The organism is Photobacterium nomapromontoriensis, from assembly GCF_050336815.1.
Taxonomy (GTDB): domain Bacteria; phylum Pseudomonadota; class Gammaproteobacteria; order Enterobacterales; family Vibrionaceae; genus Photobacterium; species Photobacterium nomapromontoriensis.
The window spans coordinates 57,672-108,123 of record NZ_JAKJSL010000031.1 but is presented as its reverse complement, the minus strand read 5'-3'; the positions used below and the strand labels follow the sequence as shown (position 1 = coordinate 108,123).

The 50,452-nt window shown below is 45.8% G+C and carries 38 protein-coding genes (1 of these 38 running past the window's edge); 9 read left to right on the top strand and 29 right to left on the bottom strand.

The window, feature by feature from the left end; all coding sequences use genetic code 11:
* From L4D12_RS13715 to tagH, 20 genes are all read right to left on the bottom strand, one after another.
* Positions 1-2,329, bottom strand: a 2,329-nt coding sequence (locus L4D12_RS13715) for a DUF6531 domain-containing protein (protein WP_428448414.1), incomplete at its 3' end; no start/stop codon positions are given.
* A 19-nt stretch (positions 2,330-2,348) separates the two neighbouring features.
* Positions 2,349-3,296, bottom strand: coding sequence for a hypothetical protein (locus L4D12_RS13710; RefSeq protein ID WP_428448413.1), 948 nt, complete (start codon positions 3,294-3,296; stop codon positions 2,349-2,351).
* A 138-nt stretch (positions 3,297-3,434) separates the two neighbouring features.
* Positions 3,435-5,297 (bottom strand): type VI secretion system tip protein TssI/VgrG, encoded by a 1,863-nt coding sequence (tssI, locus tag L4D12_RS13705; protein ID WP_428448412.1) that lies wholly within the window; start codon positions 5,295-5,297, stop codon positions 3,435-3,437.
* Between the two features lie 81 nt (positions 5,298-5,378).
* The gene (locus L4D12_RS13700) at positions 5,379-5,858 is read right to left on the bottom strand and encodes an Hcp family type VI secretion system effector (protein WP_428448411.1); all 480 of its coding nucleotides are present in this window, start codon (positions 5,856-5,858) and stop codon (positions 5,379-5,381) included.
* Between the two features lie 236 nt (positions 5,859-6,094).
* On the bottom strand, positions 6,095-8,737 hold the full coding sequence (gene tssH, locus L4D12_RS13695; protein WP_428448410.1) for a type VI secretion system ATPase TssH: 2,643 nt from the start codon (positions 8,735-8,737) through the stop codon (positions 6,095-6,097).
* Positions 8,738-8,802: 65 nt separating this feature from the next.
* Positions 8,803-9,792 carry a type VI secretion system baseplate subunit TssG gene (tssG, locus tag L4D12_RS13690; protein WP_428448409.1) on the bottom strand — a complete coding sequence of 330 codons (990 nt, stop codon included), beginning with the start codon at positions 9,790-9,792 and terminating at the stop codon, positions 8,803-8,805.
* A complete protein-coding gene (gene tssF / locus L4D12_RS13685; protein ID WP_428448408.1) occupies positions 9,789-11,618 on the bottom strand; it encodes a type VI secretion system baseplate subunit TssF in 1,830 nt (609 codons plus the stop codon). Before tssF ends, tssG begins: the two co-directional genes overlap by 4 nt.
* Positions 11,619-11,620: 2 nt before the next feature.
* Entirely contained in the window at positions 11,621-12,094 is a 474-nt protein-coding gene (gene tssE / locus L4D12_RS13680; RefSeq protein WP_428448407.1) for a type VI secretion system baseplate subunit TssE, read from the bottom strand.
* A 14-nt stretch (positions 12,095-12,108) separates the two neighbouring features.
* On the bottom strand, positions 12,109-12,909 hold the full coding sequence (locus L4D12_RS13675) for a type VI secretion system accessory protein TagJ (RefSeq protein ID WP_428448406.1): 801 nt from the start codon (positions 12,907-12,909) through the stop codon (positions 12,109-12,111).
* 7 nt (positions 12,910-12,916) lie between these two features.
* Positions 12,917-14,455 (bottom strand): type VI secretion system contractile sheath large subunit, encoded by a 1,539-nt coding sequence (gene tssC, locus L4D12_RS13670; protein WP_428448405.1) that lies wholly within the window; start codon positions 14,453-14,455, stop codon positions 12,917-12,919.
* A 59-nt stretch (positions 14,456-14,514) separates the two neighbouring features.
* Positions 14,515-16,005: a type VI secretion system contractile sheath large subunit gene (gene tssC, locus L4D12_RS13665; protein ID WP_428448404.1), complete on the bottom strand. Its 1,491-nt coding sequence runs from the start codon at positions 16,003-16,005 to the stop codon at positions 14,515-14,517.
* Positions 16,002-16,514: a type VI secretion system contractile sheath small subunit gene (gene tssB / locus L4D12_RS13660; protein ID WP_428448403.1), complete on the bottom strand. Its 513-nt coding sequence runs from the start codon at positions 16,512-16,514 to the stop codon at positions 16,002-16,004. The genes tssC (L4D12_RS13665) and tssB overlap by 4 nt, the downstream gene beginning before the upstream one ends.
* An 82-nt stretch (positions 16,515-16,596) precedes the next feature.
* Positions 16,597-17,700, bottom strand: a complete 1,104-nt coding sequence (tssA, locus tag L4D12_RS13655; RefSeq protein WP_428448402.1) for a type VI secretion system protein TssA — start codon at positions 17,698-17,700, stop codon at positions 16,597-16,599.
* A gap of 49 nt (positions 17,701-17,749) precedes the next feature.
* On the bottom strand, positions 17,750-18,544 hold the full coding sequence (locus L4D12_RS13650) for a Stp1/IreP family PP2C-type Ser/Thr phosphatase (RefSeq protein ID WP_428448416.1): 795 nt from the start codon (positions 18,542-18,544) through the stop codon (positions 17,750-17,752).
* A 14-nt stretch (positions 18,545-18,558) separates the two neighbouring features.
* Complete coding sequence (tagF, locus tag L4D12_RS13645) at positions 18,559-19,251, bottom strand: type VI secretion system-associated protein TagF (protein WP_428448401.1); 693 nt, start codon at positions 19,249-19,251, stop codon at positions 18,559-18,561.
* Complete coding sequence (gene tssM, locus L4D12_RS13640) at positions 19,233-22,787, bottom strand: type VI secretion system membrane subunit TssM (protein ID WP_428448400.1); 3,555 nt, start codon at positions 22,785-22,787, stop codon at positions 19,233-19,235. Before tssM ends, tagF begins: the two co-directional genes overlap by 19 nt.
* Before the next feature lie 17 nt (positions 22,788-22,804).
* Complete coding sequence (gene tssL, locus L4D12_RS13635) at positions 22,805-24,112, bottom strand: type VI secretion system protein TssL, long form (RefSeq protein WP_428448399.1); 1,308 nt, start codon at positions 24,110-24,112, stop codon at positions 22,805-22,807.
* A 30-nt stretch (positions 24,113-24,142) separates the two neighbouring features.
* On the bottom strand, positions 24,143-25,471 hold the full coding sequence (tssK, locus tag L4D12_RS13630) for a type VI secretion system baseplate subunit TssK (RefSeq protein WP_428448398.1): 1,329 nt from the start codon (positions 25,469-25,471) through the stop codon (positions 24,143-24,145).
* A gap of 31 nt (positions 25,472-25,502) precedes the next feature.
* The gene (gene tssJ, locus L4D12_RS13625; RefSeq protein ID WP_428448397.1) at positions 25,503-25,961 is read right to left on the bottom strand and encodes a type VI secretion system lipoprotein TssJ; all 459 of its coding nucleotides are present in this window, start codon (positions 25,959-25,961) and stop codon (positions 25,503-25,505) included.
* Positions 25,962-25,968: 7 nt separating this feature from the next.
* Positions 25,969-27,471 carry a type VI secretion system-associated FHA domain protein TagH gene (gene tagH, locus L4D12_RS13620; protein ID WP_428448396.1) on the bottom strand — a complete coding sequence of 501 codons (1,503 nt, stop codon included), beginning with the start codon at positions 27,469-27,471 and terminating at the stop codon, positions 25,969-25,971.
* A gap of 361 nt (positions 27,472-27,832) precedes the next feature.
* Here tagH and L4D12_RS13615 point away from each other — a divergent pair, with 361 nt between their 5' ends.
* Together L4D12_RS13615 and L4D12_RS13610 are read left to right on the top strand one after the other, a co-directional pair.
* Positions 27,833-29,926 carry a serine/threonine-protein kinase gene (locus L4D12_RS13615; protein ID WP_428448395.1) on the top strand — a complete coding sequence of 698 codons (2,094 nt, stop codon included), beginning with the start codon at positions 27,833-27,835 and terminating at the stop codon, positions 29,924-29,926.
* A 78-nt stretch (positions 29,927-30,004) separates the two neighbouring features.
* Complete coding sequence (locus L4D12_RS13610) at positions 30,005-30,352, top strand: hypothetical protein (RefSeq protein WP_428448394.1); 348 nt, start codon at positions 30,005-30,007, stop codon at positions 30,350-30,352.
* A gap of 190 nt (positions 30,353-30,542) precedes the next feature.
* Here the strand turns inward: L4D12_RS13610 and L4D12_RS13605 are convergent, their stop codons facing one another.
* Positions 30,543-32,108, bottom strand: a complete 1,566-nt coding sequence (locus tag L4D12_RS13605; RefSeq protein WP_428448393.1) for a cytochrome-c peroxidase — start codon at positions 32,106-32,108, stop codon at positions 30,543-30,545.
* A 661-nt stretch (positions 32,109-32,769) separates the two neighbouring features.
* On the opposite strand from L4D12_RS13605, the gene L4D12_RS13600 reads away from it, so the two are divergent.
* A complete protein-coding gene (locus L4D12_RS13600) occupies positions 32,770-34,347 on the top strand; it encodes an alkaline phosphatase (RefSeq protein ID WP_428448392.1) in 1,578 nt (525 codons plus the stop codon).
* 93 nt (positions 34,348-34,440) lie between these two features.
* Here L4D12_RS13600 and L4D12_RS13595 read toward each other — a convergent pair whose 3' ends face one another.
* The 3 genes from L4D12_RS13595 to L4D12_RS13585 form a co-directional block, all read right to left on the bottom strand.
* Positions 34,441-36,012: a methyl-accepting chemotaxis protein gene (locus L4D12_RS13595; protein ID WP_428448391.1), complete on the bottom strand. Its 1,572-nt coding sequence runs from the start codon at positions 36,010-36,012 to the stop codon at positions 34,441-34,443.
* 308 nt (positions 36,013-36,320) lie between these two features.
* On the bottom strand, positions 36,321-37,514 hold the full coding sequence (locus L4D12_RS13590) for an acetate/propionate family kinase (protein ID WP_428448390.1): 1,194 nt from the start codon (positions 37,512-37,514) through the stop codon (positions 36,321-36,323).
* Positions 37,515-37,941: 427 nt separating this feature from the next.
* Positions 37,942-38,853 carry a LysR family transcriptional regulator gene (locus L4D12_RS13585; protein WP_428448389.1) on the bottom strand — a complete coding sequence of 304 codons (912 nt, stop codon included), beginning with the start codon at positions 38,851-38,853 and terminating at the stop codon, positions 37,942-37,944.
* 101 nt (positions 38,854-38,954) lie between these two features.
* Between L4D12_RS13585 and L4D12_RS13580 the strand changes: the two genes are divergently transcribed.
* Positions 38,955-39,875: a Rossmann-fold NAD(P)-binding domain-containing protein gene (locus L4D12_RS13580; RefSeq protein ID WP_428448388.1), complete on the top strand. Its 921-nt coding sequence runs from the start codon at positions 38,955-38,957 to the stop codon at positions 39,873-39,875.
* A 25-nt stretch (positions 39,876-39,900) separates the two neighbouring features.
* Here L4D12_RS13580 and L4D12_RS13575 read toward each other — a convergent pair whose 3' ends face one another.
* Positions 39,901-40,566, bottom strand: a complete 666-nt coding sequence (locus L4D12_RS13575) for a CatB-related O-acetyltransferase (RefSeq protein WP_428448387.1) — start codon at positions 40,564-40,566, stop codon at positions 39,901-39,903.
* A 96-nt stretch (positions 40,567-40,662) separates the two neighbouring features.
* On the opposite strand from L4D12_RS13575, the gene L4D12_RS13570 reads away from it, so the two are divergent.
* Positions 40,663-41,124: a hypothetical protein gene (locus tag L4D12_RS13570; RefSeq protein ID WP_428448386.1), complete on the top strand. Its 462-nt coding sequence runs from the start codon at positions 40,663-40,665 to the stop codon at positions 41,122-41,124.
* Between the two features lie 199 nt (positions 41,125-41,323).
* Positions 41,324-41,992, top strand: a complete 669-nt coding sequence (yieH, locus tag L4D12_RS13565; RefSeq protein ID WP_428448385.1) for a 6-phosphogluconate phosphatase — start codon at positions 41,324-41,326, stop codon at positions 41,990-41,992.
* Between the two features lie 59 nt (positions 41,993-42,051).
* On the opposite strand, the gene L4D12_RS13560 is transcribed toward yieH, so the two are convergent.
* Complete coding sequence (locus L4D12_RS13560) at positions 42,052-43,284, bottom strand: tetratricopeptide repeat protein (protein ID WP_428448384.1); 1,233 nt, start codon at positions 43,282-43,284, stop codon at positions 42,052-42,054.
* Between the two features lie 345 nt (positions 43,285-43,629).
* Between L4D12_RS13560 and L4D12_RS13555 the strand changes: the two genes are divergently transcribed.
* The 3 genes from L4D12_RS13555 (at position 43,630) to L4D12_RS13545 (ending at position 46,632) form a co-directional block, all read left to right on the top strand.
* On the top strand, positions 43,630-44,031 hold the full coding sequence (locus tag L4D12_RS13555) for a DUF3302 domain-containing protein (protein WP_428448383.1): 402 nt from the start codon (positions 43,630-43,632) through the stop codon (positions 44,029-44,031).
* Positions 44,031-45,161: an HlyD family secretion protein gene (locus tag L4D12_RS13550; protein ID WP_428448382.1), complete on the top strand. Its 1,131-nt coding sequence runs from the start codon at positions 44,031-44,033 to the stop codon at positions 45,159-45,161. The genes L4D12_RS13555 and L4D12_RS13550 overlap by 1 nt, the downstream gene beginning before the upstream one ends.
* A gap of 100 nt (positions 45,162-45,261) precedes the next feature.
* Positions 45,262-46,632 (top strand): L-serine ammonia-lyase, encoded by a 1,371-nt coding sequence (locus L4D12_RS13545; RefSeq protein ID WP_428448381.1) that lies wholly within the window; start codon positions 45,262-45,264, stop codon positions 46,630-46,632.
* A gap of 84 nt (positions 46,633-46,716) precedes the next feature.
* Here the strand turns inward: L4D12_RS13545 and putP are convergent, their stop codons facing one another.
* From putP to putA, 3 genes are all read right to left on the bottom strand, one after another.
* Positions 46,717-48,213, bottom strand: a complete 1,497-nt coding sequence (gene putP / locus L4D12_RS13540; RefSeq protein WP_428448380.1) for a sodium/proline symporter PutP — start codon at positions 48,211-48,213, stop codon at positions 46,717-46,719.
* A 65-nt stretch (positions 48,214-48,278) separates the two neighbouring features.
* Entirely contained in the window at positions 48,279-48,971 is a 693-nt protein-coding gene (locus L4D12_RS13535; protein WP_428448379.1) for an aldehyde dehydrogenase family protein, read from the bottom strand.
* A 9-nt stretch (positions 48,972-48,980) separates the two neighbouring features.
* A protein-coding gene (putA, locus tag L4D12_RS13530) for a bifunctional proline dehydrogenase/L-glutamate gamma-semialdehyde dehydrogenase PutA (RefSeq protein WP_428448378.1) crosses the window boundary here: on the bottom strand, positions 48,981-50,452 show its final stretch. It continues 1,684 nt past the right edge of the window; the window shows 1,472 of its 3,156 coding nt (coding positions 1,685-3,156); its start codon lies beyond the right edge, outside the window; the stop codon is at positions 48,981-48,983.

Genomic DNA, 50,452 nt, shown 5'->3' with positions numbered 1-50,452 from the left:
GGCGTAACCGTCCCAGTTTGTCGTACTGGAAGTGGTTAGAATGAGTCGTACCAGCCACGCTGCTGCGCTGTTCGAGTACTCGTCCACATTCATCACGCCGTAGTTTGATAAAACGCTCGCCCTGCTCAGCAAGGCTGATCAACTGCCCCTGACCATCATACTGGTATTGCTGGGTACGACCATCAAAGCCAATGGTCCGGCTGACACGTTCTTCGCTGTCATAGGCTAACTGGTAGCGGCCACCGTCACTGCGTTCAATGCCAGTCAGGTTACGCTCACTGTCATATTCAAACGCAAGCCAGCTACCGTCTGGCCGGATATGCTTGGTTGGCTGTGCTAACCCTTCATAAATAAAGCTATTACAACGGCCAATAGCATCGGTAAAGGTGGTCGGACGGCCTGCCCAATCGTATTCAATGTACTGCTGACGGACTTGATCGGGCTGGCTCTGGGAGTGCTGGATGATTTCAACGATCTGCCCGGTACGCTCACGACGGTACTGAGTGACCCAGCCATCATGGCTGATCATACCGTTGATTTCACCCAAAGAATCATAGCTATAACGGGTGATCGACTCACCATCTTGAACCGCAGCCAGTAACCCTTTTGTATTCCACCAATAGCGTAGATGCCGACCATCAGACTGGGTGATGTGGGTGATCCTGCCATGGCGATCATATTGGTAATGCTTCTCCAATCCGCCGGGCGAATGCTGGCTCAGCAACCGACCAAAGCTGTTGTAGTCGTTACGCCACTCTCGATTTTCGCTATCGACTATTAGGATCATCTGCCCTAAACGGTTATAGCAATAACGCGTTATCGCACCGTCCGGAGCCTGCTCTTCATGCAGTTGACCATAGCGGTTATAGCGGTAATGGGTAGCTGTGCCATCCGGGGAGATCTCGGCAATTTTACGAGAACGAGCATCATAGTGATATTGCCAACGGTGCCCGAGAGGTGACACCTTACACAATAAGCGCCCCTGAGCGTTATGCTCAAATTGCCACTGGTTGCCTAAACTGTCGGTACTGACGGCGGTATGGTTATCGAGGTCGTATTCAAAGCGATAATGGTAGTTACCCTCATCCCCCCATTGGGCACGGCATCGTGCGGTGGGACCTTTACCCTGCCATTCAAAATAGTGGCTGAATCCGGATGGGCGAGTACGCTGCACCAGTAAATGATCGCTGTAAAGGTAGGTTTCTACTTGCTGCTGGCGATTGCTGGCCTTACACAAATCATGATTTGCATTGTAATGATAGTGGGCCAGTACTTGTTCTGTGTTGCGATCGCGTCGTGCACCCGGTGATGAAGAAGCCTCTTCACAGGCCGGACTTTGGACTTCAATCAGGTTCCCCCCCCGATCATAACGTAATTCAAGCTGCTGGCAGCCATTGGCCGCAATATGAACCAAACGACCAGCACTGGAATAGCTGAGTTGATACTGTAACGTTTCATTTTCACGCAGCCGCTCCAGCACCCAGCGGGTGTGATGATAGCCAAAACGCAACTGTCTGCCATCATTTAACGTTACGCGGTAACTTCCGCGAGGATCATGAAATAAACTGGCGCCGGCAGTAAGTTGGTAACTCACCGCCCCCGCAGCAACATCATCAAAAACCAACACACTGCCTTGGTGATCAACAAAATGCCACTGAGTGACGCCGTCATCAGCACGCTTGATCGGGGTGAGTTCAAAATGAAAGTTACTGCGCCAGCCATAGCCTAAGCCGACATTCTGTTGGCTTAAACTGGAGCGATACAGACGCTCCCAACGTATTGATGCACTGCCGGTTAAATGAATATCGGTAAGAGTCAGGATTTCTTCGCCCGTCGCCATTGAGACCGGATCACCACAGTAGGCCATCTCATCGGGCGAGGCGGCCGTCGGACTATCTGCGATACTGTCATCACCCACAGGTACCGTTTCTTCCCTGCCGCCCTGTGTGGTGGCTTTTTTCTTGGTGCTAACGACCTGTTCAATGAAAGTCGGTTGATGCAAGATCATCGGATCAACTTCAGGGACTTCATAAACTGACAGGGTCTTATCAAAAATAGCCTTAGCCAGGGTTTCTTTGGCCTGATTAAGTGCACTATGACCAACAGTACGTGCTTTATTTTCTGCTGAAAAATCAAGCAAACCCAAAACGGCGAGTAAGTCTCCCCCAGGCGCAGCCCTTAACCGCGCAAATTTATCAATATGCAGCCGGGCGAGCTGTAAGGTATCAAACCGGATGGGAATATTTTTAGGATTGGCGTTTTTCGCCAGCGCAAATTGGTACGCCTTGCCATCATTGGCCTTGAGTTGCAGTAGTCTGAGTCCGTCCATGTTATTCCACAATCATCCACTATGGTTGCCAAGCGTATAAGGCAGCGCCTCGGTATAGCTTTTCAGAAATTTCTAACTGCAACGTCGGATGCCGATACTCCCCGCGCTGATAACGCTCATACAAATGCAGAAGGTTATACAGCCCGGAGCAGGCACCCAACTCGCCCATTACTGACCCATTCATTACAATCTGGGTAAATTTTCCAACACAGCCATGAAGCTGATGGTAGGCACCAGCCCACTCGTCAGCACCACCTTGATCACCGTCGTACGGTGCATAAAACTGATGGACAGGAAGACCACAAGCGTGTTGATAGCGTTGAAACAATGCCATCACCGCCACACTGCGGGCTTTTTCACGGGTCAACGCTTCGTAGGATAACCACGGCCGAATCAACCCTGTGGACGTCGCAGAGACTTTCACTACTATCACGCTTTCTGCGGCAACCATCCCTGGACCCGCTTCTTGCGGTGTACGGGTTGCAGCCCCTGACAACGGTGGACTTAGCCTTGGATCGCTATCCAGCGCCAATACCCAGACTTCTGAATGTTTTTTTTGATTTAGCAAACGCTCTATCTGCTTCCAGGCCAATATCATAGCGCTGCGCCCATAAGGGTATAGATAGCAATGCGGGTGAGATGCCAATGCAGGAATCGCTTGGCAAACATGAGGATACAATGCTTGATGCTGTGCTTGATCAACCGTACCAAGCTGAGGTAACAGCACCAAAATAGGGGCAGACAGCCAATCAATATCCAGTGTATTTACCACCGTTTTCAGTACGGTAGTTAAGCGTGAAAAATAATCGTCAGCGTTGAGTGTGGTAATCGGTAGTGCCAGAACTTGCTGTTCATTCACCTGCACTATCGTGGGCACTATCATCTGATTATTATTCAAGCCTAGCGATTGTTCATAGTCATTCGCATGCCCTATCCATAGGCAATGATGTTCAATGTTAAATGCCATCGACACTTAACCACAGGTTACAAACGTTGCTGCCGCTTTACCCATCGATAGCTACCGCCTGAGCTGTACAGTCAGACGGCCCTCCTTATTCGATTTTCTGGTGTTATCGCGATTTAATATTCATCGTGATCTAAAGGATTAGTTGAGCGAAATTGACCCGGCTTTCAACGCAATTGCGCTGCCATTAATTTTTATATTTGAACCTTTGAGTTCAATAGAACCATCACTCGTTAACGTGATTGATGCTCCGCCGGACTTAAGCACAATCTTGCTTCCCGCATCAATAACCAACTCTTTCCCAATGGTCTCACTCTGATTGTTACCCACTTTCGAGGTGAAATCGTTCTTTACTGCACGCTGTAAATTATTTTCAACATTCAGTACGGCATTATTCTTTACTGTATGGAAACTGTCATTTTCGACTAGGATCTGATGATTATTTTCGATCCACAGCTGATGATCTTTCTCGGCATGCATGTAAAACAGCTCATTGCCTTTGTCATCATCGAAGCGAATTTCATTAAAGTTGGCACTACCTGCCTCTTTAGTGGAGCGTGATTTGATCCCGCTAACCGTTTTCTTACCCGGTAAGTCATACGGCGGCATCTGATCGCCGTTATACAAGGCACCGCTGATGATTGGCTGATCAGGATCGCCATCCAAAAACTCCACCAGCACTTCTTGGCCTACTCGAGGGAAGAAAAACGATCCCCAACGATTACCCGCCCAATTCTGAGCGACGCGGATCCAACAGGAGCTGGTACTGTCAGAGAGTCCTTCACGGTCCCAATGGAATAGCACTTTTACTCGACCGTATTTATCAATACAGATTTCATCGCCTTTATCACCGGTAACACAAGCAGTCTGTGCGCCGTATATACGTGGCTTTGGCGTAAGCGCCAGCGGGCGATATATTGTCTCTTTAGGTACGCAGGTAAACTGATTCTGAATCGTTTGTGAGGCACTTTTGCTAGAACCTGTCTGGCTGGTGATTGCCACTTCCATGTTAATCTGAGTGATCAAAAAGCCTTTGCCGATTAATCGTTTATCTTCATGAGATTTAAATGAGAAAATTTGTCCGGCACTGAAGCTACGACAATTACTGCCGCCTGAAGACAGTTGGGTATCACGCTGTAGCGCGTCGAGCGCTATATTGGCAACATCTTTAGCGCGAACGTTAAATTCTGATCCCGCTTGGTATTCGTACACTTCTGTCATAGCTTGCTGAGTCGTTAAGCCTGCATCCGCATGTTGCCCAAGGGGCTTCGCCATCGGTTTGATAAAATCATAACCCTGCTTAACACTGCTACCAGGGGTCACTTCAAGCCCCCCAGACCAAGTATGGATATGCGCTTCTGATAAACTCCCCGTGGTAAACGCAACCTGTGCCTCAGGACATTCCTTATAAGCCGTAATATCATCTGCCAATATCAGGTGATGATTACCCAGCTCATGTTTAAAGAAATAAAAAATACCTTCTTGCTCTAACAGGCGATTAACAAAATCTAAATCTGATTCATGATATTGCACTTTATAATCATAAATAGGATAGCTTTTCTTTATCTCACTCTGTATTTTCACCCCATGCTCAGAAAGTATTTTTTTAACAATATCTTCGACGTTCAGTTTTTGAAAAATTCGACAATTAGTTCGTTGAGCGAGGAAATGACAAGATGGACTAATTTCTAATACATAATCTTGATATTTATCACCGTCTGAGTTAGCCGTAACACGGCTTCCAGTCGATCGTATTGCCGTAACAACACCATTAAAATAGCGTTCAAACACGGCAAACTTTATATTGTAAAGTAACGTTATAGTGACCGATTTACCAATAATATCGTCTGCATTAATTAATTGGCCATTGGTATATACATAAGCTTGGATAGAAAAAAGCGTTGAGATCCCTTCTTGCACCTCAGCTTTTGTAATATGTAAAACATCTTTACCTAATGGGGTATCAATACGTAAGATATTTTTATCTTGTGTTGCTTTTTTCATTGTTATTCTATCCAAGCCACTTCACGAAAAGAAAATACGGGATAAAAACATAAATGTTCTACCCCGTAGCAGTTCTCTTGCTTACATTTGTTGGCCAGTTACGCCACTATAACCATAGATAAACTTACCATCGAAGTCATTCTTATCGTCTGAAGGATTCACTGTCATTTCCATTTCTGTGTAAGAAATAGTGATAGTTTCAACAGGACGATCATCTTGAATAGATACGCTAAAGTTGGAAATCATCGCATCAGTCAGCTTGATTTTCATGATTTCTTCAACTTCTTTACCTTGCTTAGTAATATGGAAGAAAACCTCAACACCTTTACCAATTGTTGCTTCTTTAAATAGCAATGTGGATGAACGGTCTTGAAGTTTAGTGATAGTCATATCATAAAGACGAGCTGAACTTGCTTCACGATCGTGTGAAGTACCAGTATATGATGTAATTTCACGACCAACACTCCAATCAACAGAGAGTAGCGTGATCATATCCTTAAAGCCTGCAGCTGTGGTCTCACCCTTGATTTTATTATAATCCATATACGTATTCGATTGCATGCTAATCTCCTGCAGCATTGTTTGTTCACCCATATGGGCATTTTGTTTCAATACATCATAGATATATTGATGACTTGATAAATACTATTCAATGATAATAGGTAATAATGATTCCATTATCATCAGACTCATAGATTTAGAACTATCCTATTATCCATTAGGATATAAGATAAAATAACTCATGATAATTTGGATTATGAATCACGTCGCAATAAATTAATGCATAATGTATGTTTTCATTTAAAAATTATCTTGTACGTGCCATTTTCAATATCGACAATTACATCATTAAAGCGCTCTTTCTTGGCTAATTTCTCTAGAATCATTGTTGATAATATTGGCAATAATACATTTTGCAGGTTATTTTGAATTGCACGAGCCCCCGTATTGCTATCAAAACAATGATCATTCAAATATGTCGTCAGTGCATCCGTATAATTGAATGTCGCACTATAATGTTCCGCAATCCGTTTACCGATTCTATTAAGCTGCAAACGAATAATTTTTGCCAGTACGTCAGAGGATAGCGGAACAAATGGGATCACATTTATCCGGCCTAAAAACGCGGGTTTAAAGACCTGAAGCAGATCATCTTGCAGCGCTTGTTTTAGCCCCTCTATAGTGGGTACAGTTTCATCATCTTCAAATAAATCGATGGTGGTATCCGTACCAACATTAGAGGTCATGATAATGATGGTGTTTTTAAAGTCGATATCTCTCCCTTCACCGTCTTTTATCGTGCCTTTATCGAAGACTTGATAGAAAATATCCTGTACACCTGGATGCGCTTTTTCCATCTCATCAAGCAACACGACACTATAAGGTTTACGCCTGACCGCCTCGGTCAAAATCCCGCCCTCGCCAAAACCGACATAGCCAGGAGGAGACCCCAACAAAAGCGACACTTTATGCTCTTCTTTGAACTCCGACATATTGATCACGGTCACGTTATCTTCACTGCCGTAAACCTGTTCTGCCAACGCGAGGGCTGATTCGGTTTTTCCTATCCCGCTCGGGCCGGTCAGCATGAATACACCATCGGGTTTGCGTTCATCATTGAGTTGCGCTCTCGCGGTCTGCACCACTTGTGCAATCAGATCCAAAGCATGATCTTGGCCAATAACGCGGGTTTTCATGCGTTCATTCAAAGTTAAGATAGTATCGATTTCATCACTCTGCATTCGACCCAGCGGGATCCCTGTCCAGTCAGAGATCACCTCAGCAACCAACACCTCATCAACCTCAAGGAAGACCATCGGCTCGGTGTTTTCATTGAGCGTCTGCTTGATGGCTTGCAGCTGTGTTTTATCATCACCATCAGCTTGAACGTCAGACTCGGCTTCTGCATCAACCTCAGGATCGTCAGTGCCATTGATCAGTTTTGCTGACAGTGTTTTGGCCTGTGCAACCAAACCCGCTTCATCATGCCATAGCGCTTTCGCCTCACTGAGCGCCTGACCCACCTCGTTCAGCTGATCGCTTAATACTTGCAATTTTTCACTGTGATCACTGCCCGTGATCTGCTCTTTCTCTAGCACGGCGATTTCATCTAGCAACTGCTGATGACGTCGAGTGAGATCTTCGACTTTTCCGGGTGTGCTTGCCTGACTCATCGCCACTCTGGCACACGCTGTATCTAACAATGCCACGGCTTTATCCGGCAATTGGCGACCATTAATGTAGCGATTCGACAGTTTTACGGCAGCTTGTAACGCTTTATCGGTGATCGTCACATTGTGATGCGCAGCCATGACAGGCAATAAACCACGTAGCATCACCACAGCGGTTGCTTCATCTGGCTCTTCCACTTTCACGACCTGAAAACGCCGAGTCAATGCCGCATCTTTTTCAAAATACTTTTTGTATTCCGCCCAAGTCGTCGCCGCAATGGTACGAAGCTCTCCCCTTGCCAATGCAGGTTTCAATATATTGGCGGCATCATTTTGCCCAGCCTGACCACCACTGCCGATCATGGTATGAGCTTCATCGATAAATAAGATAATAGGCTCTGCCGAGGCTTTAACTTCTTTGATGATACCTTTTAGGCGATTTTCAAACTCCCCTTTCATCCCTGCACCAGCCTGAAGTAACGCCAGATCCAGTACCCGGATAGAAACGCTTTTCAGTGCGTCAGGAACATCCCCCTGACTGATCCGCTGAGCGAGCCCTTCAACAACCGCCGTTTTACCCACACCGGCTTCACCGGTCAAAATCGGGTTGTTCTGACGTCGGCGAGTTAAAATATCTACCATCTGGCGAATTTCACTGTCTCGCCCTAAGATCGGATCTATCTGACCTTGTCGCGCTTGTTCTGTCAGATCTATCGTATATTGTGCCAACGCTGGCGCCGATGTCGCGCCTGACTGATTGGCCTGTTCAGTATGCTGAGACACGCCGCTTGTTTCAGAAGATTGCTGCGCCAAAGACGGCCAAACTGACAATAATTGTGCCGGATCGATTTTCTCTAAAGAACGAGCGTCGCGTAACACCAATGAACCAAGGCTTTCATCTTTGAGCAGCACATAAATGAGATGGACCGTTCGAATTTGCTGATCACCAAACTCAATCGAGGCTGCCAGCCACGCGGTACGCAGTAACGTAACCAGGTGAGGAGATAATCCGGGAGTACTGCTATTGCCTGTTTTCAGTTTTTCCAGTCCGGCCTGTAACTCACTGTGCAGCACGGATAAGGAAAAATCAAAGCTACCCGCAATGACTGCTAAATCGCCGCCCTGCTCTTCTGCCATTGCAGATAGCCAATGTTGAATCTCTACACTGAAATGACTGCGGCTATTGCAAAGTGCGGCACCCGTTTCAAGTTGTTTTTGACAATGTGGTGAGAGTTTATCGACCAGCGATTTCAACGTCATCGTTGACATGTAACCATCCCTTATTTTAATGAATCTCGATTTAAGCCATTTTCATCATGCCGTCACGACGACACTTACCCTACCGGGATCTTAAGCATCTTATGTTTTAATTGGTGACCACTCATCAGTGCCGCGCCCAAGCCAAGGCCTAAACCATGGTTATTCAAGCTGGCAACCGGTAAATTTTGATAAGCAGTGATCAATCGCCAACTCACCTGCATCGACGGTGGCACATAATGACCCGTAACGTGTTTGAGAGTTTGCAGTAACGGCCCTTGTGTCATCAGTAAAGCCGTTTTCTCATGATCATGAACATGCAAGTCAATCTCTATTGCCGAGGACAAATCCCATACTTTACGCCCTAACATGCTGCTGACACCTAACTGCGCATGCTGACCTTCCGGTTGAAGACAGGACCCCAGACGAGTCTGTTCCGACGAATCAAGCCGCAGCCACCGACCCACAAATTCATGGATTTCAACATCACACCCGCTAATCAACATCAAGATCTGACGCAAGCTCTGGCTATTTCGTACTGGTTTCGCAAACAGACCACCCGTAAAAATATCGACATCTTGGCTCGCCCCCGTTAAAGCATGTAACACGGCATCAATATCCGACGGTTTTCCGTTTAAATACCGCTCGTGCTGAATGGGGTATTGGTATTTCTCCCATCCACGGTAACGCAATGCAATCAGACGATGATTAAAGATGTCGAAAAACTCGCGGATTGCGACATCTTTTAGGCGTGACCGCTGCATCACCAATTCCGTATAATGCCGCGGCAACACACCACTCGGTCCGGTTAGCCCCATAAAATTGACATGAATATCGAGTCGCTTAGCGCCATCTTCACCGACAACGTCACGAACGGAATCAATCGCACTACCTGCAAAGCCCAAGTTTTGGCTGGCTTTAAAACGGATACTCTCTTTTACTGGCAACGTATCAGTACCCAGCTCATTATCTTCTCCGCCAGGCACCATCATTCGCCGCTGCAGTGAATACACTGAACGATAAAAATCATCCTTATCGATTTTGCCAATTAACCGTGTAATATTCACAGTAACACCTTACCGCCGGCACTGGCTGGCCAGCGATGCAGCCAACCCGATTGACCACGGAAACGTACGCTTAGACGAGTAAAGCTGTTAATTGCCGTATATTGAGAGAAGAACTGCGACAACACACAACCAAAGAAAAAGAGATTGGTACCTGAGAGTTCGTTATTACTAAACTCAAGCTCTATATCACTGCCATGACAGAAGCCAACCCGCCCATCTTGCACCACACGGGCATTAGCGGGGGTCACCGACATCCCGGTAATCGCTTCAATCAACACTTTACTTTGCGGCGTCTGCTCAAAATCATATAACTTAAGCGTTTCTTTGAGCGTCTCCAGACCATGTTCCCCTGAAAACTGATTCAACGTAAGATGCTTAGCAAACTGCCAGCGTGTACTGTCTAGCAACTGCGGACGTATCGGTTGAGTGGGCGCCGTTAAGCAGCGCACTTCTTTTAAGGAATCGGTTCGCAGCACCACACTCATCGCGGGCTGGCCGCCCCCAAAAGGTAATCGAACCGGTAAATTCCTGTTACTACACAGCGCTTTTACCGTAACCAACCAATGCTCATACTCATCCACATCGATCGGTTTGGTATGGGTGTCCACAATCGATAGATAACTTTCACAACCGGGCTCATCATGCCCGCCAGCCCAACCGGACTGCTCACGACGCAGGGTCCAGTACATATCATTTTCAGTAAGATAGCTCGCCTGACCGGTCCCATAAAAAGGCGTAACGTCGACACGGTTATCATGCTTATCAAACGCTTTAACCTGCTGAACTTGAATAACTTCACAAATTTCAGCTTCTTCATAGCGAGGGATCAATGGGTATTCGTTCTGAATGGGTTGCAATGCGAAAGGTTCAAGCTCTTGCTCAAACAAATTAATGATCGGAGTACAACCGAGCAACACATTCTCTGCCGTTAATTGCTTGGGCAAAAAGTCATCACTTTCATCAAAGTAGATATACACATCCACTTCGTGCCCATTCCCCAACCATTCAGGATCGAGATCTTGTAACTCAAAAAACAAAAACTTTTCCGGGAAAAGAAAATGTTCAACGAGTAATCGATAACCACTAAAACTCTGTTTTTGATAGGGTACGACTTCATGTTCGTCATCATACCCGACCGCCACGATATGTCGTTCCTGTAAATAATGACTCGCGTCTAACTCTCCTCGAGGCGCTAACGCAATGCCTATCGTCGAGCGAAATAATAACTGGTAAAGACTGTAACTAAGCTGCGCCTGACCATTGAGATAAAAACGCAACTTATTGATACCCAGTTCATGAAGTTCAGTATTATCAAATTCACAGCTGAGCGTAAGCTTTAATACCGATTGTGCTTGTTTCTGGAAGTTAGCCCGTGGTGCTTTAAATGGCGCATTTTCAAATGAGGCACGAGTGACTTCAACGGGCCAAAGCTGGGTATCATAGCAAGTCGTAAAATGGCAGGTTTTAAACCCATCCACACGACTCTCTACCGCACTTCCCCGAGGCAATTCAAAGCCATTATCATTAATATTCTGAGTGGTCATTTTAATGATCGCCATCGACGGAATCGTCGCATGGTAATCAGGGTACAACTGACCAATCAGCGCTTCCGTTAACTCAGGGAAACTATCATCCAAACAACGACGCGTCTGTGCAGTCAGTAACGCAAAACTTTCAATTAACCGTGAGACATGCGGATCTTCCACATGCTCATCACTCAACTTAAGTCGCCCGGCAACCTTCGGGTAACGCTTGGCAAAATCAGCGCCCATATGGCGAATGTAAGCAAGCTCACGGTTGTAGTACTTGAGTATTTCATCGCTCATTATTATGACTCACTAATTCGAATACCTAGACAAATCGGCTCAATTTCAGAATCAAAGATCACTTCTTCGGTCTCAGGGGTTGCATGAAATAGCGCATGGATCCGCAAACGCAAAATCCGATCAATTGGCTGTTCATCACCGATAACTGTGACCGCGACATCTGCAAATCTAGGCTCAAATTTACGGATGGTCTCTTCAATGATTTGGCACAACTCCTGACGCCCATCTTTACTTCCAACGGGCATTGCCGAAAAATCGGGTAAACCATAGGCAAAGAGAGAACAATCAAGTTCTGAGTAATACTTAGGCCACACATACCAATGCACCTTGGCATTAAGTAAGTTCTCTAAATCACGCCGTACACTGTGGCGCATATCCCGCCACGTAAATGTCCGATGGGAATTGACTGAGCTTTCCGGCGAATCATCAAGTAACCGATCTAACAACGAAGGCATCAGCGCTTGGGTAGTTTTCATCGCGATGACAACCGTTAAACTGCAGCAGACACTTTGTTTTTCAGGTGGTTAACTTGTGACAGCACCACGGCCTCATCACCAAACAGGCACATTTTTTGCCCTACGCCTGCACAAACATCCGTACCAAGGACTTCACGCCAATCTGTCTCCCGGCCCAATTTTTCCGCATCGGTTTGACTATTGATATAAGTAATCGGAATAAATGCCTCGCCACACAAGCCACCATCAATATCAATATCAACTTTACGCCATACCTGTTCGATCACTGATGTCACAGGCTTGATCTCTAGGCTGAGCAACATATCAAACGGGATCAAATAGTATTTTCCATCAGTGCCAAATACTTCCAAGAAACCCGCTAACGTATCATCCAGATCCCGCACCACATCACGGATTTGTCCGTCAATTTCCATGGCCACATTGAGTCGATTAGCTTCCAGCAGTTCGGCGCTTTTAACCAGTTGTACGGCATCATTTTCAGTCAGAGCTAAACGCAGGCGTAGCAATGCGGCAAAAGCATCACCGGCCTCTTTCACCAAGGTGGCAGTCGCAGCCCCCTGCTCAAAATCAAGCCTCGATTGTGCAGCGCGAATCAATTGCCTTAAGTTCGTCGCCCCAATCAAACAATCTGGATGCTGTTTGACCAACAGGTTAAGTTGCTTATCAGCCCTTTCAAACTGACCATCAATGCATAACAACTCAATAAAGCTGCTGCGCAAATCAACATCCTGCGGTTTCTCCTGTAGCTGACCGGTGAGCAACTCAATCGCTTCTGTCAGCTTGGCTTGTTGGATCAATGCATGTAATTCTTTCATATTGTTATCACCCCGTACTGCCCTGTATTGGTGAGAGCTCTGTGATCAGACGAATACTTGATACCATCTGATCAAGTTGAAAATGTGGTCGTAAATGTATAATCGAATAGTAATGGCCCGGCTGGCCCGGTTTTTCTTTTACTTGGATGCGAGCTTCACTCAATGGATAACGCGATCGTACCGCATCCGAAGCATCTTCAGATGCCGTGGTATAATTTAAAATCCAACGTTGGAACTCGCGTTCAATACTTTCTGCTGTGGTATAAACACCGACCTTATCGCGCCCCATCACTTTGATATAATGCGCAAAGCGTGATACGCACAAGATATATTGCAGCATCGATGACAATCTCGCATTTACTTGAGCCCCCAACAAATCATAATGTTTAGGTATATTGACAGATGCATTGCTAAAAAAAACCAAGTGCTCGCTATATGGCACCGGTGATACCGGAATAAAGCCACTATCTGATAATTGCTTTTCCAGCTTATCTCCAATTTGTAAATCAACCGATGATTTAGCTTGTGGTACTCGGCGTGACGGAAAAAACATTGAAGATGGTAAATTAAAAACCAATCCTCGCTTAAGCTGTCCAGGCTGAATCCCTCGAATCTGACTAAACCAGCCCGACTCTGAAAACGCTTTTAATGCCACAGTAGCAAAGCCGTACGCGGCGTTACCCCACAAGTGATCAGTTCGAGGCTCATTGATTTTTTCTTTAAAATAAAACCCTTCTTTACGAGATCCATCCTGAGGATAAGGTTCTCGCATTAAAATATGGGGCAGTGTTAAACCCAAAAAACGAGAATCTTCAAGATCCCTTAAACTTCGCCAGTTATGGTATTCAATTTGAGAAAATTGCGCCTGAATATCGGTTACACTTGCTAAATCAGAATAATGGTCAACCCCAAATAAAGAGGCATCAGTCCCCGTAACGAAGGGAGCAAATGCGGCTGCAGCGGTATTACATATTCCTCTTAAGGTATCAATGTCATTATATTTCACACCTGGCTTTGATTTGTGTGAAATATAATAATCACCGATCAACAATCCGAAAGGTTCACCGCCAGGCATATTAAGTTCATTATTATATACCAGCCCAAATAAGTCACTCTGATCAAATTCAATTGCTCGACCAATGTCTCGACTAATCTCTTCCCATGATAAATTCAGCACTTTAATTTTGCAGGCAAGCTCACTATCAAACTCTGCCATTTGGTCAGACAAAAAAAACAAACCACGCCAACTCGCCTCTAGTTTCTGGAAACTGTCATGGTGCAAAATGCTATTGACCTGCTCATTGATCTTTTCATCAATGCCTTGGATTGAGCGCAGGAGTAACATACGAATACTCTCGCGGGTACAGGAAGACCGACAAAAATCGCCTTCTTTTTCCAGCCAGATCCGTAATGCCCAATAGTCATCTTTATTATCCAAAAACTGATCAACAACATCTGTCTGGGCACACCACGCTGCGTCGCCTGCGGCAGGCTGAAAATCAGCCTCTAACTGTTCAGTATCAATAAAACGAAGCGTTGATTGCATCTCGACATCCTGTCTAAAATAGAAAGCTGGCAACTCACCAGCTTTCTGTTTATTGCGTGTCAGCCAATTTCAGGGATCTTAGCAACCAATCGTAATGAAGTTGTCAGCTCTTCCATCTGCAACCATGGACGCAACCAAGCAATCGCATTGTAGGCTCCTGGCTGTCCTGGAATTTCCTTAACTTGTACCTTTGCTGCGGCGAGTGGGTATTTCGCACGAATTTCTTGCCCCCCACCTTCAGAGGCATTGACATAGGTTAAGATCCAACGGTTAAGCCAAGCTTCAACATCTTCGGCCTCCATAAAACTACCGATCTTATCTCGTGCCATCACTTTTAAGTAATGAGCAAAGCGTGATGTCGCCATGATGTAAGGTAAACGCGCCGAAATAGCGGCATTAGCCGTCGCATCGGGTGAGCTATAAACTTCAGGCTTTTGACACGTCTGAGCACCAAAAAAGACGGCATAATTCGTATTTTTGTAATGACATAGCGGTAAAAAGCCCAACTTACCTAATTCCGCTTCACGGCGATCGGTAATACCAATCTCGGTCGGACATTTCAGATCGGGATCGCCATCATCACTAACAAACATATGTGACGGTAAATTATCAACTCGCCCCCCACCTTCCGCGCCTCGAATCGCGGTACAGAAGCCATTTTGTGCAAACGCATCGGTCAGGCGAGAACCTAGAACATACGATGAGTTCATCCAGCAATAATTGTCATGCTCCACATTCTCAGCTAAGCCTGAAGCAGGATCGATATCAAACTCTTCATAACGGAACTCTTCAATTGGCGTCGTCGCTTCACCATAAGGTAAGCGAGCCAATACCCGAGGCATGGTCAACGTGACAAAGCGAGAGTCTGCACTTTCACGGAATGATCGCCATTTGGTATATTCAATCGATTCAAATAATTTTTCCAAATCGCGTGGTTTGCCTAATTCATCCCAGTGGTCAAAACCAAACAATGATGATGACGCCGCGGATAAGAACGGGGCAAAACCGGCTGCTGCCACATTTGACATCAAGCTCAATGTTTCAATATCTTCAGGATGGTTGGTAAACTCATAATCACCGATCAGTGCACCATATGGTTCACCACCCGGTGTACCAAATTCTTCTTCATACACTTTCTTAAACACTTGGCTTTGATCAAACTCAACCGCTTTGCTCAAATCTTTATGCAGCTCTTTTTTGCTCATGTTCAGCATGCGGATTTTTAACGTCTGACCCGTTGCAGATTCCATCACCAGGTGATGCATCCCTCGCCAACTGCCTTCGAGCTTCTGAAATTGCTCTTGGTGCATAATTTCAGCTAATTGCTGTGAGATAGCATTATCTAATGACGTTATCGCCTCTCTAAAGGTTACGGTCAGGTTCTTATTCCAAGTTACCGTCCCTTTTAATGCTTCTTCTGTTAGCGTACGTAATAGCTCTTCAGCGCGTGAACTTTCTGTCTGCTTCGTTGCACTGATTGCTTTTTCCAATAATGAGCCAGTGCCTTCAGAAACCGCCGCATCAAGATGCTCTAATTCTTGAGTATTCATTGCGTTGGCTCCTTCGTTCCTTGATTCAATTCATCCGATAACTTTTGTAGATCCGCAGTGTTATTCAATACTGTTTCTAATAAGTTCTCTAAATCTTCAGAACGATCAACTTTGGTCATCAAGTCACGAAGTTTATTCCGTGTTTCCATTAATTTACGCAGCGGCTCAACTTGATTAACAATCGCAGCAGGCTCAAAATCAGCCATTGATGAGAAAGTGAGATTAACATCCAATTGGGTATCATCAGCAGTAAGCTTATTATCAACCCGAAACTTTAACTTTGGATTCATTCGGTTAAGCACGTCATCAAAATTATCCCGATCTATCTGAATAAAACGACGATCCTTAATTGGCTTTAATGCATCGACATTCTGTCCAGCAAAGTCACCCATAACACCGACAACGAATGCTAACTCTTTTTTTAAGCTAGCCCCTTCAGTCTCAACATCATAGGTAATGTGTACCCTAGGCTTACGTACCCGTGATAATTTCCCGTGGATACTTCCCATTTGAATCTCCCTATTTATAACAACTAACTCTGATAATTCAGTCTTCTGACAGCGATATACTACAAACGCTATATTCGGTGAACTATGACTGTTGATTTTCCGGCACAATACCAACCAGACGGAAATATCCCTTTCTTGCATCACCATCTGAGATCAGCTCTTGGAGCAAATCAGGTAATGCCATATCACTCCAACGCACCACCTGATCAATGGCATAAGCCATTGGGGAATGCGGCTCTGTTTTCTTAAAGAAATCTGCAATAAGTCTCAGATTAGCGATCGCTTCTTGACGCGTATCAAGCTGCGCATTGATTCCAGACCTCGGTGATGATTCGCTTGGCGTAGATTCCGTACTGACCGCTGTCGACTCCTCTATCGGGGCAACAACTCTCAATTTATCCTCAGCTAAATACATCACCGCATTCAAGGTCGCTTGTAATCGCTTGGTAATTTGAGAACTCGGCAATGGATAACCGCATGCACGATCCATCAATTCAACCAAGTCACTATAAGATTGAATTGCATCCTGAATATCGTGCAGGAGCTGATGATAAAAACCGGCATCAGACGCCTTCACTGCCGCCTGAAGCTCTTGAAGATCAACCCCGCCCATATCGATACGTTGTTTCTTCTTATCCGCATCAAGGCGATCGATTTCTAATGCCTGCTCATACTCCCACAGCGAATAAGCCTGTTCGCCATGCAGCTCCGTTATCGGTATACAGGCAATGGGCATTAATAACGTCCCTTCACCTTCCACCCCGTTAAGCCCTACCAATGGTGAGATCCGCGTCTCTATCCCATCAGCATCAGGTAACGGATAGAGATCATCCCAAAAATGCTCGATCAAGATAGCCGCCGTTTTAAACCCAACGACAAGGCCATGAAAACCGTGGTTGCGAACCAAGGCTTCAATAAACCACGCGGTAAACTCCAGATCCTTACACTGTGTGGTTAATATTGAAGGGACCTGTTCAAGAATGTCGTGCCATTGATGAGAGAAATTGAACAGCGGCTCATTGTCCACTAACGCATGCCGCTCAGCGGCACGCGCAGTATTACGCACATCCTTTAATGAAAAGTACGCAGAATATGGCGACGTATCATTACGCGGGTCATCTCCAGTCGGATTATTATCCGCAATAGGGACTTTCAAGGCTTCAAAATCAATAACATCCGAATTCATACATGAGTTCCAATATCTAAAATAGCGCGCTTAATCTATGCAAAATCGACTAACGATTATTTCCTACAAAGATAGGAATCGTGTCGTCCTCACTGTGACTAACCGTATCTTCCACATCCATCTGCGCCGCTTTGACCAACACATAAGTGACATTATCTGTTGCGCCACGCACCAGCGCTGAATGCATCAGTGCCATCCCAGCATCTGTCACTTGCTGAGCCTGCAAACAATGAGCAATGTGGTTATCCGGTAACTCTTTGGTTAACCCGTCTGAGCACAATAAAAACTGATCACCCCATTCCAGTTGGCCAGAAACCTGATCAATCTCCACATCAAGGGCAACGCCCACCGCTCGGGTGATCACATTCGCCATGGGATGATGTTCTGCTTCACTGGCGGCAATGAGCCCCTGCTCGACCATGTCCATGACTTGGCTATGATCACGCGTTTTTTGTGCTAACTGCTGCTGACGTTGCATGTAAAGACGACTATCCCCTACCCATAAGCAGTGATATTCACCATTTTGGACAAATAGCAGTACTACTGTCGTACCGACGGTTTCTCCTTGAAAGTAGCGCTGAGAATAGTCATAAATTTGTCGATTTGCGTCTTGAATCGCACGTTCTAAATACCCGACACTCAATGAGGATTTCGGTAGGGCTTTGACATATTGGCGTACAATATCCACCAGCATTTGACTTGCCACATCACCTGCTTTATGCCCGCCCATACCATCAGCCACCACCCAAACACCTTCATGCGGGCAATCCAGACAGGCATCTTCGTTATAGGCTCTGACTTTCCCTGTGTGGCTCTGAGAATAAGAGAAAAAATGCCAGTTCATCGTATTTGTAAGCATTACCATCCCCACTGTTCCCAATTACCATCTAGCATGGCGGCAAACTGACTGATTAATGGCAAGCCATTAGTCACCAAGGTTGCGCCTTGCATTCGTTCGGACCCTGCCGTCCACCAGATACAATACCGTTCAAACTGTGACCGATAAGCATGGTGAAGCAAATGGCCTGATTGCAAGCGCTCTTCACTTCCTAATACCAGTTGATCACTCACTCCAGATTCGACCTTAACAAGAGGGATCGGTATCAGCGGATCCGTCAATAAATCCGTCTGCTGTAGTGTGTCTAGCCACTGACTTAAATCAATTTCATCATCCAACAAATTAAGCACCAGTTCCTCTGACACCTCACTCCATTGCCGAGACTGCCAATAAACCACAGGAACGTGATCCACCTCTGTCGCCAAGGTGAAGTAGTAATGTCGACCGACGTTATCAATGCTTGGCATTAATGTGCCGATCATGCCTTTTTCACCACAGACCCCTGGAGATAACGCAAAATGCCAGACCGGGCTAGTGAGGTAACACTCCAGCCACTGCTCTCCCAACTGCTCACGGCTAACCGCCAGTACAGCCTGTAACCACTCATTCCAAGCATCGAGGAAATCAAGTGGCAGGTGATCCTGAATAAAATCACCACGCACTGGTACCTTACCGAAATATCCTAGCCGTGCAGCTACAGGGTCGTTGGACATGAAAATCTCTCTATCTCGTTCAACCAAAAAGGATGCACAACACTATTAGGCAACAGCTGCAACGATGCTCGGTTCCCTTTCAATTCAATCTTGACAATTTTGTCTTTCAGTGTTTGGGTCCGATGTCGTGCCGCTTCATCAAGCAAGCGGAACAGACCCCAACTACCACTGTATGTTTTAGTGATCGAATGCCCGGATTGCGGAGGTGTAAAGACCAAGCGCACGGGTGCAGTCTGACTGCGATCAGGCCAGGTGAAAGACGATACGCGTGGAGGCCCATGCCGGTAAGTCATCGCCTGACGGCCAAACTCAAACCTGAAGTTACTGATGTGCTGATCTAAAAATACCGTTTTCAACCCAAATTCAACATACGGTGTCTTACTACCCGGCTCAAAAAATGCGTCTCGAATACGCTGTGCCTGCTCAAACAAACGTAAAGATTCTGCACTGACACCGATATTTTTGGTAAAGCGCCAATGGGTCTTCGACGTATCAACAAACGGCTCAAGGTAAGTATCAAAGAAGTTATCCAAGATGCCGTCATAGCCAAAGAAGCGACCAAAATCTTTTAGCTTAACGTCCTTTTTGGAGCGACTGTTAAACGGATATTTTCCTTCAATTGAGGCGTGGAATTCACTCACCACGGTATCTTGCCAGATGGTATTGAGATGAACTTTTGATCCTTGCTTTGCCAGCTTGGTGGTCTGTACTTTAAGCCCGCCGAGCCATTGATTAAACGGAACCGGCATCGCATCTTTCGCCCGCGTTAAGCTTGTCTCTAAGCTGGCTTGGCTATCGCCCCCCAACAGACTCTTATAAGCCACCCGGTCGTTATCACCCGTCGAACTCAATTTAGCCAAGTAGTTGTGTAATAAAATCAATGACTCATGGAGCGAGTTCAGCTCAACTTCGCCAACAGCCAAAATATCGGAAAACTCTGTCTCGATGATCTTACCCGGCAACGCCACATCGACAGACGGCATCTCCGACGGCAAATACCGGGTAATTCTGGATTTTTTATGCTCCAAAGCAACACCTGCCGCGTGGCTTGCCACTTCACCAGCCACTTTGGCTTCTTCACTAATAGGCAAATTTGTCAATCGCAGCTGCTTTTGGAAACTGAGAATCAAGCTTTGCAATGGTTTTTCAGAACCCGAAAGGACTTTGATCTGATATAAGCCGTCTTCAGCATTGTGATAAGGCATGAGCTGTATATCACCCAGCAGCTGAGTCCAGTGATAAATATAATCACGGTAATATTTATCACTAACAGCAGCATTCACTTCCTTCATCGAGCTTTCACCCAGCTGCAACTTATCACCATAAACCCAGCTATCCTCCGTCAAGCGCTTAACAATGCGTTGATTCTCTAACTGGAAGACGCTGTGAAAACCGGTGTAGGTATATAAGCCCGGGATCCCCTCACTCAATAATTTGCCACTTGCCCGCTCAAAGACAGTCTGGCTTTGTGAACCTAAAACATCACTTAATCGGAAGTCAGGAACGTGGCTATCCGTAAATTCAATTTTCAGGCGCTGATAGGCCCGCTCAGCCAATGGCATCTGGGTTAATACACTGCGAGCAAGCTCAATCGCATCATCATCTTGCTGTACACCGATTAACCCTGACTTTAATAAGTTCATGGTGTGAGCTGTCAATGACTGACGTAATGGTTCATTGATTTCCCCCGGGTAGGCCCGTTCAAAATGCAACGCAAACCAACCCAACACCTGTGATTCTTCATAATGACTACTATCAAATAGCATCAGATACGTTTTCAATGTTTCATACAGATATTCCAGATAAACGCTGTTTTCTTTCATATCCTGTTTAAGCGCATTGGCTAAATAAGGCGCGAGAAAACCTTGCAAGCCACGTTCGTACGCGGCAGAGGCCGGCTGACCAATTTTATCGCCCTGGTAAAGCCCTGCCCGCTTAAGCGTATCTGACTCCAGCATTTTTCCGCTATACCCTGCGGGTAAGTCTTTCAGTAAATCAAGTGCATGGGCTAAGGTGATCACATCGGTTTCAGCCGTTAATTCCGGTGCAACCACTTGCTGGTATTGTTCTACTGCAGCAGCGGCCTCATCAACCAATGACTTATTCCAGTGATAGCTGGTGAACCACAACGACCCCATGACCGCCACTAACACCGCACAAGCCCCTAACACGCCCCGCCGTAACCACAGGTTTTGCTTTTGATGATGACGATTAACGGTACCAATATATTGCTCAGGAAAAATCACATCCTCAAACAGACGCTTAATAAAGAAGCCTTTGCTCTCACCGCCTGGTTGCTGTAATGGCACCGGACCTAATCCTAGCCCCCCTGCCATTTCCGTCATCACGCGATCAATCGGCACCCCTTCTTGGGTAGCACTCGCAATATAGACACCACGCAACATCGGAACTTCTTCAAACGTATTCGGTGAAAAAATCTCTTTAAGAAAATCATCCGCTGCCGACTGAATTAACCGCAACTGTTTCGGAAATTCATAAATTAATGTCCGCTTGTCGATATCACGGGTCTGCTGCATCCGCTCGTTCATGCGGCTGAGCAGGCGCTCCAATAAGTGATGAAATTCCTTATTAAACATCCCGACCACGCCACGTTCAGGATCATCGGCTTGCTCAGGGAACGTGATCCCCCACACCTGCTCACGCTGCTCAGGGTTAAGATCGGCGAAATATTCGCTAAAACCCGCAACAAGATCAGCTTTAGTCATGATGACGTAGACAGGGAAATGCATACCAAGCTGATTTTTCAACTCTTGGATACGGTGCTTTATCGCCCGCGCATGCAGATTTCTTTCAGTACGAGTCTGAGTAAGTAAGCTGGCCAGACTAACGGTAATGATCGCGCCGTTAATGGGCCGACGAGTACGGTGTTTTTTGAGTAACCCGAGAAAGCCGAACCACGCTTTAGCATCTTGTTCCCGATTACTGTCTTGAGTGGTATAACGCCCGGCAGTATCAATCAATACGGCTTGGTTGGTGAACCACCAATCACAATGACGCGTACCACCCACCCCAGCCAGTGGGTCATCGCCCAGTTTGTCTTTAAGGGGAAACTCCAGCCCTGAATTATGCAGTGCGGTGGTTTTGCCCGTCCCTGGGGGACCAATCAAGATATACCACGGCAATTGATAGACACTTTTCCCACGCGTTAAGCTTGATCCATTCAGTACCGTGAGTGCTTGTACAATTCGAGAGCGTAATGTTTCAATTTCACGTTGCGTCGCCTCATCGGATAATGACGCTTCATCATTACCATCCAGCAGTTTTTTTACCGCTTTTTCATTTTGTTGCTTGTTCCTCGCCTGATGGCCGATATTGATCCCGCCCCATAGCAAAGCAAGAACCAACATAACCACGAGTCGAGAGACTTGGCTAGCTAATGGTTCCGCACCAGCAATCGCAATTAACGGACCACCAAACCAGATCAATAATGAAATAGCGAACAACCCGAGCAAAGACACCACCCATCTCGAACAGAGCACGGTACCGATGCGGCTAACAAATCCTTTCTTGAACATGCCTTGTGCCTAATCCCTTATTTTACAATGAGTAAATCAATTTCAACCCGACGATTTCTCGCCCGATTTTCATCACTATCATTTGCATTACGCGGTTTGGACTCACCTAATCCTTCTGGCCATAGGCGTCCATGCAAATCTGTTCCCATCGCCATGGTGTTTGCCACCGCAGTCGCACGCGCTAACGAAAGATGCCAGTTTGAGGGGTATTTACTGGTAAAAATTGGATGATCATCGGTATGACCGGTGATTAATATTCGTCCATCAGTGGATTCTAATGCGCGAGAGATTTTAGACAGAATGGGCACTACCGCCTCCTGAACCTCCGCGCTCCCCGATGAGAATAGCTCGCTTGACTGAAGGATAATTCGCACCCGATCCGGAAGATCCACCAATTCAATACTGCCCATTGCCACTTCACTCTGTAGCAGCTGCTGCAAGCGTAACGAGGTAGGGGCGACTGATACTTGCTGGTGTTGAGCTTGCGGCTCCCACCGAGCAATGCCATTGATCTGGTTAAACACTTTGTTCGAGTACTCATTAATGTGATAACTAAATGCCATATAAACAGCCAATACCATCACCGATAACACTGACATCATCACCCATAGAGGAACCTCATTCCGCGGTTCAACACCGTGCAACACGCCGTTCTGCCATTCAGGCGAAAGGCCTTGCTCAGGCTCTCCGACGAGACTAATGAGTGCCTGGTGTACTTGCTCTCGGTAGCTTTCAAGCTTGTCCATTCCCCGCTCCATCACGCGCATCTTGCCGACAAAACCCAGTGATAGACAGAGAGATTGCAGTTCTAATAGATGCTGGTTTGAACGAGGATCTGCGAGGGCAGAATCGAGCAGGGTATAGAAATATTCACCACCAAATGTCTCGCTATGAAAGGTCGACAACAGACTCTCTGTTGACCACAGTGACTGGCCGCCCCACACTGTATTGAGTACTGTCTCATCGATAAATGAACATAAGCAATATCTCGCGGCTTCAATTTTGTCACCACTGACCGATTGCGCTCGAAGGCGGGTTTCAAATTCACGCACTTTATCGATACAACTTTGCTGTAAAAACGCGACATCACGATGATGCGTGGTACTACGGATCTGCCCAACCATAGACAGTAAATAGCCCGCTTCTTCTATCAGCGGGTTTGGCCCCAATGGCGGTAACCGAAGCTGATTACTTCCACTACTGCCCTTCCCCAGTACCAGCGTTTGATCCGCTGACTTCGAAGGTGGGGATTTAGCGGCTCGCTTATCCTCTTCTACTTTGCCACGCACACCGGGGCGGGGTTTTACTAGCGTTGCCTCAGACATAGCCATCAATCCTTGATTTACACATCATTGCTATTGATTAATTACCCACAACTGCATATCCAAATCTGGGTATTTTCCCGAAAGGTGCAAAGCAATACCGCCACTGGCACTTAACCGACGCCAATAGTCATTGGTTTTATCGAGTTGGAAATAATGATACCCCGCATGATAGGGGATCTGCCGAGGTGCAACGGGTAGCGCTGTTGTCGCAATACCCGGCAACTGGTTATTCACCAAATCACGAATATGTTCAACAGGCCCTATTTTCACCTGTGCCGGGAAACGACGACGTAATTCATCAGGGTGAAGATCTGCTTTCACGGCAAGCACGAACGTAGAACGCTCAAGTAAGGCTTTATCGGCGACAGCAGCCACTCGAATCCCAAATTTCGTCGCTTCGATCGGTAATTGGATCGCCGTCTGCTCAAGTACAGCACTCATGAATTGATTTAAGACGATCATTATCTTGCCAAACACCTGCGTTAAATCATCATGCAGATAGACGGGTAGCTCTGGTGGACGCTTCTTATCGGTAGAGAAGGTAGCCAGTTCACCTGCCATTGAAAATAACTGTCGGCATAAGTATTCAGGGTGCAGGCCTTCCGTCATATCAAGGTGACACAGTAAGGGCTCATAACGGTTAAGCAACTGCAGCATCAGAAAATCAGCGATGGAACTTGCAGTGCCCTGCCCTTGGCTTAAACGCCCCGCAATGGTATCGCCTCGTAGCTTAATCATGCCCCGCAGTTCAGTGATAAAGCGCTTTATCACCGGGTTTTTCTGTGTATTGAGGCAAGGGGGGATATACTTCTCATCAAGAATAACCCGCCCTTCTTCCGTGACTTCACGCACTCGCGCGACTGGCAAGGTAATGTAACCAGACAAACTGTCGCTAGCGAGCTTTAGCTCGACCGCTAATTGAGACAATTGCAAGACTTCTGTTGCCTCAGTACCGATAGCCGAATCAGCCACTTCGTGATCATCAAACCGGTAACGGGTTATTTGTGGACTATCCTGAGTACTGATATTTACCGAACCCGCTTTTTCAACCGGAATAGCCATATATACCAATTGCTCACGGACGCTTTTATCAAGCTGCAGTGATTGGGGTAATCGTTCTCGTTTAGGGCTCACCACCGCGCTCCCATCTGGCATAATGGCGCTGACCCGCGCGATCCCAACCTGACCGTGCTTTAATAACGCATCATCTAACTGCAGCTCATTGATCCCCCAAAGGTAAGGGGATATATGACTGACAACTTGGGTCAGTTCATATAATTGAAAACGTTCTTGCTGCTGAAAATGCTGAGGACGTAAAAACATCCCCTCACACCAGGCAACCCGACTAAAATCACTCATGCTATTTTTTCCCAGACTGCGACATCACTCATTAAGGATGACGAACAAATACAGCTAACTCACCAATAACGAGGTCGTAGGTTTTATAAGCCGTCGTATCGATTTCAACCACTTCGCGCCAGCGGGCATTTTCAATATCCTGATAGGCCACTAACACACCGGCATAACGAACACCCGGCGCTAAATTCAATTCATGTTGATGTTGCGATCCTGGCAAGAATTCAAATTCACTTTTCTCAATTAAATCTGGCCCCAATACTTGCTGTGGATCATCGTAGAGGGCGAAAAAATCCTGACTGTCAAATAATGTTCTTGATGACAATGAAAACACCTTCACAACAACAGGTGAAGCCCGTCCATTTAAATCGGGATTAACATCTTGCGATATTTCAAAATTTAAACTGGTATATGCTGGCACAAGATAATTAGCAACTGTACAACCGCTAATAAGGATTAAAAATCCCAACAGCGTAAATATACGTAATATCATTTTGATGTTACCCCTTAGTTTTATTTGCTTTCAAATGAGCCTCATAGGCTTTAACAAAATCATCAAGATAAAATGAGTTACTTGCATTTTGTAAGTCTTCATTTAATCGCTGATACATGGCTTCATAGTTTGCCCAATTTTGAGCTTTTGAACGGGCAGGATTTAATTTCCCCCAAAATGCCTGATCCTGTGTTTTGGCAGCAATAGATTCTGGAGAAAGCAACTTCATCATGCCATTAACCGTCCCATCAACCCCAGCTAAAAGCGCTTGCTCATGGCTGTCTATATCGGAGAATGCCTCTTTAATCGCACGATCTGACGGTAAAAAACTGGTGCTTTTACGATTGAATAAATTATGAATAGCATCTTCAAGGGAAGCAGAAAATTTTAACGGATTGTTCTCTTGCCGCTTAAAGAGCGTCTGATTTAATCGGTTGCTCTGCTTAAACTCGGTGCGGTGATGCAACGAATCCATCAATCCGGTCATCAAGTATTGCATTGATGTTCCAAGCTCAAACCACCACTGTTCATCATTCTCTGACGGAACCATATTGTGGCTAATACCCAACCCCTGAATAAAAGCCGCCATTGCCTGTGCAGAACCCGTCGAGTGCAATACGGGGGGGGGCGTGGCGGGCTGACCGAGTACATAATCTTCAGCGCGAACCTCATCTCTCAGCTTATGAACATCCTCACGAGAATGAGCCTTATCGGTAAACACGGCCGCAGAGCGGGGTTCAGCCACGGGAGATATAGCTGGCTTAGACGCTGGTGTTGGATCGGGTTTTGGTGGTGTAACTTGTGGGGTAGGAGGCGGAATGGTCGGTTCACTGAGTATATTCACACTCCAATCTTCTGGTATCGCCAACGTGTCTTGGTCTTCATCAGTGTCTGAATTCTGCTTTGAAGGAGCAATAAAGCTATCTTCAATATTTCCAGTAAATACGGGAGATGAAGCTTGCGTGGCCGGTGTTGCTGATGGCGGAATTATCGCTACCGGCTCAATGTTTTGAGCCGCTGGTGCCGTTGCCATTGGGTTTAGCTGAGTGGTCGATATACCAAAGTCCCACTCTTCCGGTACGGTTTGGTTATCTTGATTATCGAAATCAAAATGCCCAATCGGATCACGATTATTTTCTGCTGGCTTATCAAACCCAGAAAACACATCATTTTCGAGCGAACTTAGAGAGACTTCTACCTCATAATCACCAAAAGAAAGAAAATCACCGTCGCGCAATGTGTGTGAATTATCTTTTCCTAATGGCGTTACCGAGCGGTTAATAAACACCCCGTTTGTCGACACATCGGTAATAGTAAAACTACGTGATTCACAGTCAATTCGAGCATGCGTGCCTGATATTACCCTTTCATGATCGGGTAAACACCAGTCACATTGCTGAGATCGGCCAATAGAATAGCTTTGCAATTTATCATTCATCAAAAATGATTTTTTTACTTCTAAATCAGACGTAAAGCGGTGATAACTCACAACTGAAAGCGTCAATTCCATAACCAATATCATCCATATTTAACTATTTTTGCGATCAGGGATACATATAAGAAAAGCCCTTATTAACAAATGTGCTAATAAAGAATGCTTTGCCTTCATAACTAATAAATATACTGAACATACGCGTATTATGAAGGAATCATGATATTAAAAACCTCCTGTTAAAATATCAACATAGCAACTCCACCCCCATTAAATTATTCAACTCACCTCATAAAAAAATATTGTATTAATTGCATGCAACGAAGATAAGTTTGTGATCGACCGCAATCTCATTCTCTTGCTCTAGGTTACATTCCAAATTCTTGGTATTTAGAACGCTGTCATAGCAATGTCATGGAAAGTTGGAGTTAAAATCGGAATGGACGACCCAAAACACAATCAACCAAAGCAGTCATCTACAGACATATCAAAACCGGCCAGCCCACAAGATATTGACCTTGAATCATCAGATAAAACACTGCTCAAATTACCGACAGATCACACAGAGCCGCATCAAGGTGATACTGAGCCCAGTCAAGTTGATCATGAATCAGACTCTGAGAGTAATAGCATTGAAGGTGAAATCATTCAGGGCCGTTATAATATTGAATCCCTGATTGGCCATGGCGGAATGTGTGATGTCTACCGAGCAACCGATCTATTGCTTCAATCTGCGGGAGTCAGTTCACCGACGGTGGCACTTAAACTGCTACAAAAAGAATTTCTCAACCAGCATGATGCAGCTAAGACCCTGATCCGTGAGGCACAAAAAACCCAGCAACTCAGCCACCCCAATATTATTCGGGTGTATGACGTTGGAGTTGAAAAAAATGCCCATTATCTAGTCATGGAATACATTGACGGCGAAACGCTTGAAGAAGTCATTCAACGATCCCGCCCACGCGGCCTAAACTTCAATCAGGCAATGAACATTCTCAACCAAGTCATTTCCGCCTTGACCTATGCGCATGAGCAAGGCGTGGTTCATGCTGATCTCAAACCTAGCAATATTATGCTTACCCGTCAGGGAGAGATTAAGATCTTTGATTTTGGTGTTTCCCGCGCACTTAGGCTCAATGTTGACTACTATTCCGCAGACCTTCAGGATGAAACCAACGCACTAAGCGGGTATACCCCGACCTATGCATCCCCCAGCTTGTTGCAAGGGGAAAAACCAGAAATTAAAGACGATATCTTTGCTTTTAGCTGCATTGCCTATGAACTATTAACCAGCCATCACCCATATCAGCGTAAGCCTGCTGATAAGGCCGAAAAAGAAAACATGTCGGCCACCAAGCCGAAGCACCTGACCGCGCAGCAATGGCGAACACTACGCAGCGGACTGCAATTTCAAGCAGCCAAGCGAATCGCCAATTTCCCTGAATTTACCCAGCGGCTTCATAAACGCAGCTGGCCGCTTGTCACATCATTGACTGCTGCGTGCTGCCTTGCTGGTGCTGTTGGATATGGTTTCTGGCTGAAGAATAATGAACACACCCAGTTACTCGATCAACTGGCTCGTATCGAGCAACGTTTATCAGCCGAGCAACAACTCGCTAAACTCCCCGCATCGGAATTAGTCACAGCCATTGCGTCGCTACCGGAGCAAAAAGCCTTACTCAAAAATGGCCTGCTCCGTTACCAACAGCCCCAGATCCTAGCAATGTATGAGCAGCGCATTAATGCCATACTCAATAATCGAGACAACCGTTACCCAGATTACTATGCAGTAGAACAGCAGCTCCTTGCCGCGCAGGCTTTTTATCCTGACTCGCAGCAATTGGCATCCATATCGGAAAGTATTACCCATAGCTGGCAATCAACAATTGATATGCTGCAAGATCGGTTAAACAGCCTTCTCGAAAAAGGCTTATATTTCCCACAGGACAACGGGGATGACATTGACGTCTTACTCAATGACTTACGGTTATTGAATACCCAGTATGTTTTCACCCCAAGTCAAAAGGCACAAGAGGCTTTTACGACTGCTCTCAATAGTGCTACGGAAACCCTGGATTTAGCGTTAATTAAACACTTGTTGCTGATAGGTAAGACATTCTTCTCGGGTAATGATAGCCAACGTGCATTACTGGCTTCTGCAACCGAAATGCAATCATCAATTCAACAGATGACAAACTACCAAACCATAACGAAACAAGGTAAATCAGCCCCCTTCCCCTACAAAGCGGCAGTGTTGTTCTACAACAACCAGTTTAGCGAATTTGAGGCCACGCTTAAGAAAGTCACGACCTTTAGCGGGCTTCAGCAGCTCAATAAGAACGTGACGTCACTGGCTCAGTCCGTGCCGGGTGATTTTTCACCTCTGGTTCAGATCAGGCTGTCGATGGCGATCCGCTATTTGAAGTTTTCCGATGAATTTTTACAGGTGCGTAAAAAACGCTCTTCCAGCGCAGCCATGAAAGAAGCCAATTTACTATTCGCACAGATAGAAGACGCGAAGAAAACCTATTAACCGCATTCATTAGCAAAAACGAAGCTGGCCCACCTACCGGGCCAGCAATACAGTACGAACGGTAAGGAACATTTGAGTGTGAACATTGAACACGCATTTTCTAATGCCAAATTTAACCAGACATTGCTGGTTAGTCCGGTAGGTTTGTGCTTTGTCATCACCCCGGCCAATCGCCCACTAGAAGGTGACTCGAGCCTTGCTAAGGCACAATTCAAAAATCGATACTGGGCCAAGCACCTGTTGCGCTCGCATTCAAACCGCTGGGGCTACCGGTTTGATCTGCTCAAACTGTATCACCAACTTCACCCGACGCCGTTACAACATCATAAAACGCGCGATGAGATGATAGAGGAAGTCAGCCAGCGCATCGCCCATGGTGAGTTATTGGTCTATAACGTCCATAATTTCATTTTACCCCTTGCCTGATGCAGATGTACCAATGGCCAGCCCTGTTACAGGTATGGTGGCTAGACATTATCGATAACGGCACTAATTTGCTTTAGCGTAATCACTATGGCTCATCAACTTAAACAACAATTGTAAAAACGCCGATGGCTAGAATGCCATCGGCGTTTAGGGTTCTAAATAGCGAGAACTTTCACGTCAATATACTGAATTATCGACGATGCCTTTCACGTGGTTGAGGTGAATGAACCCCTGACTCACTATGCGACTGAGGCTCTAAACGGCGTTCATCAAGCGGCTGCAACTGGTATGGTTGTGGAACCTCAACATGAGACTCGTCACTGAGTGTTTTGAGGTAAGCAACAATAGCCGCTTCATCATCTTGGTTTAACCTTAAATTACCGACAGGGAATCCAGGGATATTTTGGTCGATCTCCGGCTCTGGCCAGCAATTCGCAGCAATAGCTTCAGCAGAGGTTAATGTATTATCAATGCAGCGCGTTTTACCAAAGAAACAAGCCGCAGATACTGCCATCTTCTGTGCTGGCGTGCTGGCATTATCACAGGCGGTAATTTGTGCCGGTGTTACAGGTACAGAGGATGTATTATAGAAATGCACCAAATCCTCTAGAGACTTAAACCAACCATTATGGGTATAAGCTTTTACGAAGCTGGCATGGGGCCGTTTATCAACATTACGCAGCGTCGGCACTTTATGCTCCCCTCGATGAGTCTCTACCGATGTCATCGCAAATAACCCAACATCTGGTTCAGGGTTATTGGGAATATCATGATTACGGGGAACACCTATATTAAAGTATTCATCGTTGGTGTATCGCTCAAATTCACCGACCCCTTGATCATTACCACTTTGGTGACAGAAAAAACAACGAGCTCCAGCCGCTGGCACGCCCACTCCGTAAAACAGATCATGGCCGTGATTTTCCTCATCAGTAAAGTCATCCAAAGGAAATGCACCATCTGTGTCATTCTTTAGCGCAATATCCCGCTTTGAATCAAAACGGTTATTGTCACTCGACATCTGCCAAGCAGATAAAGCCAACGCAAAGCGGGCGAAAACCTTATCGATATGCTGCTCACGACAACGCAACGATGTTCCAAAGGCATATTTGTACAGTTGCTGACCCCATAGCTGTTTCTTTACCTGCTCACAGACTGATATTTTCGTTGGTTTAGCTTGCTCAAGCGGATTAATAAAAGGGCTGGCATGGGCCTGATCAGCCAGTGGACCTAAGTACTTACGGTACATGGTCTCGTATTTACTTCTCAGCTCACCAAACAAGTCTATCTTGTGAAATTTTTCGATAAGATCACCTTCTGCTCTACCATTCCAGAAAGCCCCTCCGCAGGGTGCTGGCCCACCAAATGTAGGACAGTTAGGATCAAAGTTTGTCAGCCCCTCAATACCACCAGCACCATTATGAAACTGAGCATATTGATTTGTGGGTGGCTTTAATGCCCCCACAAGTACACCGTCTGATCCGGTAACAGCAACGTCAACTAAATTAGTATCAGAGTCCCCGTTCGTTCCCCCCGTTGATGCCGTATGGCAGGTTGAGCATGACATATTATTATTTAGAGAAATATTCTCAAAAAATAAACGTTTCCCCATTTCTTCCAAATAAGATAATTCGCTATCATTGGCCTGAACGCCATAGGAAAAAAAGATAGCACTTGATATTAAACCAAGCGATGAAACATACTTTGACACTCTCGGTTTTGCTCTTAATGAGACAATTCTGAATACGTTATCCATCAATAACTCCTGATTTTATATATGCGCGTTGAACAACACTGAAACTCATCATTCCTAAACGACATAACTATCAACCTAGTAAAACTATTTATGTTATTATCCTACAGCCCAACAATATAAGTTGTTGATTGATCACCTATAACTATCAATATATCTTCACACGATCACTGAAAATAAAACACCCATATTAAAAGTAGTAGGAATTACTATTAAATTGCTCTCATTAATAGTAATTCCTAAAACACGTTCAAATTCACAAATACCAATTAAAACAAAACGTAATATTACTGAGATTTAGTTTAGTATTAAGATTTAATTATCACTATCATTCTTATCAATTTCATTCCAATACGATTACTAACTATAAGAATTCAATATTAAATCTTATATTTACAAATACTGTAACAGTATTCATACATATAGAAACACCATAACTATCTCAGGAAAATGACGCTGCAATTGGCATGCTTATAAAGCATATTTACAACTAAAAGAGATGCACTTGCCACTCATGATGAAGAAAGTCTTTTGATATAATTGAGGATAACGTTTACCGACCGCAATTGGCTTATCCGGATTCATATTTAATACTTATAACTGTAATGAAATATTCATAACGTGTTGATTAACTGATGCCGAACTTATATATCAGGATGATCAAATGAAACACATTATTAGACCTCTCATTCTTGTGGCAGCAACGACTACGATTTCCTTTTCTGCATTATCGGCAGAAATCAAAAATGTCATCCTAATGATCGGTGATGGCATGGGACCGCAGCAAGTCGGTTTATTAGAAACCTACGCCAACAATGCGCCGCACTCAATCTACAATGGTGAGTCCACCGCTTTATATAAACTCGCCAAAGAGGGCGTCATCGGTTCATCATTAACTCACCCAGAAGACGCAATAGTGGTAGATTCCGCATGTTCAGCGACCATGCTTGCCACAGGCATATACACGGCGTCTGAAGTCATTGGGATCAATTCAGACGGTGATCCTGTTGAAACCGTACTGGAAAAAGCAAAAAACATGGGTAAAGCGACAGGCTTAGTCTCTGATACTCGCCTGACTCATGCTACACCAGCCGCATTCGCCGCTCATCAGCCACACCGCTCTTTAGAGAATGACATCGCATCTGATATGCTGGAAACGGGTGTTGATGTCATGCTCTCTGGTGGTCTACGTCATTGGATCCCTAAATCCACCAACGATAAATTGGGGGGATATAACGAACTCATGGCATTGACACGAGGTGATGTGGAACTAAAGTCTAAACGTAACGATGAACGTAATCTCATAACAGAAGCACAGCGTAACGGTTATTCACTGGCATTCAATCGAGACATGCTAGAGCAAGCACAGGGTAACAAGTTATTGGGCCTATTTTCCGATTCCGGCATGCATGATGGTATTGTTTATAGCAATACTAAAAACTCGCCGGATCGAACACAACCAACATTAAAAGAGATGACAGAAAAAGCGCTCGCGTTGCTTTCAAGAGATGAAGACGGTTTCTTTTTAATGGTAGAAGGTGGTCAAATTGACTGGGCTGGGCATAGTAACGACGCGGGCACCATGCTACATGAAATGATCAAGTTTGATGAAGCGATAGGATCTGTCTACGAATGGGCCAAAGATCGTGATGATACCCTCATCATTGTCACGGCAGATCACGAGACAGGCTCTTTTGGCTTTAGCTATTCCTCAAATAATTTGCCTAAACCAGAACGCCGCTTAGGTGAAGCCTTTAAAAATCGCGACTACGCGCCCAATTTTAACTTTGGGAGGTTTGCGATCTTAGACGGGCTCTATAACCAAAAGATGAGTTATGGGTCGATGTTTGGTGCGTTCGATAAGCTTGATAAAAAACAGCAATCACCAAAAAGTCTTGCTGAGATCGTCAACGCAAATAGCGATTTCCCTATAACAATCGCGCAGGCGACTAACATATTAGCGACCAAACCGAATCCACATCATCATGACAAACATAAATACCTATCCGTTGACGATGTACCAACAATCAATGATTTTGATGCCTTCTTTCCATACAATGATCGTGGAAATCTGTTAGCTCGGGAACATGCAACAGGCCAAAATACGGTTTGGGGTACAGGCACTCACACACATACCCCTGTCAATGTTTTTGCTTGGGGACCACTCAACCAGATAGTCCCAGTATCAAAAATTATGCATCATTCAGAACTGGGTGAGTACATAAAAAGCATGGTGAAATAAAAAAACGGCCCTGAGCTGAACTCAGGGCCGTTTCAATTTTGCAGTAAGATCATCGACGGTAACCGTCAAAAAAGCAATTGATTTACCGTGAGATCAATCTTTTTGGAACTGCGCAATTAAGCGTTGAAGATCACCAAGTTTACCCACGAGTTCACCCGTCCGACCCACAGAAGCATCACTCAGTTCATGATTCGATATTGATAACTGCTGAATGGCAACAACATTGTTATTTATTTCTTCGGTTACACTCGCTTGTTGATCAACCGCAGCCGCTATCTGATGGCTAGTACTCGTTACATCACCAAGCATTGTATTAACACGATCCAACACGTCACCTGTACCTATCGCATTGTCTCTACAAGTATCAGACAATTTAGTACCTAGATCCATCGCTGTCACAGCTTGACTTGCCGTACTTTGAAGGTGAGCGATCATGCTCTGGATTTCTTCTGTCGATGCCTGTGTTTTAGAGGCTAGCGATCGCACTTCATCCGCAACCACGGCAAAACCACGACCAGACTCACCCGCTCGTGCTGCCTCAATCGCCGCATTAAGAGCCAGTAAATTCGTTTGATCTGCAATGCTGCCAATAACTTCAAGGATCGTTCCAATTTGCTGACTGCTTACTGACAAGTCATTAATGATAGTCTTTGCTTCTTCGAGTGCCTTGTGAAGTTCAGCGACTGAATCTATTGTTGTCTCAACATTTATTGAACCTTGACCAGCTAATTGATTAACCTGTTCAACCAGCAATGATGCTTCCGTCGCATTGTCTGCAACGTCTCGAATCGAGTGGGCCATTTCAGTCATAGCGGTAGCAACAGAGTCGGTCTCCATACCCTGTTGAGCTAAGTTGGTTTTCATCTGCTCTAGGCTAGAGAGTTCATGTTGAGCACTAACATGAATATCTGTTGATGTTTCAGTCGCTCGACCAACAATCGCTCGAATCTCAGCTTTACGTTTATGCAACGCTAACTCGATTACTGAGTATTCGTCATAACGTCCTATATAAACCAACTCCATTAGCGGGTTATCATAAGCGCCTGATGCCACTTTTATGACCTCTTTTAAACGACGACGATGAAATAAACCGTTAATTGCCATTCCTAACATGGCTAGCAATGACACCGATCCACACAGTACGGGTGATGCACCTGCAATGACGGCTACCGAACTCGCTATCGTAATACCAGCGGCTATATTCCGTCCCCAGCTGAAACTGAATCTTGGAAATTTTAGTTTGGTTGGCGTTTTACCTTGACGCAATTGACCATAATAATGTTCTGCTCGCTTGATCCACTCTCGTTTAGGTTTACTACGCACCGACTGATACTCAATAACATGACCAGCGGCATCAGTAATTGGCGTGATAAAACCAGAAACCCAATAAAAACCACCTTCTTTACGGGCATTTTTTACCAATCCCATCCAGCTTCGTCCAGACTGAATGGTTTGCCACATTTGCTTAAATGCCGCCTTAGGCATCTCTGGGTGACGTACTACATTATGAGGTTTGCCTAGTAACTCAGATTCTTGATAGCCAGCAATATCACAAAAAACAGTATTTGCATAAGTCACAATACTGGAAGGATCAGTAGTCGAAATCAGATTAACATCATCGGAAAATTCTTTTTCGTTGCTAGATTGAGCGTTTGTTATATTCATAGCAATTGAGTTCTATCGTTCCTATTCAAGCCAATACTCAGCATCCTCAACGGATATCAATAATGAAAATATTGGATGTTAAGTAAGGCGTAGATTTACAGACATAGTGGCTCTACGTTAAAAATCTGCAATGCAGAATAAAACTCGCCCTTTGGGTGTGATAACTTCACGCCCATAAAAAACGGCCCTGAGTATACACTAAGGGCCGCTTTACGTTTCGTCATTATCCAATGGTATTCCAAGTAGGAATCAACCAAGCTTTTAGCCTGCCTGGTTAAGCCCGCCTTCAGCTGGCGGGGCTAAATCAATTAGGCGTGTAGTAGCGCCATTGATTCTTTTGCGATAACCCACTCTTCGTTGGTTGGGATCACCATTGCAACAGGGGTATTTGGCTTGGTAATGATACCACGGTTACCAAAACGTGCTGCGGCATTGGCTGCTTCATCTTCACTGTAACCAAAAATCTTCAGTGATTTCAGAATTTGGCTACGGATTGGCATTGAGTTCTCACCAATACCACCGGTGAAAATGATGCCATCTAGTTCATCCAGTGCCACCATGTAAGAGCCGATGTATTTCGCTACACGGTACGTAAAGATTTCAAACGCCAGTGTTGCTCCTACATGGCCTTCTTCCATCGCTTCGATAATACCGCGACAGTCGCTGGTCAAGCCAGACACACCCAGGAAGCCTGAGTTTGAATTTAGTTCTTTAAAGACTTGTTCCTGTGACCAGCCTTTTTTCAGCAAGAACTCAATGATACTTGGATCCAAGTCACCACAACGGGTACCCATCATTAGGCCTGACAGCGGTGTAAAGCCCATGCTGGTATCAACACTCTGGCCGTCTTTAATCGCACAGACTGATGCACCATTGCCAAGGTGAACAGAAATAAAGCTGCACTTCTCGATAGGCTTATTGATCATTTTAGCGGCTTCACGGCTTACGAAATAGTGGCTGGTACCGTGGAAACCGTAACGACGAATACCGTAGTCTTCGTATAGCTTGCTAGAGATAGCGCCAGTGTATGCCTTCGCTGGCATGGTCTGGTGGAATGCAGTGTCAAATACAGCGTACTGAGACAACGATGGGAAAGCGAGCATCGCTGCGCGCATGCCAATCACATGTGCTGGATTGTGCAGCGGAGCCAGGTCTCTCAGTTGGTCGATTTCGTTCAGTACGTTTTCATCAATTTTTACGGTCTTAGTGAACTTCTCACCGCCGTGTACGACACGGTGGCCAACAGCAACGATATCTTGCTTGATGCCTAGTTCTTCTAGCAGGGCAACAATACGGTCAACAGCTTGTTGGTGGTGGTTTTCCACGCCTTCAAGTTTGCATTCCTGCTTCTCACCATTGATCTTCCAGCTGACAACAGCATCAGGTAGACCAAAACATTCACCCAAACCGCTCAGCGTCGCTTCACCGCTTACTGTATCGATTAGTGCAAACTTCAATGAAGAACTGCCAGAGTTGATTACAAGTACTAGAGAGTTGCTCATGGTTATCTCATCAGATTTATTTAGGGCTTTAGGACAATTTCATGTCCCGTTACACGTCTTTTATCGACTGCCGATGAAAACGAGTGGAGCATCATTTTCTCAGCATTATATCTTTTAATTACATTATTCAATTTTTTTTGAATAACTCAACTTTTGTTTCGATAAAATTGTAAATAATTTAAAAATCACTGGTTCAGATCAAGTTTAGACCAACGAAAACGTTTTCACTGCCGAAAAAACAACCAAAGCGGTGTTATTTATATAACTATTGCTTAGGTGCTTAAACAAAATGCATAGTTTATTCACCAGGGGGATAATTTGATGATTAATGAGGCGGGGTAATTAACACAGAAGAGTCTCGCGCATCACCGCGAATGAGCAAGAGATTGACCACTAAATGAGGAAATTACCCACCATAAAAATGGACTTATATGTTTGATAACAGTCTCGCTTTATCACCATGGAACCATTGGCTAAGAAAAACCATCAAATTGCGGATGCGAGGGTTAATATGGACATCTCTATGACAAACGAGCCACCACTGCGCAACTGGCAATTGTGCATCAGGTAACATACACACAAGTTCAGGGTAACGTTGTGCAATTTGCCTAAATATAACGGCAATCCCCACTTGAGCACGAGCAAGTTCAAGTTGCATTTTAAAGCTATCGGTTCGAAATGAAAATTGTGATCGCGTCAGTATACGGCCACTAAACTGTTCTGCGGCCTGAATATACATATCAAGCTGATCATAACCAATCCTTTGAAATTGATTACTATGCATTTCTTGCACTGTCTTCGGCCTTCCCTTCTCCTTGAGGTATGCATGGTGGGCAAAAAAACCGAGGGCTTCTTGGTGCAGAAAACTCACAACTAAATCAGGTTGAGTTGGCTTACTCCGCGAAATTAATATATCTGCTTCTCGCTTATTCAAGTTAACATCTTTATTTTCAACTAATATTTCCACTTCAATGTTGGGATACTGTTGATTAAAAGCTTTCAGCGCTTCTGGAAGAAAATGGTAAGCCATGACCTCGCCGGATGCTAGCCTGACATGCCCTTCATGATTATCACTACCCGCATTCACTTTACGCAAAAAGCATTCGACCCCTCTCGCCGTCTGCTGAGCCGACTCCAACAGGCTTTCCCCCATCGCTGTGACTTTCAGTCCATTCGATGACCGATCAAATAAGTTAAAGCCAAATTTCTCTTCAAGCGCCGAAATCTGGCGACTTATCGTGGGTTGCGACAATCCTAATACCTGTGCTGCCGCTGACATACTTCCTTCTTCAACAACCGCCAAAAAAATGCGAATGCCATCCCAATCCATTCTATGCATTATCAAATACCACCATGTCATTTTGTCTATTTACTATACCGTTAAAAAGCCCTTAACTAATAAGTAAGTATTTGAATTGAATCGCAAGGTTGAAGGTAATAATGAAAAGAGCATTAGTGATTGGCGCTGAGTATGAAATGGGCGGTCTACTGTGTAAATCTTTAGCCAAATATAATTGGACGATCACCGCGACCATTGATGATCCTCGCCATTCTGTCGAGCTGCAGAGTAACCTGACGCTGGCAGAGCTAGCCAACGATGATGCAATTCTGCTCGATGAGCTCATCGCCAATTGTGATACGGTTTTTCTCCATTTGCCAGATCCCACTCTTGAAGGGCAAGTGATACTATCCATTGAGGCAATTTTGACGCTCGTCACCAAACACAAACGTCACTTAATGCTAACCACCAACTTTTACGACACACAATCGTCCCCTTTTTCAACATTCACTTTCTGGCGCCAAAAAAATCCAATTACCATTGCTCTTCCGACCAAACTGAAATCCCGGCTGGAGTTGGCCGCCGATGCCGGGGCCCAAATAACCGTACTTTGCTGTGGGCATAGTTTAAGCTGTGCCATTAAACAGAGTTACTTAGGTATACTGATCAAAGAAACGAAACAAAAGCTCATCCTGCAATCACCTAGCTCCTACGGCATCAATCACTATTGGACATTCTTGCCAGATTTAGCGGAAAACATTGTCCACCATCTTTCAACCCAATCAAATACCGTCAATCACTTTGATATCATGTATTATCCAGGCCATCAGGCAAGCATAAAAGATATTGCCCGCTGTTTAGCCTTAAGCAGTGGCAAACCCGTTACCGTGACTCAGTTGCACTGGACCCTGATGGAACTCATCTCTCTCTTTTCACCCCTTTTCCGCGGATTCATCAAAATGCGAAGCGCCTGGCAACAAGGCGTTCAATTACCCATCCACCGTACAAATAAATCCAAAAAAATCGTTGTCCATACCCCACTCGAGCTGGCACTTCAGCAGAGCTGGCAGCAGTTAAAATAATTCTGGCCATTACAAGTCGTCATGTTCAGTCAGAGCTGAAGGCCCTATAGCGCTGATATAGGGCATCAATATCGCTGCTGCACATCACATCCATGTTGCGCTGTAAGCGCTCCATTGACCAGTCCCACCATTTCATCTCAAGTAACATGGCGATGTGCTTACCAGCAAAGCGTGTCTTGACGACTTGTCCTGGGTTACCTACCACGACAGAGTAAGGCGCAATATCTTTGGTCACAACCGCTCGAGCTCCAATCACTGCCCCATCACCAATGGTCACCCCTGGCATAATGACGCATTCAGAGCCAATCCAGACATCATGACCAATCACGGTATCACCCGCTCGTTCAAAGCCCGATTTGACCTTGTTACCAAATTTACTCACGTCAAACGGAAATGATGAAACCCAGTCATGGCGGTGCCCTTGGTTCCCCGCAAGCATGAAGGTCGCTCCTGAGGCTATCGAGCAAAATTTACCGATAATCAGCTGATCGACCTGACCAAAGATCCCCGACTCCCACACGGCACGGCTGGAATGATCTCCCAGTAAGTATCGAACACACTGATCTTCAAAATGTTTATCGTGGTAATACCCCGAATAATAAGTATGCTCCCCAACAATAATATTGGGATTTCGTACATGTTCCCTAACTTCATAGCCACCCAGCCATGAAGGAAAAATGGATGATGACATAGCCACCCCTTATAATGTATGCCTTACGCTCACGGCGCGGCACATCAGACTATTGATTCTAATACCAGACGACTGGCTAACAACAGAGGTATCCCAATGTCACTCAACCAACTTTATTCCGCCTACCTTGGTGAACTTTACGGCATAGCCTTCTTCACGGCTTTTGCCAAGAAGTATAGTGATGATACGCATATCAAGAAATGGCAACTTTTGATACAAATCGAACAAATTACGGCGCAGAAGCTCCAATCAGGATTAGATGCCGTTGGCTTATCGTGCCCAGAAAACGATCTTGCTATGCAAAATAAAGGCGAACAAGACGCTGAAAAATGGCTAGATTTACCATGGAACGACCTCATCAATACCTTGTTACCATGGGTTGCGCCCTATGCTCAGAAATACCAAGAGCAGGCTGCTACAGCCACCGAACATCACGAGCTGTTTAACTTAGTTCAGCAACACGAGGACGCAATTTATGCGTTTCTCCAGGCTGAACAGCAATCAACAGGATCGGGGGTCTCGATACTAGAGACATTTATCTCAGACCAATATCAGTAAAAGTAATACGTCTTCAGCCTTGAACATTGCACACAGTGGCACTGGCATTACGCCAACGCAGAATGAGGGTTAAATCGCAGAGTTCTGTGACAAAAATAATGAACAAGCGATACCGCTAACAAAATACCAATCATTCAGTTGTAGAAAGCCGCTCTCTGTATTAACAATCAAAGACATAATCGTGACAGGACTTAGAACAATGAACGATCAGGCGCATAGCATCCGTTGCGTTATTTTTGACTGTGACGGCACACTGGTAGACAGTGAAGTCCTGTGTAATCAGGCCTTAGTCAATATATTTTCCCGTCAGGGGGGAACACTCAGTCTTAATGAATGCATCGCGCATTTTCAAGGCGGTAAAATTGTCGATATTCTGGCTGAGACAAAGGCTCGTACTGGCGTAAACCTACCTATCGATATACTCGAACCTATGTATCGCGAAGAATGCCGTATATTATTCGAGCAACAGCTTAAACCCATTGAGGGCGTACCCGAGCTGTTGGCAATACTCACCGACATGGGGATTGACATGTGTATTGCCTCCAACGGCCCAGTGCATAAAATGGAGCATACCCTTAGCCTCACTAATCTGCTCCACTACTTCGAAGGTAAGCTTTTTAGTGGTTTTGAGGCCAGCAGCTGGAAACCCGATCCTGATCTCATTCATTTCAGTGCCATGCATATGGGCTATCGGTTACAAGACTGTGTCTTTGTTGATGACACGCTTAAAGGGGTACAAGCCGGGATCAATGCCAATATACCAACGTTTCATTATGCCGCCCCCCCCCATGCACCGCATATTGATCACCCCCGCGTCACGACACTCACGACGATGATGCAACTGCTGGATCACATCCGGCCTCAATAGCGCAAATCTAGCCACAAAAGGCCCAATACGGGCTTTTTTGTGGTTATCCCAACCATACTTTACGGTTTATCCGTTTCACTCATAAAGCTACTCCATGACGCCTGCCAATTCTGATCGCTGTACTCCTTGGCGGCGGTAACATTGAGTGGGCTCGTTTCGTTACGCTCAGTACCCTTATTGTCATTCAGGTCATCAGACGTCTCAGCAATAACCTCAGCCTGCAGATCACCATCTGTGACTGTATCATCCCGCCCATCCCGTGAGGCCAATCCGGCCAACATCTCCTCTGTTGGCCGGTAACCCTTACGACCATATACCCGATCTAAGACGGTTATAACCTTATGCGGCTGATAAGCTTCATGCTTAATCATCTTAAATACCGTATTGGCAACATTTTGTACGGCAAGAATTTCATCAATTCCAATTGCTTGTGCCAGCTTATTTCGCTCTTCTTTAGCCGACTGACTACCGTTCACATAGGCTAACGAGTACCAAATATAAGCAACAGCTGCATTATTGGCATCGGAACCAATATGCATTTTCGCCGCTAACTGCTGCGCTTTTGCATTATCCAGTTCAGCCGCCCGCTCTAACCAGTACACACTACACAGTTTATTCTTGGTGATCCCCATACCAGCCTGATAGCAGTACGCGGTATTAATACAAGCTTGTGGGTCATTGTGAAGCGCGGCGTTGATCCGCCAGTGAAATGCTTCTTGCGGCTCTTTACACTGCACATTCTCTGACACATACCAATCACCAAGAAACAGCTGTGCTGGTAAATATCCAACCTCAGCCGCAGCCAACACATTAGCGACCCCGCTCTCAATATCGACCTCAGAACCATAACCTCGGATTTGATATCGACCTAACTCAAACTGTGCAGCCGGTTCCTGTTGCTTTGCCTGGACAACCATTGACCAATAAGCCGATTTAGCATTACCGTCAGGATCCTCGTTATCCATCCGATACAAACGCGCCAGCGCGTTCTGAGCAATAATGTTATCTTGTATGGCCGCTTTGTAATACCACTTCAGAGCCTCATGAATATTGGTTAGTTCATACTCTTTAGCCAAGGACAACTGACTGAGGATATGGCCGGTCTGCGCCTTAAATATCTTCTCCTCATGCTCAGCATGTTTGGCTTTTTCCAGAACGCGTTGGTAGTTATTCTCTTTCACACGCCGTGCTGCCGCATCTATTTCTCGCCGTTTCTGCGCCGCAAAATAGCGAAATAGTATCCACGCCAGTAATCCACCAACAACACCAAGACCAACAAGTAACGTAGACATACACCCCCTAAAACATTTTCAACTAAAGAACGACACTTGACCGCTATACCCCTGTGACGTCTAAAACGCGACAGCTTGTATACCCTAATTACCTCAAGCTTCCCCCTCAAGACAACGCATCCAGCGGGTGTGAATCTCGCATGATTTAGGCCACTTGGATATATATCGACCAATAAACCAATAGCTAGAGTACTCTTTACTGTCTTTCATATTGATATTTCACTTAAATAACAGAAAAACACCCTTTGTACCATTTGCTGCCTCAATCTAAAAACCCAGTCGTATACATAAGGTGCTAGGTTTATAGCGAGGGTATTCTAAAAATAACCAAAATAAGGAGGAGCAGTGTTTCTTGACTATTTTGCCTTAGGGGTGTTGTGCTTTGTCGCTATTTTTCTTTTTTACGGGATCATCGCTATCCACGATATTCCGTATGAAATTTCAAAATCACGTAACCATCCGCATCAAGATGCCATCCATTACGCTGGGTGGGTCAGTCTGTTTACCCTTCATGTATTGTGGCCATTCTTGTGGATTTGGGCCACCTTGTGGCGAGAAGACCGAGGCTGGGGCTTCACCCAAATTCAAAATGAGCAAAACGAGCTTCACCATGACATCCTCAAACTGACCGAACAAGTGGAACATTTAACCGAAAAAGTCGCCACACTTGAGGTTAAACAAGCCCAACATTATCAGCCCCCCGTAGCGGGTTCGCCGTCTTCCCCAACCGCAGGAGATGAGCACTAATGGATTTATTACTCATCCTTACTTATACCGCCTTATGCATTGCCATATTTAAAATATTTAACATTCCGCTCAATAAATGGACCGTACCCACCGCCGTACTTGGCGGTGTTGTGCTCATTGGTACCTTGATATTACTCATGAACTATAACCACCCTTATACGACGCAAGGTGGGCAAGTCTTCGTCACAACCCCAATCGTACCCGGTGTTAAGGGCAAGGTCATCGACGTGGCAGTGACACCCAATAAGCTCATTCAAAAAGGCGAAGTGTTATTTAAAATTGATGCCACTCCTTTCGAGGCCGAAGTTCAGCTTCAGCAGGCTATTCTCGCTGAAGCACAGCAAAGTGTACTCGGACTCAAAGCCGCCTATAAAGCCGCTCAAGCGACCACAGCCAAGGCCATCGCGGAACAAACCCGTACCTTTGCACAGTACAAACGTTATGAAAAAGGGTTTAAACGCGGGGCCTTTACCGCCGCAGAAAGGGATAACCGTCGCCAGTTCTACCGTAGTGCTGAAGCTGCATTATCTGCAGCCCGAGCGGAAGAGCACCGTGCAAAATTAATGTATGAGTCCGAAGTGATGGGTGAAAATACCACTATCGCCAAAGCCCGCGCTCAACTGATCCAAGCTGAATTTAATTTAGCTGAAACAGTGGTCCACGCCCCGACCGATGGCTATGTCACTCAAGTACAACTTCGGCCAGGAATGATGGCGGTCTCGCTGCCACTGCGGCCTGTCATGACCTTTATTCATCTGGAAGAGCAATATTATATTGGCGCCTTCAGACAAAACTCATTATTACGTTTAGAGCCGGGCTTTAAAGCCGACTTCATTTTTAAAGCCCTGCCCGGACAAACCTTTCAGGGCGAAGTGATTGAGGTATTACCCGCCATTGGTGAAAACCAAGTGCAAGCGACTGGCACGCTCTATGGCAGTGACTTACTGCTGCAACAGGGACGTCCGTTGATCAAATTAAAAATCACTGACGATCTCAGCCAGTATCGCCTCCCACAAGGCACCAATGTCGAAATCGCTGTCTACTCTGACCAATTTGAACATGTCGCTGTCATGCGGAAAGTATTGATCCGAATGAAGAGCTGGCAAAACTACTTATTCCTTGATCATTGATCCGTGTTTACATCATCTATACTCAACCTAATCCTATGGTTCACAGTAAGTTCACGGCATATTATTGCCACAACGGCTAACAGAGGCTGAAGGAGTTACGATGCTATCCATTTTCGATATCTTCAAAATCGGGGTTGGCCCGTCGAGCTCTCACACCAATGGGCCAATGCTTGCGGGCTTCGATTTTTGTCAGAAAGTGACAGCAATACTCGACAAGATCACACGCGTACAGATTGATCTGTACGGCTCACTGTCACTAACGGGCAAGGGACACCATACCGATCGAGCCACGGTACTGGGCTTAATGCACAATACACCCGATTGCGTTGATATTACGGCGGCTAATCAAGCCATGACGGCTGGGCTCACATCAAAATCGCTGCGGCTGGCCAATCAACAAAACATTCATTTCGACCCAGATACCGATATCCTTTTCCATACTGACAACCTCCCGCTACATGAAAATGGCATGACAATCACAGCATTTGATCAGCAGGCGCGGCCTCTTTTTACGGAAACCTATTATTCCATTGGTGGCGGATTTATCGCCACGGCGGATGAACTGCTGCACGGCAAGGCCAGCTTGGATATTAACGTGCCTTATCCGTTTAATTCCGCAGAGGATATTCTCAATGGTACCGAAAAAGCAGGACTCAGTATCGGTGCCATGTTCCTGCGTAATGAACTGGCTTTTCGCTCACAAGATGAGATAGATAGTAAGGCGGCTCAAATCTGGGATGTCATGACTCACTGTATGATGCGAGGTTTTCAGACCGAAGGGATTCTAGACGGCGGACTGCATGTGACCCGCCGGGCCCCCGCTCTGCTTAAAAAACTGGAAGCGAATAAAGATATCGAGAATGATCCTATGGTTATCCTTGATTGGGTTAACCTCTTTGCCTTTGCTGTCAGTGAAGAAAATGCAGCAGGAGGTCAAGTCGTCACCTCTCCCACCAATGGCGCGGCTGGAGTGATCCCGGCAGTATTGATGTACTACGATCAGTTTATCTGTGAACTGGACATAAAACAGATCAAAGACTTTCTTGCCGTATCCGGTGCCATTGGCATGCTATATAAAATGAATGCATCAATATCAGGTGCAGAAGTGGGCTGTCAGGGTGAAATCGGCGTTTCATCCTCAATGGCCGCCGCCGGCCTCACCGCACTTCGTGGCGGGAGTAACGAACAGATCTGCATGGCTGCAGAAATTGCGATGGAGCACTCCCTAGGGATGACCTGTGATCCCATCGGGGGCTTGGTCCAGATCCCTTGCATAGAGCGCAATGCCATGGGAGCCATGAAAGCTATTAATGCATCGCGCATGGCATTAAAACGTAACAGTAAATCACTTATTTCCCTCGATAAAGTCATTGAAACCATGTATCAAACCGGTAAGGATATGAATAAAAAATACCGTGAAACCTCACTCGGAGGCCTTGCGATGATCCACCTAGCCCCGCCTTGCGAATAATTCGCCAATGAGTCAGTACATACCAAAAAAAACAGTCGCATAAATAGCGACTGTTTTCTATTGTACGGAGTACGTAATAAGTACTTACTTAAATTCGATCAGGTTTTTCTGGTATTGGTCAAACTGTGCTTCAACCTCTTTAGAAGCACCACCAGTTATCTTACTCACAACAACAATCACTACCGAAGCAAAAATAAAACCAGGGACAATTTCATACAGATCAAAAATGCCTCCTGTTAGTTGCTTCCATACCACCACGGTCAGTGCCCCAACAATAATACCCGCCAACGCACCATTACGGTTCATACCTTTCCAGAACAGGCTCAGCAACAACGCCGGGCCGAATGCAGCGCCAAAACCCGCCCACGCATAAGAAACTAGCCCCAAAACCGTACTATCAGGATTCATTGCCAGCATCGTCGCAATCGTCGACAAAATGATCACCGCAAAGCGACCGACCTTCACAATTTCATCGGAACTTGCTTGTGGACGGAATACTTGCTTATAGAAATCTTCAGCCAGTGCAGATGAAGAGACCAGCAATTGAGAATCAGCCGTACTCATGATCGCCGCCAAAATAGCCGCCAACAATATACCGGCGATCACAGGGTGGAACATGGTATTAACCAATAACATAAAGATACGCTCGCCGTCATCCAAGGTCCCTGACATCTGATTATCTACGTACAGGATCCCGACTAATCCAACTAAGATCGCCCCCATCATTGACAGTGCCGTCCAGACTACCGCTATACGACGCGCCGTCGCAATATCAGCGTTACTGCGGGTTGCCTTAAAGCGAGCCAAAATATGCGGCTGACCAAAATAACCAAGCCCCCAAGCCACCAGTGAGATAATGGCAATCGCCGATAACGGCTGTCCTTTAACATCGTTAAATAGCGTCATTAACTCAGGGTTCTTTGCTTCCAGCGCGATAGCCAGATCACCAACCCCGCCCTGCATGGCGGCAAGAGGCACGATCATCAATGCCGCCGACATCAGTAACCCTTGCACTAAATCCGTCCAAGATACAGCCAGGAAGCCCCCAAACAACGTGTAAGACACCACACACAAGGTACCGACAACAACGGCAACCGAATATTCCAGACCAAAAACGGTTTCAAACAATTTTCCGCCTGCAACTAAACCTGAGCTGGTATAAAAAAGGAAGAATAGCAAAATGAAGAAGGCTGAAATAGTTTGTAGCAGCTTAGATTTATCATCAAAACGACGCGCTAGAAATTCGGGTATTGTCAAGGCGTTATCAGTAGTAATACTATATGTACGCAGCCGTTTGGCACAGATCAGCCAATTCAGCCATGTTCCCAACAGCAGACCACCAGCCAGCCAAAATGCCTCAACACCAGCCATATAGGCTAGGCCGGGTAAGCCCAAAAGCAGCCAGCCGCTCATATCAGAAGCCCCCGCTGACAACGCGGCAGGCCAAGGTCCGAGAGTGCGTCCCCCTAAAAAATAATCTGCCGAATTCGACGTGCGCTTGTAGGCCATGTAGCCAATGGCCGACATACCAATCAAATAAGCGATAAACGTTGCCGTTATCGCAAAGCTACTTTCGATCATGGTTAAAGTTCCCTTACATAGTGCCCCTGTCCATGGCAGAAGCGTTTTGGTTATCGTGTTAAAATTTAATATCGCTCACCACTGCCCAACTCCAGCAGCGTCGCATTACCGCCTACCGCTGTAATATTGTTGGTTCGTGTCCTTTCGGTTACAAAATGCAGTGAATAGGTTGGGCTGCCGATAACAGGCAGCAACTCACAATCAGTTTCACTGATCAATTGAGCTAACTGTCCATCACGGGCAGCAAGTTGACGAGCTAACGCCAACGTGGTCGATCGCTTGCCTGCATACGCCACCCCTGCAATCGTAGGATGGCTGACTAAATCAGCGAGCTGATCGTTATTAATGGCGGTGATCACACCACCCACACAGCCACACTGCTCCAGCTGTGTGATCAGTTCATTCGCCGACAAGTCATATCCTCTCGGCAGATAAACAAATACGGTATTACCGGTTACCAATGCGGCAGCCAATTGTCCGATCACCGCAACCAAAGAGGTATCGCTGTCTACAGTTACCACCCAGCAGCCACGTCCAGCACAGTAGAGCTCATTGGTTTCCCCCGTAGGACCGGACAGTACGGCGGTTGTCGCCACGTGCTGCTTGGCATGAATGCACTGAAATTCCACCATCGCTCGGCACTCAGGCGTTAATAAATCAGCCCAGTGGCGCAAAATGCGTAAGCGGGCATCGTAACCAAGGCTATTCCAGCCTTCCCATGCCGCCACACTGGTATTTATCATTGTCTGAATAGTCATGATCACTCCTTAATTCATCACTTTCGGCAATTGGGCTTGTTCAACGAGTAAGGTAAAGGCGTACACATAGTGCGGCCCTCCCGCTTTTGGGCCCGTCCCGGACAGGCCTTGCCCACCAAACGGCTGAACGCCAACAACCGCACCAACCTGATCCCGATTGATATAACAGTTACCTACCCGTGCACGACGCTCAATATGGCGATACGTTCGCTCATTGCGGCTATGGATCCCTATCGTCAAACCAAAGCCCGTCTGATTTATTTGGTCAATAACCCCATCAAGCTCATTAGCGTTAAAACGAATAACATGGAGGATCGGGCCAAAGTGCTCAGTCTTGAGTATTTCAATCGACGGAATTTCAAAAGCAGTAGGTGGCACAAAGTCGCCATGACGACAGCTCTTGGCCATTGGTGATTGTGCGACTAACGTCGCCTGATTTTTTAAGGTTTGAATATGAGTCAGAAGCTTATCGCGAGCCTCTGCATCTATCACGGGGCCGACATCGGTACTGTGTAATTCTGGCCGCCCTACCGACAGTTCAGCCATGGCACCTTTGAGCAGATTGAGCACGCGATCGGCAATATCCTGCTGAATATACAACACCCGCAGTGCTGAACAACGCTGGCCCGCAGACGCAAAAGCAGAGTGCACAACATCACGCACCACCTGTTCAGGCAGTGCGGTGCTGTCAACAATCATTGCATTCTGGCCGCCAGTTTCAGCAATAAATGGTACGGGCAAGCAATCTCGTGCAACAAGCGCACGATTGATCCGCTGGGCCGTTTCAGTCGAACCGGTAAAAGCGACACCAGCAATGCGCGGATCAGAGATCAAGATTGCACCAACATCGGCTCCCGTACCCGGCAATAACTGAATGACCCCTGCTGGCACCCCCGCCTGAAGCATCAGCGTGATCGCCCGAAAAGCAATCAATGACGTCTGCTCAGCAGGTTTTGCAATAACTGTATTTCCGGCAACCAGTGCAGCGGTGATCTGACCGAGAAAAATCGCTAATGGAAAATTCCACGGGCTGATACAAGCAACAACGCCGCGCCCCTGATAAAGAAATGACTGAATGGTTCCGTCAAAGCCAGTAACAGACTGTGGTGTCCCAAAGTTAGTGACAGCTTGCTCGGCATAAAATCCGCAAAAATCAACGGCTTCACGAATTTCATCAATACTATCTTGAATTGTCTTACCCGCTTCACGCTGACACAGTGCTACCAACTCTCCCGTATTCGCTTCTAGCAAATCCGCCAAACGTAATAGACAATCTGCACGCTCCGTAACCGGCCGCTGTGACCAGCTCGGGTATGCCATCTCAGCGACATCAATCGCAGCAGCGACCCATTCATCACTCACAAAGGCAACCTGCCCGACGCTCTCGCGGCGATCATAAGGGGCCGTGACTGAATAATTGATCCCAGTATCAAAGATTGTGTTGCCGTTAATTATCGGTCCTGCCTGCCACTGGATATTGG

Coding starts and splice junctions, on each gene's coding strand:
- L4D12_RS13710 (WP_428448413.1), bottom strand. CDS start 3,296: ATGGCATTTAACATTGAACATCATTGCCTATGGATAGGGCATGCGAAT.
- tssI (WP_428448412.1), bottom strand. CDS start 5,297: ATGAAAAAAGCAACACAAGATAAAAATATCTTACGTATTGATACCCCA.
- L4D12_RS13700 (WP_428448411.1), bottom strand. CDS start 5,858: ATGCAATCGAATACGTATATGGATTATAATAAAATCAAGGGTGAGACC.
- tssH (WP_428448410.1), bottom strand. CDS start 8,737: ATGTCAACGATGACGTTGAAATCGCTGGTCGATAAACTCTCACCACAT.
- tssF (WP_428448408.1), bottom strand. CDS start 11,618: ATGAGCGATGAAATACTCAAGTACTACAACCGTGAGCTTGCTTACATT.
- tssE (WP_428448407.1), bottom strand. CDS start 12,094: ATGAAAACTACCCAAGCGCTGATGCCTTCGTTGTTAGATCGGTTACTT.
- L4D12_RS13675 (WP_428448406.1), bottom strand. CDS start 12,909: ATGAAAGAATTACATGCATTGATCCAACAAGCCAAGCTGACAGAAGCG.
- tssC (WP_428448405.1), bottom strand. CDS start 14,455: ATGCAATCAACGCTTCGTTTTATTGATACTGAACAGTTAGAGGCTGAT.
- tssC (WP_428448404.1), bottom strand. CDS start 16,005: ATGAATACTCAAGAATTAGAGCATCTTGATGCGGCGGTTTCTGAAGGC.
- tssB (WP_428448403.1), bottom strand. CDS start 16,514: ATGGGAAGTATCCACGGGAAATTATCACGGGTACGTAAGCCTAGGGTA.
- tssA (WP_428448402.1), bottom strand. CDS start 17,700: ATGAATTCGGATGTTATTGATTTTGAAGCCTTGAAAGTCCCTATTGCG.
- L4D12_RS13650 (WP_428448416.1), bottom strand. CDS start 18,544: ATGAACTGGCATTTTTTCTCTTATTCTCAGAGCCACACAGGGAAAGTC.
- tagF (WP_428448401.1), bottom strand. CDS start 19,251: ATGTCCAACGACCCTGTAGCTGCACGGCTAGGATATTTCGGTAAGGTA.
- tssM (WP_428448400.1), bottom strand. CDS start 22,787: ATGTTCAAGAAAGGATTTGTTAGCCGCATCGGTACCGTGCTCTGTTCG.
- tssL (WP_428448399.1), bottom strand. CDS start 24,112: ATGTCTGAGGCAACGCTAGTAAAACCCCGCCCCGGTGTGCGTGGCAAA.
- tssK (WP_428448398.1), bottom strand. CDS start 25,471: ATGAGTGATTTTAGTCGGGTTGCCTGGTGTGAGGGGATGTTTTTACGT.
- tssJ (WP_428448397.1), bottom strand. CDS start 25,961: ATGATATTACGTATATTTACGCTGTTGGGATTTTTAATCCTTATTAGC.
- tagH (WP_428448396.1), bottom strand. CDS start 27,471: ATGGAATTGACGCTTTCAGTTGTGAGTTATCACCGCTTTACGTCTGAT.
- L4D12_RS13615 (WP_428448395.1), top strand. CDS start 27,833: ATGGACGACCCAAAACACAATCAACCAAAGCAGTCATCTACAGACATA.
- L4D12_RS13605 (WP_428448393.1), bottom strand. CDS start 32,108: ATGGATAACGTATTCAGAATTGTCTCATTAAGAGCAAAACCGAGAGTG.
- L4D12_RS13600 (WP_428448392.1), top strand. CDS start 32,770: ATGAAACACATTATTAGACCTCTCATTCTTGTGGCAGCAACGACTACG.
- L4D12_RS13595 (WP_428448391.1), bottom strand. CDS start 36,012: ATGAATATAACAAACGCTCAATCTAGCAACGAAAAAGAATTTTCCGAT.
- L4D12_RS13590 (WP_428448390.1), bottom strand. CDS start 37,514: ATGAGCAACTCTCTAGTACTTGTAATCAACTCTGGCAGTTCTTCATTG.
- L4D12_RS13585 (WP_428448389.1), bottom strand. CDS start 38,853: ATGCATAGAATGGATTGGGATGGCATTCGCATTTTTTTGGCGGTTGTT.
- L4D12_RS13580 (WP_428448388.1), top strand. CDS start 38,955: ATGAAAAGAGCATTAGTGATTGGCGCTGAGTATGAAATGGGCGGTCTA.
- L4D12_RS13575 (WP_428448387.1), bottom strand. CDS start 40,566: ATGTCATCATCCATTTTTCCTTCATGGCTGGGTGGCTATGAAGTTAGG.
- L4D12_RS13570 (WP_428448386.1), top strand. CDS start 40,663: ATGTCACTCAACCAACTTTATTCCGCCTACCTTGGTGAACTTTACGGC.
- yieH (WP_428448385.1), top strand. CDS start 41,324: ATGAACGATCAGGCGCATAGCATCCGTTGCGTTATTTTTGACTGTGAC.
- L4D12_RS13560 (WP_428448384.1), bottom strand. CDS start 43,284: ATGTCTACGTTACTTGTTGGTCTTGGTGTTGTTGGTGGATTACTGGCG.
- L4D12_RS13550 (WP_428448382.1), top strand. CDS start 44,031: ATGGATTTATTACTCATCCTTACTTATACCGCCTTATGCATTGCCATA.
- L4D12_RS13545 (WP_428448381.1), top strand. CDS start 45,262: ATGCTATCCATTTTCGATATCTTCAAAATCGGGGTTGGCCCGTCGAGC.
- putP (WP_428448380.1), bottom strand. CDS start 48,213: ATGATCGAAAGTAGCTTTGCGATAACGGCAACGTTTATCGCTTATTTG.
- L4D12_RS13535 (WP_428448379.1), bottom strand. CDS start 48,971: ATGACTATTCAGACAATGATAAATACCAGTGTGGCGGCATGGGAAGGC.